Source organism: Rhodoferax sp. (assembly GCF_028715765.1).
Taxonomy (GTDB): domain Bacteria; phylum Pseudomonadota; class Gammaproteobacteria; order Burkholderiales; family Burkholderiaceae_C; genus Rhodoferax.
The window spans coordinates 1-55925 of sequence record NZ_JAQURE010000012.1 but is presented as its reverse complement, the minus strand read 5'-3'; the positions used below and the strand labels follow the sequence as shown (position 1 = coordinate 55925).

At 58.5% G+C, this 55925-nt stretch carries 56 protein-coding genes and 3 pseudogenes (1 of these 59 running past the window's edge); 33 read left to right on the top strand and 26 right to left on the bottom strand.

All coding sequences use genetic code 11. The features are described from left to right. Nucleotides 1–935: the 3' portion of an ABC transporter permease gene (locus tag PHT20_RS06450; protein ID WP_301019888.1), read on the top strand. Its footprint begins 268 nt before the window's first position; only the last 935 of its 1203 coding nucleotides appear in the window; its start codon lies beyond the left edge, outside the window; its stop codon occupies nucleotides 933–935. Nucleotides 936–1067: 132 nt separating this feature from the next. On the opposite strand, the gene PHT20_RS06445 is transcribed toward PHT20_RS06450, so the two are convergent. Continuing rightward, nucleotides 1068–1574, bottom strand: coding sequence for a BrnT family toxin (locus PHT20_RS06445; RefSeq protein WP_301019887.1), 507 nt, complete (start codon nucleotides 1572–1574; stop codon nucleotides 1068–1070). A gap of 62 nt (nucleotides 1575–1636) precedes the next feature. Between PHT20_RS06445 and PHT20_RS06440 the strand changes: the two are divergent. Then, nucleotides 1637–1786 (top strand): annotated as a pseudogene (locus PHT20_RS06440) (ABC transporter permease); the annotation flags it as partial. Nucleotides 1787–1891: 105 nt separating this feature from the next. Here the strand turns inward: PHT20_RS06440 and PHT20_RS06435 are convergent. The 3 genes from PHT20_RS06435 to aroD form a co-directional block, all read right to left on the bottom strand. Beyond that, a complete protein-coding gene (locus PHT20_RS06435; protein ID WP_300083522.1) occupies nucleotides 1892–2185 on the bottom strand; it encodes a type II toxin-antitoxin system RelE/ParE family toxin in 294 nt (97 codons plus the stop codon). 8 nt (nucleotides 2186–2193) lie between these two features. Continuing rightward, the gene (locus PHT20_RS06430; protein ID WP_301019886.1) at nucleotides 2194–2424 is read right to left on the bottom strand and encodes an addiction module protein; all 231 of its coding nucleotides are present in this window, start codon (nucleotides 2422–2424) and stop codon (nucleotides 2194–2196) included. 157 nt (nucleotides 2425–2581) lie between these two features. Beyond that, nucleotides 2582–3364, bottom strand: a complete 783-nt coding sequence (gene aroD / locus PHT20_RS06425; RefSeq protein ID WP_301019885.1) for a type I 3-dehydroquinate dehydratase — start codon at nucleotides 3362–3364, stop codon at nucleotides 2582–2584. Between the two features lie 337 nt (nucleotides 3365–3701). On the opposite strand from aroD, the gene PHT20_RS06420 reads away from it, so the two are divergent. The 20 genes from PHT20_RS06420 (at nucleotide 3702) to PHT20_RS06325 (ending at nucleotide 29915) form a co-directional block, all read left to right on the top strand. Next, nucleotides 3702–7493, top strand: a complete 3792-nt coding sequence (locus tag PHT20_RS06420) for a nitrate reductase subunit alpha (protein ID WP_301019884.1) — start codon at nucleotides 3702–3704, stop codon at nucleotides 7491–7493. Nucleotides 7494–7610: 117 nt separating this feature from the next. Next, a complete protein-coding gene (narH, locus tag PHT20_RS06415) occupies nucleotides 7611–9134 on the top strand; it encodes a nitrate reductase subunit beta (RefSeq protein ID WP_301019883.1) in 1524 nt (507 codons plus the stop codon). Nucleotides 9135–9136: 2 nt separating this feature from the next. After that, the gene (narJ, locus tag PHT20_RS06410) at nucleotides 9137–9856 is read left to right on the top strand and encodes a nitrate reductase molybdenum cofactor assembly chaperone (protein WP_301019882.1); all 720 of its coding nucleotides are present in this window, start codon (nucleotides 9137–9139) and stop codon (nucleotides 9854–9856) included. Further along, complete coding sequence (gene narI / locus PHT20_RS06405; protein ID WP_301019881.1) at nucleotides 9853–10587, top strand: respiratory nitrate reductase subunit gamma; 735 nt, start codon at nucleotides 9853–9855, stop codon at nucleotides 10585–10587. The genes narJ and narI overlap by 4 nt, the downstream gene beginning before the upstream one ends. A gap of 10 nt (nucleotides 10588–10597) precedes the next feature. Then, nucleotides 10598–11389, top strand: a complete 792-nt coding sequence (locus PHT20_RS06400; protein ID WP_301019880.1) for a peptidylprolyl isomerase — start codon at nucleotides 10598–10600, stop codon at nucleotides 11387–11389. A gap of 11 nt (nucleotides 11390–11400) precedes the next feature. Continuing rightward, nucleotides 11401–11805, top strand: a complete 405-nt coding sequence (locus tag PHT20_RS06395; RefSeq protein ID WP_301019879.1) for a ribonucleotide reductase subunit alpha — start codon at nucleotides 11401–11403, stop codon at nucleotides 11803–11805. 7 nt (nucleotides 11806–11812) lie between these two features. Next, nucleotides 11813–12511: a Crp/Fnr family transcriptional regulator gene (locus PHT20_RS06390; RefSeq protein WP_300082087.1), complete on the top strand. Its 699-nt coding sequence runs from the start codon at nucleotides 11813–11815 to the stop codon at nucleotides 12509–12511. Between the two features lie 178 nt (nucleotides 12512–12689). Beyond that, the gene (locus tag PHT20_RS06385) at nucleotides 12690–16181 is read left to right on the top strand and encodes an EAL domain-containing protein (RefSeq protein ID WP_301019878.1); all 3492 of its coding nucleotides are present in this window, start codon (nucleotides 12690–12692) and stop codon (nucleotides 16179–16181) included. A 41-nt stretch (nucleotides 16182–16222) separates the two neighbouring features. Further along, complete coding sequence (locus PHT20_RS06380; RefSeq protein WP_301019877.1) at nucleotides 16223–16870, top strand: ANTAR domain-containing protein; 648 nt, start codon at nucleotides 16223–16225, stop codon at nucleotides 16868–16870. Between the two features lie 323 nt (nucleotides 16871–17193). Further along, complete coding sequence (locus PHT20_RS06375; RefSeq protein ID WP_301019876.1) at nucleotides 17194–18438, top strand: CmpA/NrtA family ABC transporter substrate-binding protein; 1245 nt, start codon at nucleotides 17194–17196, stop codon at nucleotides 18436–18438. 73 nt (nucleotides 18439–18511) lie between these two features. Continuing rightward, nucleotides 18512–19444: a nitrate ABC transporter permease gene (gene ntrB, locus PHT20_RS06370; RefSeq protein ID WP_301019875.1), complete on the top strand. Its 933-nt coding sequence runs from the start codon at nucleotides 18512–18514 to the stop codon at nucleotides 19442–19444. After that, nucleotides 19441–20277: an ABC transporter ATP-binding protein gene (locus PHT20_RS06365; protein WP_301019874.1), complete on the top strand. Its 837-nt coding sequence runs from the start codon at nucleotides 19441–19443 to the stop codon at nucleotides 20275–20277. Before ntrB ends, PHT20_RS06365 begins: the two co-directional genes overlap by 4 nt. A 109-nt stretch (nucleotides 20278–20386) precedes the next feature. Next, a complete protein-coding gene (gene nirB / locus PHT20_RS06360) occupies nucleotides 20387–22852 on the top strand; it encodes a nitrite reductase large subunit NirB (RefSeq protein WP_301019873.1) in 2466 nt (821 codons plus the stop codon). An 81-nt stretch (nucleotides 22853–22933) separates the two neighbouring features. Further along, entirely contained in the window at nucleotides 22934–23317 is a 384-nt protein-coding gene (gene nirD, locus PHT20_RS06355) for a nitrite reductase small subunit NirD (RefSeq protein WP_301019872.1), read from the top strand. 88 nt (nucleotides 23318–23405) lie between these two features. Beyond that, nucleotides 23406–26381 carry a nitrate reductase gene (locus tag PHT20_RS06350; RefSeq protein ID WP_301019871.1) on the top strand — a complete coding sequence of 992 codons (2976 nt, stop codon included), beginning with the start codon at nucleotides 23406–23408 and terminating at the stop codon, nucleotides 26379–26381. Between the two features lie 219 nt (nucleotides 26382–26600). Then, complete coding sequence (locus PHT20_RS06345; protein ID WP_301019870.1) at nucleotides 26601–27908, top strand: ammonium transporter; 1308 nt, start codon at nucleotides 26601–26603, stop codon at nucleotides 27906–27908. Nucleotides 27909–27921: 13 nt separating this feature from the next. Then, entirely contained in the window at nucleotides 27922–28215 is a 294-nt protein-coding gene (locus PHT20_RS06340; protein ID WP_301019869.1) for a hypothetical protein, read from the top strand. A 10-nt stretch (nucleotides 28216–28225) separates the two neighbouring features. Then, nucleotides 28226–29056: an urease accessory protein UreD gene (locus PHT20_RS06335; protein ID WP_301019868.1), complete on the top strand. Its 831-nt coding sequence runs from the start codon at nucleotides 28226–28228 to the stop codon at nucleotides 29054–29056. Nucleotides 29057–29211: 155 nt separating this feature from the next. Then, nucleotides 29212–29496 carry a type II toxin-antitoxin system Phd/YefM family antitoxin gene (locus tag PHT20_RS06330; protein ID WP_301019867.1) on the top strand — a complete coding sequence of 95 codons (285 nt, stop codon included), beginning with the start codon at nucleotides 29212–29214 and terminating at the stop codon, nucleotides 29494–29496. Continuing rightward, nucleotides 29493–29915: a PIN domain-containing protein gene (locus tag PHT20_RS06325; RefSeq protein WP_301019866.1), complete on the top strand. Its 423-nt coding sequence runs from the start codon at nucleotides 29493–29495 to the stop codon at nucleotides 29913–29915. Before PHT20_RS06330 ends, PHT20_RS06325 begins: the two co-directional genes overlap by 4 nt. 13 nt (nucleotides 29916–29928) lie before the next feature. Here PHT20_RS06325 and urtE read toward each other — a convergent pair whose 3' ends face one another. From urtE to ureE, 9 genes are all read right to left on the bottom strand, one after another. Then, on the bottom strand, nucleotides 29929–30621 hold the full coding sequence (gene urtE / locus PHT20_RS06320) for an urea ABC transporter ATP-binding subunit UrtE (protein WP_301019865.1): 693 nt from the start codon (nucleotides 30619–30621) through the stop codon (nucleotides 29929–29931). Between the two features lie 148 nt (nucleotides 30622–30769). Beyond that, on the bottom strand, nucleotides 30770–31654 hold the full coding sequence (urtD, locus tag PHT20_RS06315; protein WP_301019864.1) for an urea ABC transporter ATP-binding protein UrtD: 885 nt from the start codon (nucleotides 31652–31654) through the stop codon (nucleotides 30770–30772). Next, nucleotides 31651–32766 carry an urea ABC transporter permease subunit UrtC gene (gene urtC, locus PHT20_RS06310; protein WP_301019863.1) on the bottom strand — a complete coding sequence of 372 codons (1116 nt, stop codon included), beginning with the start codon at nucleotides 32764–32766 and terminating at the stop codon, nucleotides 31651–31653. The genes urtD and urtC overlap by 4 nt, the downstream gene beginning before the upstream one ends. Nucleotides 32767–32768: 2 nt before the next feature. Then, nucleotides 32769–34340, bottom strand: a complete 1572-nt coding sequence (gene urtB / locus PHT20_RS06305; protein ID WP_301019862.1) for an urea ABC transporter permease subunit UrtB — start codon at nucleotides 34338–34340, stop codon at nucleotides 32769–32771. A 180-nt stretch (nucleotides 34341–34520) separates the two neighbouring features. Then, nucleotides 34521–35795 (bottom strand): urea ABC transporter substrate-binding protein, encoded by a 1275-nt coding sequence (gene urtA / locus PHT20_RS06300; protein ID WP_301019861.1) that lies wholly within the window; start codon nucleotides 35793–35795, stop codon nucleotides 34521–34523. A gap of 151 nt (nucleotides 35796–35946) precedes the next feature. After that, complete coding sequence (locus tag PHT20_RS06295) at nucleotides 35947–37125, bottom strand: TIGR03790 family protein (protein ID WP_301019860.1); 1179 nt, start codon at nucleotides 37123–37125, stop codon at nucleotides 35947–35949. Nucleotides 37126–37195: 70 nt separating this feature from the next. Next, nucleotides 37196–37852: an urease accessory protein UreG gene (ureG, locus tag PHT20_RS06290; protein ID WP_301019859.1), complete on the bottom strand. Its 657-nt coding sequence runs from the start codon at nucleotides 37850–37852 to the stop codon at nucleotides 37196–37198. Nucleotides 37853–37903: 51 nt separating this feature from the next. Continuing rightward, a complete protein-coding gene (locus PHT20_RS06285) occupies nucleotides 37904–38581 on the bottom strand; it encodes an urease accessory UreF family protein (RefSeq protein ID WP_300085954.1) in 678 nt (225 codons plus the stop codon). Between the two features lie 12 nt (nucleotides 38582–38593). After that, nucleotides 38594–39196, bottom strand: coding sequence for an urease accessory protein UreE (gene ureE, locus PHT20_RS06280; RefSeq protein ID WP_300085951.1), 603 nt, complete (start codon nucleotides 39194–39196; stop codon nucleotides 38594–38596). A 159-nt stretch (nucleotides 39197–39355) separates the two neighbouring features. On the opposite strand from ureE, the gene PHT20_RS06275 reads away from it, so the two are divergent. Together PHT20_RS06275 and PHT20_RS06270 are read left to right on the top strand one after the other, a co-directional pair. After that, nucleotides 39356–39580, top strand: coding sequence for an AbrB/MazE/SpoVT family DNA-binding domain-containing protein (locus tag PHT20_RS06275; RefSeq protein ID WP_300085948.1), 225 nt, complete (start codon nucleotides 39356–39358; stop codon nucleotides 39578–39580). Further along, on the top strand, nucleotides 39577–39975 hold the full coding sequence (locus PHT20_RS06270) for a type II toxin-antitoxin system death-on-curing family toxin (RefSeq protein ID WP_300085945.1): 399 nt from the start codon (nucleotides 39577–39579) through the stop codon (nucleotides 39973–39975). The genes PHT20_RS06275 and PHT20_RS06270 overlap by 4 nt, the downstream gene beginning before the upstream one ends. Before the next feature lie 37 nt (nucleotides 39976–40012). Here the strand turns inward: PHT20_RS06270 and PHT20_RS06265 are convergent, their stop codons facing one another. Beyond that, entirely contained in the window at nucleotides 40013–40141 is a 129-nt protein-coding gene (locus PHT20_RS06265; protein ID WP_301019895.1) for a hypothetical protein, read from the bottom strand. 5 nt (nucleotides 40142–40146) lie between these two features. On the opposite strand from PHT20_RS06265, the gene PHT20_RS06260 reads away from it, so the two are divergent. Beyond that, nucleotides 40147–40359, top strand: coding sequence for a BrnT family toxin (locus tag PHT20_RS06260; protein WP_301019858.1), 213 nt, complete (start codon nucleotides 40147–40149; stop codon nucleotides 40357–40359). A gap of 10 nt (nucleotides 40360–40369) precedes the next feature. Beyond that, nucleotides 40370–40669 (top strand): BrnA antitoxin family protein, encoded by a 300-nt coding sequence (locus PHT20_RS06255; protein ID WP_300085939.1) that lies wholly within the window; start codon nucleotides 40370–40372, stop codon nucleotides 40667–40669. 206 nt (nucleotides 40670–40875) lie between these two features. Here the strand turns inward: PHT20_RS06255 and PHT20_RS06250 are convergent. The 4 genes and pseudogenes from PHT20_RS06250 to PHT20_RS06235 all read right to left on the bottom strand — a co-directional run. After that, nucleotides 40876–40977 (bottom strand): annotated as a pseudogene (locus PHT20_RS06250) (NIPSNAP family protein); the annotation flags it as partial. Nucleotides 40978–41108: 131 nt separating this feature from the next. Further along, nucleotides 41109–41717, bottom strand: coding sequence for a hypothetical protein (locus tag PHT20_RS06245; RefSeq protein WP_301019857.1), 609 nt, complete (start codon nucleotides 41715–41717; stop codon nucleotides 41109–41111). Nucleotides 41718–41735: 18 nt separating this feature from the next. Beyond that, nucleotides 41736–42107, bottom strand: coding sequence for a nuclear transport factor 2 family protein (locus PHT20_RS06240; protein WP_300085934.1), 372 nt, complete (start codon nucleotides 42105–42107; stop codon nucleotides 41736–41738). 31 nt (nucleotides 42108–42138) lie between these two features. Beyond that, entirely contained in the window at nucleotides 42139–43029 is an 891-nt protein-coding gene (locus PHT20_RS06235; RefSeq protein ID WP_300085931.1) for a DMT family transporter, read from the bottom strand. A gap of 91 nt (nucleotides 43030–43120) precedes the next feature. Between PHT20_RS06235 and PHT20_RS06230 the strand changes: the two genes are divergently transcribed. From PHT20_RS06230 to PHT20_RS06220, 3 genes are all read left to right on the top strand, one after another. Next, complete coding sequence (locus PHT20_RS06230) at nucleotides 43121–44032, top strand: LysR family transcriptional regulator (protein ID WP_300085929.1); 912 nt, start codon at nucleotides 43121–43123, stop codon at nucleotides 44030–44032. 55 nt (nucleotides 44033–44087) lie between these two features. Then, nucleotides 44088–45242 (top strand): ATP-binding protein, encoded by a 1155-nt coding sequence (locus tag PHT20_RS06225; RefSeq protein WP_300085927.1) that lies wholly within the window; start codon nucleotides 44088–44090, stop codon nucleotides 45240–45242. A gap of 295 nt (nucleotides 45243–45537) precedes the next feature. Next, the gene (locus PHT20_RS06220) at nucleotides 45538–45858 is read left to right on the top strand and encodes a transcriptional regulator (RefSeq protein ID WP_300085924.1); all 321 of its coding nucleotides are present in this window, start codon (nucleotides 45538–45540) and stop codon (nucleotides 45856–45858) included. Between the two features lie 13 nt (nucleotides 45859–45871). Here PHT20_RS06220 and PHT20_RS06215 read toward each other — a convergent pair. Next, nucleotides 45872–46495 (bottom strand): annotated as a pseudogene (locus PHT20_RS06215) (tyrosine-type recombinase/integrase). Here PHT20_RS06215 and PHT20_RS06210 point away from each other — a divergent pair. Then, nucleotides 46494–46679: a hypothetical protein gene (locus tag PHT20_RS06210; protein ID WP_301019856.1), complete on the top strand. Its 186-nt coding sequence runs from the start codon at nucleotides 46494–46496 to the stop codon at nucleotides 46677–46679. The pseudogene PHT20_RS06215 and the gene PHT20_RS06210 sit on opposite strands and share 2 nt — an antisense overlap. 46 nt (nucleotides 46680–46725) lie before the next feature. Here the strand turns inward: PHT20_RS06210 and PHT20_RS06205 are convergent, their stop codons facing one another. The 4 genes from PHT20_RS06205 to ureA form a co-directional block, all read right to left on the bottom strand. Next, nucleotides 46726–48525: an urease subunit alpha gene (locus PHT20_RS06205; RefSeq protein ID WP_300085921.1), complete on the bottom strand. Its 1800-nt coding sequence runs from the start codon at nucleotides 48523–48525 to the stop codon at nucleotides 46726–46728. 71 nt (nucleotides 48526–48596) lie between these two features. After that, nucleotides 48597–48902 (bottom strand): urease subunit beta, encoded by a 306-nt coding sequence (locus tag PHT20_RS06200; RefSeq protein ID WP_300085918.1) that lies wholly within the window; start codon nucleotides 48900–48902, stop codon nucleotides 48597–48599. 8 nt (nucleotides 48903–48910) lie between these two features. Beyond that, nucleotides 48911–49096 (bottom strand): hypothetical protein, encoded by a 186-nt coding sequence (locus tag PHT20_RS06195; protein WP_300088380.1) that lies wholly within the window; start codon nucleotides 49094–49096, stop codon nucleotides 48911–48913. A gap of 24 nt (nucleotides 49097–49120) precedes the next feature. Beyond that, nucleotides 49121–49423, bottom strand: a complete 303-nt coding sequence (gene ureA / locus PHT20_RS06190; RefSeq protein ID WP_300088381.1) for an urease subunit gamma — start codon at nucleotides 49421–49423, stop codon at nucleotides 49121–49123. Nucleotides 49424–49781: 358 nt separating this feature from the next. Here ureA and PHT20_RS06185 point away from each other — a divergent pair, with 358 nt between their 5' ends. The 3 genes from PHT20_RS06185 to PHT20_RS06175 all read left to right on the top strand — a co-directional run bounded on the left by PHT20_RS06185 (nucleotide 49782) and on the right by PHT20_RS06175 (nucleotide 52507). Next, nucleotides 49782–50810: an ABC transporter substrate-binding protein gene (locus tag PHT20_RS06185; protein WP_301019855.1), complete on the top strand. Its 1029-nt coding sequence runs from the start codon at nucleotides 49782–49784 to the stop codon at nucleotides 50808–50810. Between the two features lie 75 nt (nucleotides 50811–50885). After that, the gene (locus tag PHT20_RS06180) at nucleotides 50886–51713 is read left to right on the top strand and encodes an ABC transporter ATP-binding protein (protein WP_300088385.1); all 828 of its coding nucleotides are present in this window, start codon (nucleotides 50886–50888) and stop codon (nucleotides 51711–51713) included. 26 nt (nucleotides 51714–51739) lie between these two features. After that, nucleotides 51740–52507 (top strand): ABC transporter permease, encoded by a 768-nt coding sequence (locus PHT20_RS06175; RefSeq protein ID WP_301019854.1) that lies wholly within the window; start codon nucleotides 51740–51742, stop codon nucleotides 52505–52507. Nucleotides 52508–52576: 69 nt separating this feature from the next. Here PHT20_RS06175 and PHT20_RS06170 read toward each other — a convergent pair whose 3' ends face one another. The 3 genes from PHT20_RS06170 to PHT20_RS06160 form a co-directional block, all read right to left on the bottom strand. Beyond that, nucleotides 52577–54064: a nucleobase:cation symporter-2 family protein gene (locus tag PHT20_RS06170; protein WP_301019853.1), complete on the bottom strand. Its 1488-nt coding sequence runs from the start codon at nucleotides 54062–54064 to the stop codon at nucleotides 52577–52579. A 118-nt stretch (nucleotides 54065–54182) separates the two neighbouring features. After that, nucleotides 54183–55418, bottom strand: coding sequence for a M20/M25/M40 family metallo-hydrolase (locus PHT20_RS06165; RefSeq protein ID WP_301019852.1), 1236 nt, complete (start codon nucleotides 55416–55418; stop codon nucleotides 54183–54185). Nucleotides 55419–55473: 55 nt separating this feature from the next. Beyond that, the coding region (locus PHT20_RS06160; RefSeq protein WP_301019851.1) for a M20/M25/M40 family metallo-hydrolase at nucleotides 55474–55925 on the bottom strand (452 nt) is incomplete at its 5' end.

Sequence of the window (55925 nt, the reverse complement as noted above, 5' to 3'; positions counted from 1 at the left end):
TCAGCAGCCTGCTGGCGGTGGCACCTGAGGCGCGCAGTGGCGCCACACTGGTGCTTGATGGGCGCAACTGGAGCAGCAGCGTGATCGGCAGCACGCAAGCCTGGCTGACCACCGGCAACTGGAAAGTGGCCGACGGCCGCGTCTTCACGCTTGAGGAGCAAATGGCAGGCTCGGCCGTGTGCCTGATTGGTGAAACCGTGCGCCGCGAACTGTTTGGCAGCCAAGCGGCGGTGGGCGCGGCCATGCGCGTGAAGCAGATCAGCTGTGAAGTCATTGGCGTGCTGGGCTCCAAAGGCCAAGGCGCGTTTGGCAACGACCAAGACGACGTGGTGTTGATGCCCATCAACACGCTGCAACGACGCATTACCGGCAACACCCGGGTCAACACCTTGCTGGTGTCGATGCAAGACGGGGCTGAGCCTGAGCGCGTCAAAGCCGCCATCACCCAGCTGCTGCGCGAGCGCCGCAAGCTGGCGGAGAGTGACGAAGACAACTTCAATGTGCTCGACACCAAGCAGCTCGGTGAGGCGTTTTCCAGCACCACCAAGGTCATGACCACGCTGCTGGGCGCGGTGGCGGCAGTGAGCCTGCTGGTGGGTGGCATTGGCATCATGAACATCATGCTGGTGAGCGTGACCGAGCGCACCCGCGAGATCGGCCTGCGCCTGGCCATTGGCGCGCTGGAGCGCGAGGTGCTGCTGCAGTTTTTGATAGAAGCCGTGGTGCTGTCGGCGCTGGGCGGGGTCATTGGCATTGCCCTGGCCACCCTGGCCTCGGTGGGGCTGGCGCGGGTGATGGACGTGCCGTTTGTGTTTGATGCGGGCATTAACGCGCTGGCATTTGTGTTCTCGGCCGGTATTGGCGTGCTGTTTGGCTACTTCCCAGCCCGCCGCGCCGCTCGCCTAGACCCCATTGAGGCGCTGCGGCACGAGTGAGAGTTTATGAGAAATAGGGCTCTATCGCTTATGGGATATGCGCTAGTAGCTATTTAAATGTGAGTAATTAACGTTGCCAATGCCAGCCGCGCAACGGTCTCCTTCTGCTGCATGTCCGTATCGACCCAACTGTTAAACAGTTTGTGGCCAATGAATTTGCACCTTTCGACTGTTGGCAAGACAGTCGCGCAGGTACAGGTTAATCAGACTCTGATACGGAACGCCAGATTCATCGGCCATTCCCTTGAAATAATCCACAACATCCCCTGAAAGGCGCATCGTCACAGGCTTTTTCAGCTTGGACGCGTACGGATTCTTGCGGGACTTTAGTTTGGAAAGGTCGTATTCGGCTTTCATGTGTTCACCTAGATAAAACGCGCTTTCGCGCTTGGTCGCCTTGCGTGCTGAGATGATGCGAATAACTGCACCATGCTCGCGCTCGCAGTGACAAACGATAAGCAACTTTGCCGCCGAGCTCATGCCAAGCATCAGGAAACGCTCCTCGTCAGTTGAATGATCCTGATCGAAGAACTGAATGCCAAATTCGTCGAAGAAAATCGATTTCGCTTCTTCAAAAGACACTTGATGTTTTTTGAGATTTGCAATGGCTTTGGGTTCATCCCATTCGAACTTGATCATACGTACATTGTATTTATGAATCGCAATGAGGCAAGCCGCACAAATTGGCGTGCTGGCGCGAGATGGTGCTATCAGCGCTGGGCGGGGTCATTGGCATTGCCCTGGCCACCCTGGCCTCGGTGGATTTGGCGCGGGTGATGGACGTGTCGTTTGGCTACTTCCCAGCCCGCCGCGCCGCCCGGCTAGACCCCATTGAAGCGCTGCGGCACGAGTCAGAGTTTTGTAAGAAACAGGGCTCTAGCGCTTATGGGATATGCGCTAGTAGCTATTTAAATATGAGTTATTAGCAATTTAACTCGTCTGTGCCAAGTGATGGGTTAACCATCATTTTTCCGACTACGCCAGTAACCAGGCTTGCGCGCATCTGGAGCCACTGCGATGACAACGATCCCTTCAGCAAGAATTCGATAAACCACGGCAAAAGGGAATTTTTTTGGAAAAACACGACGGGTGCTGAACTTGAAAGGTGCACCCATTTCAGCAAATTCACGCGCGACCTCAGTTGCCGCCTCAACTTCATTGATAAATTTTTCGCCAAGCCCCTTTGACTTTGATTCGTAATACTTGGCTTGGGCAGCAAATTCTGCCAACGCATCCTCGTGAAAACGCAAGAGTCTCCTCACAGAATTGCGCGTCTAACCTCAGCAAATGCATCTTCGGCTGAAACAAGCTTGGCAACACCACGATCTACCTTGTCAACTCGTCGTTTCAATTCTTCAGCCCAGGCATCTTCAATGGTCTGATCAGCACTGATGTGAATCGAATCAAGCAACAACTCCGCAAGATAGGCTCGTTGCGCTGGACGAAGTGCTTGAGACTTTTGCGATAACTCAGAAACAAGATCGAACATTAAAACCACCTATTCAAAGTGCTAATTGTGATCGTAGCAACGGGTAAAGACTTTCGCGGTGATTATCGTATTTCCCTATGACGGGCTCGGTAGTGTGCCGCTTCGTTGGACAAAGCTAAATATGGATCCGTATTGGCATCAAACGGTGTCAAAACCATCACCGCTCCCCCATGGCTCGCGCGAGCACCGCCAGCACCGCGTTGAGGTCTTCTATCGGCACCTGGCCGGGAGCCGAGCTGCTGGCGCCCACTGCAAAGGTCAGGCTGGAGCCAAACACACCGCCCACCAACCGAGTCGCCGCGCCCAGTGGCCCCATGGCCATGGAAATCAGCGGAATATGCAGCTTGCTGCGGGCTTGATGGGTGGCGGTCAGCAGGGTCAGCACATCGCCCACATCTTGTGGCATGACGGCTACTTTGGCCACGTCGGCACCGCACTGCTCAGCCAACAAAAATTTGGCCACCAACTCATCTAGCGCCGGGGTGCACGCAAAGTTGTGATACGACAGCACCAGCTGGATGCCGTTGGCTTTGGCCGCTGCGCGCACCTGCGCCAGGTGATCCGCATCGTTGACCAGCTCGTAATCCACCAGGTCGATGGTTTTGCTTTGGCACACCGCTGTAAGCAGCGCCACCACCTGGTCTTCGTGCAAGGCAATGGGCTCGCCGCCTTCCAACACAGAGCGGCGGGTGAACAGCAACGGCACGCCACCTGCCTCTTTTTTGATAGCTGCTGCTGCAGCGATGACGGCCTCTGGCTGGCCAATTTGTTCAAAGAAATCAACACGCCACTCCAACACATCTGGCTTTTTGGGCAGCACCACCGCCAACTCGGCCATGAGCTGGTCTGGCGTGCGCCCCACCAGCGGGGTGCAGATCAGCGGCAGGTTGCCGCCAGCAATGGGTTGGCCTTTGAGTGAAATGGGGGTATGGGTTTGCATAAGAGGTACCGGGGTGAAAGGTCTGCCCGCATGGCTGGCAAGCACGGGAACACATTATCTGTTGGGCGGGCATTTGGCCGGGTGCGGTATGGGACCTAGTTCTATCGAACTATTCCCCTATGGCTGCGGCTAGTTCCATTCTTCGGCCTGGGCTGTACTTCAGAGGGATAGCGCCCAAGCCGCCCCAAAACTACAGTTCTATCAACCCCAAATAGCCGGTACGCGTGCAACAGCAGAAAAGAAATGGCGCATGAAACGCTATATTTTAAATAGCTGCTACCGCTTAATATAAAAGGGCTAGAGCCTGTTTTTGTATAAATTTTTTAAGAGGACACCCATGAGCCATTTTCTTGACCGACTCACTTATTTCTCGCAACCCAGGGAATCGTTCTCTGGCGAGCACGGCGTCACCACCGGTGAAGACCGCACTTGGGAAGCCGCCTACCGCGACCGCTGGGCGCACGACAAGATCGTGCGCTCCACCCACGGGGTGAACTGCACCGGCAGTTGCTCGTGGAAGATTTACGTCAAGGGCGGCATCGTCACCTGGGAAACCCAGCAAACCGACTACCCACGTACGCGCTGGGACATGCCCAACCACGAGCCGCGTGGTTGCGCCCGTGGTGCCAGCTACAGCTGGTATTTGTACAGCGCCAACCGTGTCAAGTACCCCATGGTGCGCGGTGGCTTGCTCAAGCTCTGGCGCGAAGCACGCCAAACCAAAGCGCCCATTGAAGCCTGGGCATCGATTGCACTCGACGATACCAAGCGCAAAAGCTACCAGACCCAGCGCGGCATGGGCGGCTTTGTGCGCTCCAGCTGGGATGAAGTCAATGAAATGGTGGCCGCTGCCAATGTATTCACCATCAAGAAATACGGCCCTGACCGGATTGTTGGCTTCTCGCCTATTCCGGCCATGTCGATGGTGTCTTACGCCGCTGGCAGCCGTTACCTTGGCCTGATTGGTGGCGTGCCGATCAGCTTTTACGACTGGTACTGCGACCTGCCACCGGCCAGCCCGCAAATCTGGGGTGAACAAACCGACGTGCCTGAGTCGGCCGACTGGTACAACAGCAGCTACATCATTGCCTGGGGTTCCAACGTGCCGCAAACGCGCACGCCAGATGCTCACTTCTTCACTGAAGTGCGCTACAAAGGCACCAAGACCGTGGCCGTCACGCCCGACTACTCCGAAGTGGCCAAGCTGTCCGACATCTGGATGAAACCCAAGCAGGGCACCGATGCCGCTGTAGCCATGGCCATGGGCCACGTCATTCTGAAAGACTTTTACTTTCCAGAAAACGGCCAGCGCAGCGCCTACTTTGACGACTACGTGCGCCGCTACACCGACATGCCGATGTTGGTCATGCTCAAAGAAAAGGTCTTGCCCAGCGGTGACACCGTGATGGTGCCCGACCGCTACGTGCGTGCCAGCGACTTCAACGGCAAGCTCGGCCAGGCCAACAACCCCGAGTGGAAAACCGTGGCACTGGACATGGCCGGCAAAGTGGTGCTGCCCAACGGTGCAATCGGTTTCCGCTGGGGCGCAGACGGCCGCGCCGACCAGGGCCAATGGAACCTGGAGGCCAAAGAAGCACGCCATGGCACCGAGGTCAAACTCAAATTAACGGTGCTCGAAGGCGATGCCCCCAGCAGCGAGACGGCCAAGGTGGGCTTTCCCTACTTTGGCGGCATCGTGTCCGAGCACTTCCCCAACAACGCCACGGGTGATGCGGCCAACAATGTGCTGGTGCGTACCGTGCCGGTGCAACGCATCTCGCTGGGCAAAGAAGGAGACCAACGTGAGGCCCTGGTCGCCACTGTGTTTGACCTGCAAGTGGCCAACTACGGCGTGGCACGTGGCTTGCCGGGCGAAATGGCGGCAAAGGACTTCAACGACGACACGCCTTACACGCCAGCCTGGCAAGAGCGCATCACCGGCACACCGCGTGAGCAGCTCATCACCGTGGCGCGCCAATTTGCCGAGAACGCTGACAAAACGCACGGCAAGTCGATGGTGATCATCGGCGCGGCCATGAACCACTGGTTTCACGCCGACATGAACTACCGCGGCGTCATCAACATGCTGATGATGTGCGGCTGCATTGGCCAGTCGGGTGGCGGTTGGGCGCACTATGTGGGGCAAGAAAAACTGCGCCCACAAACCGGCTGGACGGCGCTGGCCTTTGCGCTGGACTGGATCCGCCCGCCCCGGCAAATGAACGGCACCAGCTTTTTCTACGCCCACACCGACCAGTGGCGCTACGAAACCGTCGGTGTGGATGAAATCCTGTCGCCCCTGGCCGACAAAGCCAAGTTTGGCGGCAGCATGATTGACTACAACGTGCGCGCCGAACGCATGGGCTGGTTGCCCAGCGCCCCACAACTCAAGACCAACCCGCTTGAGGTGGTGCGCGCCGCAGCAGCCGCCAACATGGACCCCAAAGACTATTTGACCAAGGGCTTGAAAGATGGCAGCCAGGTCATGAGCTGCGAAGACCCAGACCACCCCAACAACTGGCCGCGCAACATGTTTGTCTGGCGCTCCAACATTTTGGGCTCCAGCGGCAAGGGCCATGAGTACTTTTTGAAGCACTTGCTGGGCACTAAAAACGGCGTGCAAGGCAAAGATTTGGGCCAGCAAGACGGCCGCCCCACTGAAGTGGTGTGGCACGACCAGGCGCCTGAAGGCAAGCTCGATTTGGTGGTCACCCTCGACTTCCGCATGAGCACCACCTGCCTGTACAGCGACATCGTGTTGCCGTCAGCCACCTGGTACGAAAAGAACGACATGAACACCAGCGACATGCACCCGTTCATTCACCCGCTCTCGGCAGCGGTGGATCCGGCCTGGCAATCGCGCAGCGACTGGGAAATCTACAAAGGTTTTGCCAAAAAATTCAGCGATCTCTGTGTCGGCCACCTGGGCGTGGAGCGCGAGATGGTGCTCACCCCCATCATGCACGACACCCCGGCTGAGATGGCGCAACCGTTTGGTGTGCAGGAATGGAAAAAGGGGGAAATCGACCTGATTCCTGGCAAGACCGCCCCAAGCTTCATGGTCGTCGAGCGCGACTACCCCAATGTCTATAAGCGCTTCACCGCGGTTGGCCCACTGATGAACAAGGTGGGCAATGGTGGCAAAGGCATCTCCTGGGACACCAAGATTGAAGTCACGCAACTCGGCCAGCTCAATGGCTTGGTGACCGATGCTGGTGTGACCTGCGGCATGCCCAAAATTGAGACTGACATTGATGCCTGTGAAGTGATTTTGCAGTTGGCTCCGGAAACCAATGGCCACGTGGCTGTAAAAGCCTGGCAAGCCTTGGGCAAACAAACCGGGCTGGATCACACCCACCTGGCCATTCACCGCGAAGACGAAAAGATTCGTTTCCGCGACATTCAGGCGCAGCCACGCAAGATCATCTCCAGCCCCACCTGGAGCGGTATTGAGTCTGAGACCGTGTCGTACAACGCCGGTTACACCAACGTGCACGAGATGATCCCATGGCGCACCCTGACCGGCCGTCAGCAGTTCTACATGGATCACCCGTGGATGACGGCATTTGGCGAAGGCTTCAGCAGCTACCGCCCGCCCGTGGACTTGAAGACCACCAACGCCATGCAAGACCGCAAGCCCAATGGCAACAAAGAAATTGCGCTGAACTTCATCACCCCGCACCAAAAATGGGGCATTCACAGCACCTACAGCGACAACCTGCACATGTTGACGCTCAGCCGTGGCGGCCCGATTGTCTGGATCAGTGAAGACGATGCCAAAGCGGCCGGCATTGAGGACAACGACTGGATCGAGCTCTTTAACTTGAACGGTGCCTTGACCGCCCGTGCCGTGGTCAGCCAGCGCGTGCGCAACGGCATGTGCCTGATGTACCACGCCCAGGAAAAATTGGTGAACATGCCGGGCTCGGAAATCACCGGTGGGCGTGGCGGCATCCATAACTCGGTCACCCGCATTGTGCTGAAACCCACCCACATGATTGGTGGCTACGCGCAGTTCAGCTACGGCTTCAACTACTACGGCACCATCGGCACCAACCGCGATGAGTTCGTGGTGTTGCGCAAGATGAGCAAGGTGGACTGGCTGGATGACGAAGGAACAGCGGCATGAACCTAGCTGTCTTACCCCTTCCCCCTCTGGGGGAAGGCAGGGATGGGGGCTGACCCCCACCCTAACCTTCCCCCAGAGGGGGAGGGAACAAGTCAATAACGCAAAGGAAATCAAATCATGAAAATACGCGCACAAATCGGCATGGTGCTCAACCTGGACAAGTGCATTGGTTGCCACACTTGCTCGGTCACCTGCAAAAACGTCTGGACCAGCCGTCCCGGCATGGAATACGCCTGGTTCAACAACGTCGAAACAAAACCCGGTATCGGCTACCCCAAAGAGTGGGAAAACCAGGACAAATGGAACGGTGGCTGGGTGCGTAAAGCAGACGGCAAGATCGAGCCGCGCCAAGGGGCAAAGTGGAAGCTGTTGATGAAAATCTTTGCCAACCCGAATCTGCCACAGATTGACGACTACTACGAACCCTTCACCTTTGACTACGCCCATCTGCAAAGCGCGCCGGCGGGCAACAACGTGCCGACCGCCCGCCCGCGCAGCCTGATCACCGGGCAACGCATGGAGAAAATTGAATGGGGCCCGAACTGGGAAGAAATTCTGGGTGGTGAATTCGCCAAGCGCAGCAAAGACAAGAACTTTGACGACATCCAGAAAGACATTTACGGCCAGTTCGAGAACACCTTCATGATGTACCTGCCGCGCCTGTGCGAGCACTGCCTGAACCCGGCGTGCGTGGCATCGTGCCCGTCAGGCAGCATCTACAAGCGTGAAGAAGACGGCATTGTGCTGATTGACCAGGACAAATGCCGCGGCTGGCGCATGTGCATCAGCGGCTGCCCGTACAAAAAGATTTACTACAACTGGAAAAGCGGCAAGGCCGAAAAATGCATCTTCTGCTACCCGCGCATTGAGGCCGGCATGCCCACCGTGTGCTCTGAGACCTGCGTTGGCCGTATCCGTTACCTGGGCGTGTTGCTGTATGACGCAGACCGCATTCAAGAAGCAGCCAGCGTCGAGCGCGACCGCGATTTGTACCAGGCACAGCTCGACATCTTCCTCGACCCGAACGACCCCAAAGTCATCGAGCAAGCGCGCCTTGACGGCATTCCCGACAAATGGATGGATGCCGCCCGCAACAGCCCGGTGTACAAGATGGCGGTGCAATGGAAAGTGGCCCTGCCGCTGCACCCCGAATACCGCACGCTGCCGATGGTTTGGTACGTGCCACCGCTGTCTCCCATCAGCGCCGCTGCCAATGCAGGGCAGATTGGTACCAACGGTGTTATTCCTGATGTGAAGCAACTGCGCATTCCGGTCAAGTACCTGGCCAATTTGCTCACCGCCGGTGACACCATGCCGGTGGAACGGGCTCTGGAGCGGATGCTGGCCATGCGCGCCTACCAGCGTGAGAAGCATGTGGACAACCGCATCAACACCGCTGCGCTGGAACAAGTGCAAATGACCCAGTTGGAAGTGGAAGAGATGTACCACGTGATGGCCATTGCCAACTACGAAGACCGTTTTGTCATCCCAAGCACCCACCGTGAATATGCCGAGAACACCTTTGACGTGCGTGGCGGCTGCGGCTTCAGCTTTGGCAACGGTTGCTCTGATGGAGCCAGCGAGGTCAGCCTGTTTGGCGCGGGCAAGCGTCGCACCATCCCGATCCAGGCGGAGGTCTGAGCATGTCACTTATCTCCAACATCACCGGCATGTCGCGCAGCCTGCGCGTGCTGGCACGGCTGCTGTCTTACCCGAATGCAGCTTTACGCGCTGACCTGGCTGACATGCGTGCCGCCATACAGTCCGAACAGGCAGTGACACGCTCACGCCAAGCCGAGTTATTCATGCTGATGGACAACATCGCGAAGGGCGATACGCTACAAATTGAAGCCGATTACGTTGAGCTGTTTGACCGCGGGCATGCCACCTCATTGCACCTGTTTGAGCATGTGCACGGGGATTCACGTGACCGTGGCCCGGCCATGATTGACCTGACCCAGACCTATGAAAAAGCCGGGCTGTTTCTGGCCGAGGGTGAACTGCCCGACTACCTGCCAGTGGTACTGGAATATGCATCCACCCAACCGCCCCAGGAAGCGCGTGCGTTTTTGGGTGAGATGACTCACATCCTCAACGCCATCTTCAGCGCACTGCAACAGCGCAACACCGCATACGCCAGCGTGATTGGCGCCTTGATTGAACTCAGCGGCGAAAAGGCGCAAGCCGTCGCCGTGGTGGCCGACGAGGCGCTTGATGCGTCATGGGAAGAACCCGAGGTGTTTGGCGGCTGCTCCGTCAAAGGCCAGGGCAAGCCCGACCAACCCCAACCGATTCACTTTGTAAAAACCAATGCGGCCAGCGCGCGTGCCAGCGCCACCACAGCTGAAGGAGCATCACTATGAACACCCTTGACCACTTTCTGTTCGGCATTTACCCCTACATCGCCTTTGTTGTTTTCATTGCCGGCAGTCTGCTGCGCTTTGACCGCGACCAATACACCTGGAAAAGCGATTCTTCTCAGATGCTCAAAATGGGTCAATTGCGGCTGGGCAGCAACCTGTTTCACATTGGCGTGTTGTTTTTGTTCTTTGGTCACACCATTGGCATGTTGACGCCGCACTTTATTTATGAGCACTTCATCAGCGCTGGCAACAAGCAACTCATGGCCATGATCAGTGGTGGCTTGGCTGGTCTGCTTGGCTTTATTGGTGTGACGTTGCTACTGCATCGCCGCCTGACCGAGCCACGCATTCGCATCAACTCCAAAACCAGCGACATCGTGCTGCTGGTGCTGTTGTGGTTGCAACTTGCGCTGGGCTTGGCCACGGTGCCACTGTCAGGCCAACACCTTGACGGCAGCATGATGCTCAAGCTGGCTGGCTGGGCCCAGGCCATCGTCACGTTCCAACCTGGCGCAGTGGACATGTTGGCCGAAGCGGGTTTTGTTTTCAAGATGCACATGTTCCTTGGCATGAGTATTTTCTTTATCTTCCCGTTCACCCGCCTGGTGCACGTCTGGAGCGGTTTTGCCTCGGTGGGTTATTTGATGCGCCCCTACCAGGTGGTGCGCGCACGCCGCCTGAATGTGCCAGCTGGGCGCAATCAGCCACGCGCTTCTGACGCTAGCATTTAAGGAGCTACTCATGCATACAGAACAAGCGTTAGAGGCCAATTTGGCATATATTAATGGCGTAGCCCTGCAAAGCGCCAGTGAAAAGGTCGATGCTGACACGCTGCGCCAGCGTGCCTGTTCCGAGCTGCTGCGCCAGCGCGCCATTGAACAAGGCTTGCTGGCCACCAACGACACCCCCGCCACAGAGGGTGTACTGAGTGAAGCCGCTTCCAATGCCATTGAGTTGCTGCTGGCGCAAGAACTGGTGATACCCGAGCCAGCAGATGCTGACTGCTGGCGTTACCACACCGCCCACCAGGCCTTGTACACCACGGGTGAACGTGTCAACGTGCGCCACATCCTGTTTGCAGTGACCCCCGGCGTTGACCTGAATGCCCTGCGCAAACAAGCCGAGGCCACGCTGCTCAATGTGCGCTGCCATGATGACCAGGCGCTTGATGATGCGTTTGCCAAAGCCGCCCGCACCATGTCCAACTGCCCCAGTGGCTCAGAGGGTGGCCAGCTGGGTTGGCTCACCACGGCCGACTGCGCCCCAGAGTTTGCCAAAGAGCTGTTTGGCAACAAGGAAATAGGCGTGCTGCCGCGCCTGGTGCACAGCCGTTTTGGCCTGCATGTGGTCGAGGTGCTGGCGCGCGAAGCGGGCACAGCCCAGCCGTTTGAGGCTGTGCGGGGTGCGGTATCAATGCGCCTCAAGCAGCAAACTTTTGTGACTGCGCTGCGCCAATACCTCAGCTTGCTGGCGGCTGAGGCTGACATTCAAGGCGTAGACCTGGATCGCGCAGACTCTGCCCTGGTGCAATAAAAGGCCAAAACATGCAAATTTCTTGCTTTGACGACCTGCTGTTGGCAGCCTGCCAGCAGCCCCAAGGGCAGCGCCTGCTGCTGGTGTTTGCCAGCGCGGAGTTGCCTGAAGATGCCACCCCAGAGCAGCGCGCAGACTTTGCCCAAGGCCATGGTGGCGCGCTGGTGCCGGCCATGTGTGTGGATCAAACGCCCGACGAAATTGGCAACTTTGAGCGCCTGGTGCAAGAGGCCAACCAGTTTGGCACCGCCTGGCAGGTGGTGTTTGTCAGCACCCTGTCGGGACAAGGCAGCGAGCCGCCCAGCAGCAAAACCGCTGAACCTGTGCTGCAACGCATGGTTGAGGCCATCAAACTTGGCACTTTGGCTAACATGATCGCCTTTGACACGTCAGGGCAAGCCATCGATTTGGTCTGAACACACCATGCACCACACGTTTTTCAACATGCCAGATTTTTTGGCCAGCTCACCCCTGTTCAGCGGCTTGTCATCTGAAGAGCTGGTTCAAATCTCACAAAGCTGCATGGTGGCCAATTACACCAAAGGCGAAATGGTGTTCATGGTGGGGCACGCCTGTGACGCCTTTCACATTGTGGTCAGTGGCCAAGTCAAGCTGTTTGTGGTGTCGCCCTCTGGCCATGAGAAAGTGATCGAGCTCATCAGCCCTGGGCAAAGCTTTGCCGAAGCGCTGGTGTTTTTGAACCGACCCTATATCTTGAGTGCCCAAGCCTTGGTTGAGACCACCTTGGTCAATGTCAGCAAACAAGGGGTTTACAGCGCCATCGCGCAAGACCCCCAATTTGCCATGCACATGCTGGCAGGCATTTCGCGCCGCCTGCATGGGTTGGTTCAAGATGTGGAAGGCTATGCGCTGCAAAACGGCCTGCAGCGGCTGATTGGCTACCTGCTGCGCGACGTGGATGCCAACCACCTGCCAGACCAATCAACTTTAACCGTGGCACTGCCAGCCAACAAAAGCACCATTGCCTCGCGCCTGTCACTCACTCCTGAATACTTTTCGCGGGTGCTGCATGACTTGGAACACAAGCAATTGATCCATGTAGACCGCCGCGAAATTCGCATTCTGGACGTAAAAAAACTGGTGAACTACGGTGCTGCTTGAGCTGATAGAAGCTAAGCGTGGCGCTGTCCATGCCATGAATTTGGTACTTTTTTACGCTGTTTGGTGATAAATTCCGGTGCATTGACGCGATCCTGCTTAGGGTTGCGCACCACCCGCTTGCCACACTGGCCTAACTGCGCAGAGAGCAGTCATTTGACAAGCTCACCACATCAGCCACATGTTTGCCCAACGTTTGTTCAAAAGCCCGCGCATGGCGGGTGTGTTGGTTTTTTTACTGGCGGCCTTGCTAACCAGCACCGTGAGCGTGCAGTCTGAAAAGCACCGACAGCAGGCCGAGCGCGAGCGGGTGCAAGCCCTGGCGGCAGACCACGCCCAACGTCTGCAGGAAAACTTGTTGCAAGCCTTGTCAGCCACCCAGGCCTTGGCGGCCTTGGTGCAGGTGAACCAGGGCGACATTCCCAACTTTGACGCGCTGGCCACCCGCATGCTGGCGCACTACCCTGGGGTGTCGGCCATGGCACTGGAGCCGCAGGGTGTGGTGCGCCGCATTGTTCCGCTGCAAGGCAACGGCGATGCCATTGGCCTGGATGTGCTCAACCACCCGGCGCGCGCCAAAGAAGCACGCCAAGCGCGTGACACAGGCCAGATCACCCTGGCAGGCCCTTTTGAGCTGGTGCAAGGCGGCTTGGGTGCGCTGGGCTTTTTCCCGGTGTTTTTGAATGATGCCCAGGGGCAGCCGCAATTTTGGGGGTTTACCAACGTGGTGATCCGGCTGCCGCAGGCGCTGGGCCCCGCACAGTTTGAACAACTGGTCAAACAAGGCTTGCACTATGCGCTGTGGCGCAGCGACCCGGCCACACAGCAGCGCCAGGTCATGGCCCAGTCGGGCGCAGTACCCAGCGACGCGGTGGACGTTGTGCTGCGCGTACCCAATGCCCAGTGGACGCTGAGTGTGACACCCAATACGGGGTGGACTGACCCGGTGGGGCTGCTGTTAAAGCTGGCTTTGGGCGGGCTGCTCAGTGCCCTGCTGGCGCTGGTTGTCAAGCAATGGATGGTGGCGCAGGCGCTGGCACAGCAGTTGCAAGGCAATGTGGGCAGCCAGGCACAGCAGATCACGGCGCTCAATCATCAGCTGCAAGCCACGCTTGACGCCATGCCCGACTTGCTGTTTGAGATCAGCCTGCAGGGACGCTATCTGGCCTGCCACACGCCACGCAGCGCGCTGCTGGCAGCGCCTGCGGCAGACCTGGTTGGCAAAAACATCGCCGATGTGTTACCCGCGCCAGCCGCCGCGGTGTGCCTGCGCGCCATTGAAGAGGCGGCACGCACTGGCTTCTCACAGGGCCAAGAAATTGAGCTGCAGCTCGCCGATGGCAGCCATTGGTTTGAGCTCTCGGTGGCTCACAAAGCACCCTTGGCACAGGCCGAGCCCACGTTCATTGTGCTGTCGCGCGATGTCACCGAGCGCAAACACCAGGCGCTCAAGTTGGCGCGCCTGACCCAGCTCTATGCCGCCTTGAGCCAGTGCAACCAGGCCATTGTGCGCTGCACCAATGAGGCTGAGCTGTTTCCCATTTTGTGCCGTGACGCGGTCAACTTTGGCGGCATGAAGATGGCTTGGATTGGCGTGGTCAGCCCCTCCGGCGCGATTGAGCCAGTGGCCTCTTTTGGCCAAGGCATTGAGTATGTGGCGCACCTGGATGTGTGCATTGATGCTGCTGTGCCGCAAGGCCGCGGCCCTGTGGGCAGTGCAGCGCGCGAAAACAAACCGGTTTGGTTTCAAGACTTTCAGCACGACCCAGCCACTGCCCCCTGGCACGAGCGAGCCAAGCAATTTGGCTGGGGCGCAGTGGCGTCCATGCCCTTGCACCGCAAAGGTCAAGTGGTGGGGGTGTTTTCGGTCTATGCCGCACACCCCGACGCGTTTGATGAAGCGGCACAAAACCTGCTGCTTGAAATGACCATGGACATCAGCTTTGCGCTGGATCACTTTGAAGACGAAGCTCAGCGCCAGACCACCCTGCGCGCCCTGCAAGACAGTGAAGAGCGCTACCGCACCGCCTTTGTGACCAGCCCCGACGCCATCAACATCAACCGAATGAGTGATGGCTTGTACCTGGAGGTGAACCAGGGGTTTGAGCGCATCACCGGCTGGGCTCATGCCGAGGTGGTGGGCAAAACCTCCCAAGACATCAACATTTGGCACGACATGGCAGACCGCCAGCGGCTGGTAGAGGGCTTGACACAGCACGGCCAAGTGACCAACCTGGAGGCAGACTTTGTGCGCCAGGACGGCAGCCTGGTGCATGGACTGATGTCCGCCGCGGTGGTGCGCTTCCAGGACGTGGCGTGCATTTTGAGCATCACCCGCGACATCACCGAAAAGCGCCAAACCGAAGAAAAACTCAAACAGTTGGCTCTGTTTGACCAGCTCACCGGCCTGCCCAACCGCACCGATCTGCAAAACCGCTTTGAATTTGCCCTGAGCCTGGCGCAGCGCCACAGCCAAAGCCTGTGCCTGATGTTCATGGACATTGACCACTTTAAAAATGTCAACGACACCCTGGGGCACAGCGTGGGCGACCAACTGCTGGTGGAGATGGCACGCCGCCTCAACGCACAGTTGCGCACGGAAGACACGTTGTCGCGCCTGGGTGGTGATGAGTTCATTTTGTTGCTGCCCAACATCGACCATGAAGGCGCCCAGCAAGTGGCCTTGAAGTTGCTTGCCGCGGCCAGTTTGCCGTGCCAGATTGAACCGTTTGAGCTGGTCAACACGCTCTCGATTGGCCTGGCCATGTACCCCCATGACGGGCAAGATTTTGAGACTCTGTCCAAAAATGCCGACACTGCCATGTACCGCGTCAAACACGCCGCACGCAATGGTTTTTGCTTCTTTACGCCTGAGATGCAGGCCAACTCGGTGCGCAGTTTGCAGCTGGTCAACGCCTTGCACCACGCGCTGGCGCGCCATGAAATGCAGGTGCACTACCAGCCCCAAGTGGCCATGCAAGATGGCCGCGTGATCGGTGTCGAGGCGCTGCTGCGCTGGCAGAGCCCCGAGCTGGGTCTGGTGATGCCGGCCGAGTTCGTCCCCATTGCCGAAGACAGTGGCCAGATTCTGGAGATTGGCGAATGGGTGCTGCGCAGTGCCGTCAACCAGCTCAAAAGCTGGATGGATCAAGGGCTGCCCCCCGTGGTGATGGCGGTCAACTTGTCAGCGGTGCAGTTTCGCCACGCCGACTTGCTGCACCTGGTGACAGGCATCTTGGCGCAGGCGGGCGTGCCCCCAGAGCTGCTTGAACTTGAGCTGACGGAGGCCATCGCCATGGATCACCCCGACATCGCCATCAGCATCATGAACCGCCTGCACGAGCACGGTATCCGCATGTCAATTGACGACTTTGGCACCGGCTACTCCAGCCTCAGTTACCTGAAAAAATTCAAGGTTTACAAACTCAAAATCGACCAGTCTTTTGTGCGCGACCTCAGCCACGATGCGGACGACAAAGCCATCGTCACCGCCATCATCAACCTGGCCAGCAGCATGGGGCTGCAAACCATTGCTGAAGGTGTAGAAACTGCCAGCCAGCTGGCCTTTTTGCGACTGCAAGGCTGTGACGAGGTGCAAGGCTACTATTTCAGTCACCCGTTAAGCGCGGATGCGTTTGCGGCTTACGTCAGGCAGCAGCCACCCCTGGCGTGACCCGCCGGGTCACTGGCGCGAAACTTGCGTCATGGGTCAGCATGACTTCCCCCCTGAAAATTGTGGTGGTGGCGCCTGATCTGGTCATTGCAGACCCTGACGACGATCACGCCCACAGCCAAGCCGAGCGCTCACGCTACCTGCGCATTGGCCTGCTTGAGAACGGTTTTAACCTGGTGGCCAGCTTGCCCGCCGACGTGTTTTTGACCGAGCGCTTGGCGCAACTGCAGCCCGACATGGTGATTGTGGACGCTGAAAGCGATGCCCGCGACGCGCTTGAGCACGTGGTGATGGCCACCCGCGATGCGCCCCGCCCCATCGTCATGTTCACCAATGACGAAGACCCCGGCCACGCCCGTGCCGCCGTGGCTGCCGGGGTGTCGGCCTATGTGGTGGCGGGGCTCTCGCACGAGCGCATCCGCCCTATTTTGGACGTGGCCATGGCGCGCTTTGAGCACCAGCAAGCGCTGCTGCAAACCCTGGCCAGCACCCAAACCGAGCGCGACGAACTCAGCGCGGAATTGCGTGACCGCAAACTGATCGACCGCGCCAAAGGCCTGCTGATGCAGCGACAGGACTTGAGCGAGGAAGAAGCGTTTAAAAAAATGCGCAAAACCGCCATGGACAAAGGCCTGAAACTGGCCGAAGTAGCACAACGCATGCTGGATGTGGCCGACCTGATGGGTTAAATTGGTGCGTTGCACAATTTCAGTGCCCACAGTCACTGCAACCAGTTTTTATATAAGAAATTAGCCTCTAGCCCTTATCAATAAAGCGTAAGCAGCTATTGTTTTTTATTTACATACAGACTCAATTACTGTTGGCATGGCTATTGCTTATTAACCTGTAAGACCACCGAGGGTCATCGGCCTGGCACCGCTCAACGGCGAGCAGTGTCAGCCACACCGGACAAAGGCGTCCCCACTTGCACAGCGCTTGCCCCAAGCGCACTGCAACGTGAGGACGCCTTTTTTTGTTTGTTTTTTCTGCCACTCACTGCAAAGGACTCGCCATGACAGACTTCTCTCAACCCAGTTTCAGCCGCCGCGCGGTGTTGCAAACCGCTGCCGTCGGTGCCATTGGCATCAGCCCGGCGCTGCGCTCGGTGGTTTACGCCGCAGGCTCTGATGCCCCGGAAAAAACCGAGGTCAAGATCGGCTTCATCCCGCTGACCGACTGCGCTAGCGTGGTCATGGCCAGCGTGCTGGGCATTGACAAAAAATACGGCGTCAAGATCGTCCCCAGCAAAGAATCCAGCTGGGCCGGTGTGCGCGACAAGCTGGTCAATGGCGAGCTTGACTTTGCCCACGTACTCTACGGCCTGGTCTACGGTGTGCATTTGGGTGTAGGCGGCGCGAAAAAAGACATGGCGGTGCTGATGAACCTGAACCACAACGGCCAGGCCATCACCCTGTCCAAAAAGCTGGCCGACAAAGGCGCGGTGGATGGTGCAGGGCTGGCCAAACTGATGACCACCGAGAAGCGCGACTACACCTTTGCCCAAACTTTCCCCACCGGCACACATGCCATGTGGCTGTACTACTGGCTGGCGGCCAATGGCATCAACCCGATGACCGGGGCCAAAGTCATCACCGTGCCACCACCGCAAATGGTGGCCAACATGCGCGTGGGCAACATGGACGGCTTTTGCGTGGGCGAGCCCTGGAACCACCGCGCCATCATCGACGGCATTGGCGTCACGGCGGCCACCACGCAAGAGGTGTGGCGCGATCACCCTGAAAAAGTGCTGGGCACCACCGCTGACTTTGTCAAAAAATACCCCAACACCGCGCGCGCTGTCACGGCGGCCATTTTGGAAGCCGGCAAGTGGATTGACGCTGGCCTGCAAAACAAAAACAAAATGGCTGAAACCATTGCCGCCAAAAGCTATGTCAACACCAGCGTGGACGCCATCAACCAGCGCATTTTGGGGCGCTACCAAAACGGCATGGGCAAGACCTGGGACGACCCCAACTACATGAAGTTTTTCAACGACGGCGCGGTCAACTTCCCGTACCTGAGCGACGGCATGTGGTTCCTGACCCAGCACAAACGCTGGGGCTTGCTCAAACAGCATCCGGATTACCTGGCGGTGGCCAAGCAGATCAACCAGATTGACCTTTACAAACAAGCCGCCACGGCCAGCAAAACGCCGATTCCAAAAGACGTGATGCGCACCAGCAAACTCATCGACGGCGTGGTCTGGGACGGCAAAGACCCCAAAAAGTACGCCGACAGCTTCAAAGTCAAGGCCTGAACAGTCACCTAGCCGCAGGCGCCCACATCACCCTGAGCGCCTGCATACCGCCCCCTTTTTCAAGGAGATCACCATGGTCAGCGCTGTTTTTCACTCGCCACTGGAAGCCTCTGGCTCTGCGCCAGAAGCTCCTACTGTCTCACACAAAAATATGAAATCTGTAGCTACTCACGCAACAAATACAAGCTCTACAGTCTCAAAAACCTCACAAAAACCGGCTTTTGACTGGCGCGCCTTGTGGCTCGCAGTGTTGCCGCCAGTGCTGGGCTTTGGGCTGCTGGTGGGCATTTGGGCGCTGGTGAGCATCAGCACGGCCAGCAGCATCCCCTCGCCTGCCGACACATTCAAACAAGCGCTGGTGATTTTCAGCGACCCGTTCTACAGCAACGGCCCCAACGACCAGGGCGTGGGCTGGAACATCTTGATGAGCCTGGAGCGCGTGGCAGTCGGCTTTGGGCTGGCGGCGGTGGTGGGTATTCCGGTGGGGTTTGCCGTGGGGCGGTTTGAGTTTTTGAGCCGCATGTTCAACCCGCTGATCAGCCTGCTGCGTCCGGTGTCACCGCTGGCCTGGCTGCCGATTGGCTTGCTGGTGTTCAAGGGTGCCGACCCAGCCGCCATCTGGACCATTTTCATTTGCTCCATCTGGCCGATGATCATCAACACCGCCGTCGGTGTGCAGCGCGTGCCGCAAGACTACATGAACGTGGCGCGAGTGCTGAACTTGTCTGAGTGGAAGATCGTGACCAAGATTTTGTTCCCCTCGGTGCTGCCCTACATGCTCACCGGTGTGCGGCTGGCGGTGGGCACGGCCTGGCTGGTGATTGTGGCCGCCGAAATGCTCACGGGCGGTGTCGGCATTGGCTTCTGGGTCTGGGACGAGTGGAACAACCTGAACGTCAAAAACATCATCATCGCTATCTTTGTGATTGGTGTAGTTGGTTTGATTCTGGAATACGCGCTGATCAAGGTAGCCACCGCGTTCACGTTTGAAGAGGTGAAGTCATGAACATCAACCAAACCACCAAGTTCATCGACATCGTCGGTGTCGAGCAAACGTTCAAGACCAAAAAAGGCCCGTTTTGCGCACTGCAAGGCGTGAACCTGACGGTGGCCAAGGGCGAGTTTGTGGCGCTGATTGGCCACTCGGGCTGCGGCAAGTCCACCCTGCTGAACCTGATTGCCGGCCTGACCACCCCCACCCAAGGCCACCTGCTGTGCGACAACCGCGAAATTGCCGGCCCTGGCCCAGACCGCGCCGTGGTGTTTCAAAACCACTCGCTGTTGCCCTGGCTGACCTGTTTTGAGAACATCTACCTGGGTGTGGAACGTGTCTTTGGCGCGGCCAACAAGTCCACTGGCGCACCCTCAGAAAACAAGGCACAGCTGATGGCGCGCACCGACGCCGCGCTGGCGCTGGTGGGCCTGACCCCAGCCGCACAAAAGCGCCCTGGTGAAATATCGGGCGGCATGAAGCAGCGCGTGGGCATTGCCCGCGCCCTGGCGATGGAGCCCAAAGTGCTGCTGATGGACGAGCCTTTTGGTGCATTGGACGCCCTCACGCGCGCCAAGCTGCAGGACGAGCTGCTTGAAATTGTGGCGCGTACCGAAAGCACGGTGGTGATGGTGACGCACGACGTGGACGAAGCCGTGCTGCTTTCTGACAAGATTGTGATGATGACCAACGGGCCCAGCGCCACCATTGGCGAGGTCTTGGTGGTGGACTTGCCACGCCCGCGCAGCCGGGTTGAGCTGGCCGACAGCGCCCAGTACCTGCACTACCGCAAAGCGGTGATCGACTTTTTGTACACCCGGCAAGCCCATGTGGAAAAAGCAGCCTGAGTTGTCTTTGCCAGACCCCATCTGCAGGGCCGACTTCAGCTGGACTGGCCGGGTGCAAATCTGCCCTGCAAATCACCGTTAATCGCCACCCCAAAACTGAAAGCACATCATGGACATGCGCGTAGAACCCAAACCCAAACTGAAACTCGTGCTGGTCGGCAACGGCATGGCCGGTGTACGCACCTTGGAAGAGCTGCTCAAAATTGCGCCCGACCTGTATGACATCACGGTGTTTGGCGCTGAGCCGCACCCCAACTACAACCGCATCTTGCTCAGCCCGGTGCTGGCAGGCGAGCAAACGCTTGACCAAATCGTGCTCAACGACTGGTCTTGGTACACCGACCACCACATCACCCTGCACGCCGGCTGGCGTGTGACTTCGGTCGACCGCATCAAACGTGTGGTGCACGCCCAAAATACTGCGGGTGAAACCATCAGCACGGGCTACGACCGCTTGCTGCTGTGCACCGGCTCGAACCCTTTCATGCTGCCGATTCCGGGCAAAGATCTGGCTGGCGTGATTGCCTACCGCGACATTGCCGACACCAACGCCATGATCGACGCGGCCACGCACTTCAAACATGCTGTCGTCATTGGCGGCGGTCTGCTCGGCCTGGAAGCCGCCAACGGCCTGATGCTGCGCGGCATGACGGTGAGCGTGGTGCATGTGCAACCCACCTTGATGGAGCGCCAACTTAACGACGTGGCCGGCAAACTGTTGCAAAAGTCATTGGAAGAGCGCGGCTTGAACTTCCTGATGGGCGCACAAACCCAGGAGCTGGTGGGTGGCCCGGATGGCCGCGTCACAGCCATCAAGTTCAAAGATGGCAGTGAGGTGCCTGCTGACTTGGTGGTCATGGCGGTGGGTATTCGCCCCAACACCGAGCTGGCACAAGCCATGCGCCTGCATTGCGACAAGGGCATTGTGGTCAACGACACACTGCAAACCATCACCGACGCACGCATCTACAGCGTGGGCGAATGCGCTGCCCACCGTGGCACCGCTTACGGCTTGGTGGCACCGCTGTTTGAGCAAGCCAAAGTGGCGGCCAATCACCTGGCGCAGTTTGGCATTGGGCGTTACACCGGCTCACTGACCTCCACCAAACTCAAGGTCACCGGCATTGACTTGTTCAGCGCCGGCAACTTTGCCGGGGGCACAGACACCGAAGAAATTGTCATGAGTGACCCCAAGGGCGGGGTCTACAAAAAGCTGGTGCTCAAAGACGACAAGCTGGTGGGTGCCTGCCTGTATGGCGACACGGTGGACGGCAGCTGGTACTTCAAGCTGCTGCGCGATGGCCGCCCGGTGGCTGACATCCGCGACAAGCTGATGTTTGGTGAAGGCAGCACGGGTGACGCTGGTCACCAAGGCCAAAACAAGGCCGTGGCCATGGCTGACACCGACGAGGTGTGCGGCTGCAATGGCGTGACCAAAGGCACCATCTGCAAAGCCATCAAAGAAAAAGGCCTGATGACCCTCGATGAGGTGCGCAAACACACCAAGGCCAGCGCGTCTTGCGGCTCATGCACCAGTCTGGTGGAGCAGCTGCTGATCTTTACCGCTGGGGCTGACTACTCGGCCACCCCCAAAACCAAACCCCTGTGCAGCTGCACCGACCACGGCCACCAAGCGGTGCGCGACGCCATTCGCGCCAACAAGCTCACCACCTTGGCCGATGTCTACAGCTTCCTGGAATGGAAAACCCCCAACGGCTGCGCCAGTTGCCGCCCGGCGGTGAACTATTACCTGATCAGCACCTGGCCCAAAGAAGCCAAAGACGACCCGCAAAGCCGTTTTATTAATGAGCGCAGCCATGCCAACATCCAAAAGGACGGCACTTACAGCGTGATTCCGCGCATGTGGGGCGGCGAGACCAGTGCCAGTGAACTGCGCCGCATTGCCGACGTGGTGGACAAGTACCAGATTCCCACCGTCAAGGTCACCGGCGGTCAGCGCATTGACTTGCTGGGGGTTAAAAAAGAGCAGTTGCCCGCCGTCTGGCAAGACCTCGGCATGCCCAGTGGCCACGCCTACGCCAAGGCGCTGCGCACCGTGAAAACCTGCGTCGGCTCTGAGTGGTGTCGCATGGGCACGCAAGACAGCACGCAAATGGGCAAAGACCTGGAGCGCGCCATGTGGCGCATGTACGCACCGCACAAGGTCAAATTTGCCGTCAGCGGCTGCCCGCGCAACTGTGCTGAGGCGGGCATCAAAGACGTCGGCATCATCGGTGTCGACAGTGGCTGGGAGATGTATGTGGCAGGCAACGGTGGCATCAAGACCGAGGTGGCGCACTTTTTGGTGAAGGTCAAGACCGCCGCCGAGGTGCTGGAATACACCGGCGCTTTTTGTGAGCTGTACCGCCAGGAAGGCTGGTACCTGGAGCGCACCGTGCATTTTGTCAACCGCGTCGGCTTGGACTACATCAAAAAACGCATCGTGGAAGACGCAGCAGGCCGAAAAACACTCTGGGACAACCTGCAGTTTGCCCTGGACGGCGAACCCGACCCCTGGTTTGAATTTGACAAAGCGGCGGTAGATACACGCCAGTTTGAAGCCTTGAGTGTCTGAACCTTGACCCTATTTTTATATGCTTTTTAGGCCTCTAGACCATATACAACAAGCGTAATAAGCTACAAAGGAAATAGCAAAATGAACGAATGGACTCTCATCTGCCAAATCGACGACATCCCTGTGCTGGGCTCTCGCCGCGTGTCTCGCAGCGCTGGCATGGATGTGGCGGTGTTTCGCAACGACACGGGCGAGGTGTTTGCCCTGCTTGACCGCTGTCCGCACAAAGGCGGCCCCTTGAGCCAAGGCATAGTGTTTGGCACCAGTGTGGCCTGCCCGTTGCACAACTGGACCATTGGCCTGTGCACCGGCCAGGCCGCCGCGCCAGACGAGGGCTGTACGCCGCGTTTTGAAATCAAGGTAGTGGCCGGGCAAGTGTTCCTGAAAACTGCCGAGCTGGCCAGCCACGCCACAGAGCAAACCCGCCCCATCGCTGGCCCGGCGCGGCACAAGGCCTGCGTTTAAGGCCATTGCCAACTCCCCTGCAGCGTGACCATGACACCGATCCACCCGCTGCTTGGCCACGCACACACGCTTTGAAAGAACCCAAGCCATGACTGAAACGCGTTCGACCTGCCCTTACTGCGGTGTGGGCTGCGGGGTGATCATCGAATCCAGCGGCAACCAGATCACCGGCGTGCGCGGCGACCCCGACCACCCAGCCAACTTTGGCCGCCTGTGCAGCAAGGGCTCTACCCTGCACCTGACGGCCAGCGCCGACATCACTGCGCAAGCGCGGTTGCTGCACCCCATGCAGCGCGCCCAGCGCGACGCACCGGCACAACGCACCGACTGGCACAGTGCGCTGGATATGGCGGCAAAGAAGTTTGCGCAAGTCATCCAGACGCATGGCCCGGATGCAGTGGGTTTTTACTTGTCAGGCCAGTTGCTGACCGAAGACTATTACGTCTTCAACAAACTCGCCAAGGGCTTGGTGGGTACCAACAACGTCGACAGCAACTCGCGCCTGTGCATGAGCAGCGCCGTGGCGGGCTACAAGCAAACGCTGGGCATGGATGCGCCCCCAGCTTGCTATGACGACCTGCCACACGCTGGCACACTGTTCATTACCGGCGCCAACCCGGCTTACGCGCACCCCATTTTGTACCGCCGCCTTGAAGATGCACGCCGTGCCAACCCGGCCATGAAAGTGGTGGTGGTTGACACCCGGCGCACCGACACCGCAGCTGACGCCGACCTGTTTTTGCAAATCCAGCCCGGCACTGATGTCATGCTGCACCACGGCATGTTGCACCTGATGCTGTGGGAAGGCTGGCTTGACACCGGGTTTGTCGCGGCACACACCAGCGGTTTTGAGGCTCTGAAAACCCTGGTGCGCGATTGCACGCCTGACAAAGTGGCGCACATGTGCGGTATCTCCCAAGCCGCCTTGCTGCAAGCCGCGCAGTGGTTTGCAGGGGTCACCCCACAGGGCCGCACCCCGACGCTGAGCCTGTACTGCCAGGGCTTGAACCAGTCCAGCAGCGGCACCGCCAAAAACACCTCGCTCATCAATCTGCACCTGGCCACTGGCCAGATCGGCAAGCCTGGCGCCGGCCCGTTTTCGCTCACTGGCCAGCCCAATGCCATGGGCGGGCGCGAAGTGGGCGGCATGGCCAACTTGCTCTCTGGTCACCGCGACTTGGCCAACGCCAGCCACCGCGCTGAAGTGGCCGCCCTGTGGGGTGTGCCAGACGTGCCGGCCAAGCCCGGCAAAACAGCCGTCGAAATGTTCCAGGCTGCTGCAGACGGCGACATCAAAGCCTTGTGGATTGCCTGCACCAACCCAGCGCAATCCATGCCCGACCAAGCCACGGTGCGCCGCGCCTTGCAGCGCGCCGAATTTGTGGTGGTGCAAGAAGCCTTTGCCACCACTGCCACCTGCCGCTATGCCGACCTGCTGCTGCCGGCCACCACCTGGGGCGAAAAAGAAGGCACCGTGACCAACTCAGAGCGGCGCATCAGCCGCGTGCGCGCCGCTGTCAACCCGGCGGGCGAGTGCCGCCACGACTGGCTGATCGCCACCGACTTTGCGCAACGGCTGGTAGCACATTTGCCAACAATGCCAGCCAGCGGGGTCAGATCCGAATTCGGGCTACAAGCTTTGCCGAAGACAGCAGATGCAGCACCGAATTCGGCTCTGACCCCGATGGCGGGTTTAAACCGAAGCAGCCTGTTCCCCTACACCAACCCAGAATCCATCTGGAACGAACACCGCGAAACCACCCGTGGGCGCGACCTCGACATCACCGGCATGAGCTACGCCATGCTGGAGGCTGCACCCCAACAATGGCCTTTGACAGAAGGCGAACGCCAAGGCAAAGCCAGACTTTATGAGGACGGTGTGTTTCCCACGGCAGACGGCAAGGCGCACTTCATCCCTGCCGCTTTTCAGGCCGTGGCCGAGCCTCGCAGCGCCCGCTACCCGTTTGCCCTGACCACCGGACGCCTGCGCGACCAGTGGCACGGCATGAGCCGAACCGGCACGTTGGGCCGCCTGTTTGGCCACGACAGTGAGCCCTGCGTGCAAATGCACCCGCAAGACATGCGCCAGCGTGGCCTCAAAGACGGTGACCTGGTGTACCTCACCAGTGTGCGTGGCTCGGTGCTGGTGCCAGTGCAAGCCAGCCCTGAAATCAGTGCAAGTCAGGCTTTCATGGCCATGCATTGGGGTGAAGAATTCATCAGTGGTCAAAACGCCCAAGGCGAGCGCCTGGCAGGGGTCAACGCCTTGACCAGCGGCGTGTTTTGCCCAGACTCCAAACAGCCCGAGTTCAAACACACCCCCATCAAAATCCTCAAGGCCGACCTGCCCTGGCAACTGCTGACCATGGCTTGGTTGCCCGAGTCGCAGCTGATCAACGTCCGCAACGACCTGCAAGCGCTGATGACGCAATTTGACTTTGCCACCTGCGTGCCGTTTTCCAATGGTGTAGATGCCAATGTGGTCAGTGCCGCCAGTGCGACTGATGCCACTGGCCCTGGCAACGGCAACGACACCAGCACCAGCGAGCGCTGTGGCCTGCTGTTTCGCGCTGCGCACCACGCCGCACCAGAGCCTGCCGTGCTGGCACAAATAGAGTCACTCTTACACATCAAAGGGCCAGAGGTGCTGCGTTACTCAGACCCCAAACGCGGTCAGCGCCGTGCCGCCCGGCTGGTGGAGCACGACACACAAACGTCGCTGGAAGGCTTTTTGCTGGCCGGGGACATCAGCGCCCAAAGCTGGATCACCACCTTGCTCAAAGAATCTTTGCCAGCCCATTCGTATGGCCGGGCGCTGCTCATCCCCGGAGCCACACCGCCGGTGCCGGTGGTATCGCGCGGCACCACGGTTTGCACCTGTTTTAACGTCACCGATGTGGCCATTCAAAACCACCTCAGCAGCCATGCTGCGCATGCCTCTGATGCCTCCCACACGGGCCAGGCCACCCACGTGCTTGACGCATTGAAAGCCGCGTTGCATTGCGGCACCAACTGCGGCTCGTGCGTGCCACAGTTGCAGCGCATGGTGCGGCAATTTTCTTGACCCTGAGGGATGATCTCGGCCGGTTCCAGCCAACACACCACAGCCTGGGCACAGCGTAGCGCTCAAGGGCATTAGTTTCAGCGCATCAATCAGCAGTTGGCACACCCTGTGCTTAGGGTTAACCATTACAACTGTTGGACTCATACGATGCATCTATTCAAACTGATTGGCCTTTGGGCTGTGTTGTGGAGTTTCCACTTTGGTGCAGCTTCTCAAGATATGGCAACTGCACCCACGCTGGCGGCCAGTGCGGTCAGCGCTGCTGTTGCCTCCAGTGTGGCGCTAACTCACCCCGCTTTGGTTGCCCAGAGCAGCATCAGCAGCGCTGATACCGCCTGGATGCTCACCAGCACCGCTTTGGTGCTGCTGATGACCTTGCCAGGTATTGCCTTGTTTTACGGTGGCATGATCCGACGCAAAAATTTCATCAACACCCTGGCCAGCGTGGTGGCCATTGCTGGGTTGGTCACCTTGTTGTGGTTCGCTGTGGGCTACTCGTTGGCCTTTACCCCTGGCAACCCCTGGTGGGGTGGCACTGAGCGTTTGTGGTTTGTTGGCTTGGACTACATCAAGGACAGCGGCCAGGTGGCGGTCAGTTACATCGCCCCCAATTTGCCGGAATCGGTGTACGCCATGTACCAACTCAGTTTTGCCATCATCACGGCGGCCTTGATTGTGGGCGCAGTGGTGGAGCGCATGCAGTTTTCAGCACTGTTGTGGTTCATTGGATTGTGGTCGATGCTGGTCTATGCCCCAATTGCGCACTGGGTCTGGGAGCCAGGTGGCTGGCTGGCGCAAATGGGCGTGCTGGACTTTGCCGGTGGCTCGGTGGTGCACATCAACGCCGGGGTCACCGGCTTGGTCTGTGCCTATGCCTTGGGCCCACGCAAAGGTTACGGGCATGAACCTTTTCAGCCGTTTAACCTAGGCCTGACCATGGTCGGAGCCGGGCTGTTGTGGGTGGGCTGGTTTGGTTTTAACGCCGGCTCAGCCCTTGCTGCAGACGGGCGTGCCGGTTTGGCCATGGCAGTGACGCAAATCGCGGCGGCGGCCGGAGCCATTTTCTGGATGCTGGGGGAGTGGCTGGTGCGCGGCCGTCCGTCTTTGCTGGGTTTGTGCTCGGGGCTGGTGGCAGGTCTGGTGGCCATCACTCCCGCTGCAGGTTTTGTCACGCCACGATCTGCAGTGCTGATTGGTGCGGTGGCTGGGCTGGCATGTTATTGGGGTGCCACGGGTCTCAAGCGCATGCTCAATGCCGATGACTCGCTGGACGTGTTTGGCGTGCATGGCATTGGTGGCATTGTGGGCTCGCTGCTCACCGGCGTATTGGCCAGCAAAAGCATCTCGGGTGTACCGGCGCATTGGAGTACCCAGCTGATAGGTGTGGCGGTTGTGGTGCTGTACAGCGGCGCCATGAGCGCCTTGCTGCTGTGGGTCACCAAAGGATGGGTTGGCTTGCGGGTGGATGAAGCTTTTGAGCAAACCGGTCTGGACATTTCCCTGCATCGGGAACAACTTGGCACTTGATTGGAGTCACACCATGAGAAGCAGCGAAAAAATTGCCCTGGCCGCCCGCATGCATGTGATGCTGCGGCGTAAAACTGGCCGTGTGACCGACACCGAATGGTTGGCTTGCAACCGCGAATACGCAGAGGAAATCATTCGATTTTCAAACGACTATGCCCAAAAGGAAGGCCATCCCGACCTGGCCGAACTGGCTGAAAAGCTCAGCGTGCTGCTGCTGCCACCCCAGCCACAGACCAATGGTTATAAAAAGACCGATTTAAGGCATGAAGACACGGGGCTGATTCGTTACATGCGGGGCTTACGGTAAATTCGCACCCATGACCTGGCACGCCCAACTTGACATCAACTACAGCCAAGAGCAGCAACGCAGCGTGGCGCGCCACACCCACAGCGGTCCACTGCGGCTGCTGCAAAGCCTTTACCCCGAGGGTCATGCGGTCTGCCACAACGTGCTGGTGCACCCGCCCGGCGGCTTGGTGGGTGGCGACACGCTTGACATCACGGTGGCGGCCAGCGGCGCCGCGCATGGCCTGATCACCACCCCGGGTGCCACCCGTTTTTACCGCTCGGCAGGCGAGCCAGCAGTGCAGCGCACCCAGATCACCCTGCGTGACCAGGCACGGCTGGAATGGTTGCCATTGGAGACCATCGCCTACAACCAATGCCTGGCCGAAAACCACCTCACTTTGAACCTGGCGCCGCAAGCCGAATGCATGGGTTGGGACATCACCGCGCTGGGCCTGCCCGCAGCCGATTTACCCTTTACCCAAGGCCGTTTGTTGCAACACCTTGAGCTGCCTGACGTGTGGCTGGAGCGTGGGCTGATCGATGCCAGCGACACCCGCCTGATGGACGGCCCGCTGGGGCTGGCAGGCCAGCGCTGCATGGCCACCCTGTTTTTTGCTGCGGGCACTGCACTTGACAAACCCCGCCGCGCGGCCGCGCTAGACATGGCTCGCCAAGTGCTCGATGGCCATGCTTTGCGCGGCACGGCGGGTGCCACCTGCCCCAACCCGCAAGTGCTGGTGGTGCGGGTGCTGTCGCCGCTGGTGGAACCCGCAGTGGAATTGCTGCGACAAGTGTGGGTGAACTGGCGGGCGCATTTTTGGGGGTTGCCAGCCACCCTACCCCGGATTTGGTCTATGTGAGATCTACCGTGTATTGGCGGGCGCTTCTGGTCCAACGCCTTGACGGTGGACAGCAACGCAACTTCACTCGTTTTGGGTTTTGCGCAAATTCAAAACAAATTGCGTACACTTAAATACACATTTCTATCTCAATTCCGAACATCAAGGGCAGCACCATGGAAACCACCAAAGTAGGCATTCGCGAGTTCCGAGCCGGTATCGCAGAGTTCATTGCATCGAGTTCACCCGTCGCGGTAACGCGTCATGGCCACACAGTTGGGTATTTCATTCCGACCCATGGCCAGGTCGATGCAGACATCACGGCACTGAAAAAGGCCAGCAAAACACTAGACCAATTGCTGGCAGCACACGACGTGGATGTGGAGACAGTTGTTGCTGACTTCAAAGCAGTGCGCAAACAGACCACTGCAAATAAAAAACTCAAGGTGACGGCGCAATGAGCCCCAAAGCCCTTGTCTTGGATGCCAATATTCTGATCCGGGCAGTACTGGGCAAACGCGTGCGGCAGCTGTTGCTTGTCAACGCGGCTACAACCAAATTTTTTGCACCTGATGTTGCCTACTTGGATGCCCGCAAGTACTTGCCTGCATTATTGGAAAAGCGCGGCCTTGACAGCAGTGCGGCCGTGACCGTGCTGGACACCCTTGAGTCAATCGTTCAACCCGTAGAACTCGAACTTTACGAAGGACTCAAGCAACAATCGCTCCAAAGAATTTCCATCCGCGATGCCGATGATTGGCCGGTTCTTGCATGCGCCCTGACGATTGGTTGCCCAGTGTGGACGGAAGATGCTGATTTTTTTGGCACTGGTGTGGCGACATGGACGACTGATCGTGTCGCGTTGTATTTTGAAGATTGACGGGCTTGCAATTTCAAATCGCCACCATCTGCCGCACGCCATCCGCTTCCATGTTGGCACCCAAGCCTTGGGCTTTGACGGCACCGCGTTCCATGACCACGTAGTGATCAGCCAACTCTTGGGCGAAGTCGTAGTACTGCTCCACCAGCACAATGGCCATGTCACCTCGGTCGGCCAACATGCGGATGACGCGGCCAATGTCTTTGATGATGCTGGGCTGGATGCCTTCGGTGGGCTCGTCGAGCATCAGCAGTTTGGGGCCAGCGGCCAGCGCGCGGGCAATGGCCAACTGCTGTTGCTGGCCGCCGGACAGGTCGCCGCCACGGCGCTTGAGCATTTGCTTCAAGACCGGGAACAGTTCAAACAATTCGGGCGGAATCGGTGTGCTGGCAGGTTTGTAGGCCAGTCCCATGGCCAGGTTTTCCTCGACAGTCAACCTGGCAAAAATCTCGCGGCCTTGCGGAACAAAACCGATGCCGGCTCTGGCACGCTCAAAAGGTGTGGCGTTTTGGATGGGCCTGCCGTCGAATTCAATCGCACCTGTTTTGATTGGCACCAGACCCATCAGGCTTTTGAGCAGGGTGGTTTTGCCGACCCCGTTGCGGCCCAAAATGACGGTGATTTTGCCCAGGCTGGCTTGCAGGTTCACGTCGCGCAAGATGTGGGAGCCGCCGTAGTATTGGTTGATGTTGGTGACGTTCAGCATCTGTGTTTATCCTTTTTTATGGTTTTTGATGCGGCTGTTGGCAGGGTCTCGCCCCGGCGGGCGACTCACTTTTCTTTGGCGAAGCAAAGAAAAGTGAGTGCGCAGCCGGGCGCACATCCCGGCCACCCCGTCTGGTAAAGACACAAACTCACCGTCCAAGATACACCTCAATCACCCGTTCATCCGCCTGCACCTGCGCCAGCGTGCCCTGCGCCAGCACCGCGCCGTCGCACAACACCGTGACGATGTCCGAGATGGTGTTGATGAAGCTCATGTCATGCTCCACCACCATCAGCGAATGCTTGCCCTTCAAAGACAAAAAAAGCTCAGCCGTACGCTCGGTTTCCTCATCGGTCATGCCCGCCACAGGTTCATCCAGCAGCAACAGCTTGGGGTCTTGCATCAGCAACATGCCAATCTCCAGCCACTGCTTTTGCCCATGGCTGAGGTAGCCCGCCTGGCGCGACACGCTGTCTGCCAGATGGATGGTGTGCAGCACTTCGGCCAGTCGGTCGCTCTGCTTTGAATCCAGCTTGAACAACATGGATGCGGTCACGGCCTTGTTGGTTTTCAAAGCCAGCTCCAGGTTTTCAAACACCGTGAGCTGCTCAAACACCGTGGGTTTCTGGAACTTGCGGCCAATGCCCATCTGGGCAATTTCGGCCTCTTTGAAGCGCAACAAATCGATCGTGCTGCCATAAAACACCTGACCCGAATCCGGGCGGGTTTTGCCAGTGATGATGTCCATCATGGTGGTTTTGCCCGCGCCATTGGGGCCAATGATGCAGCGCAGCTCGCCGGGAGCAATGTCAAGCGACAAATGGTTGATGGCCTTGAAGCCGTCAAAACTCACGTTGACATCTTCCAGGTAAAGAATGCGCCCGTGGGTCACATCCACTTCACCCGGTGCCGGCGCCAGCCTGGCAAAACCCGCAGAACGCCCACCCGAGGCGGTTTGCCCCTGGCGCTGGGACTGTTTGGCGCGGTAGGCTTCGGCATGGCGCGCGCCCTGCTCCATCAGCTCGGGCGTCATTTCGAACCACCTTTCAGTTTTTTGACCAGACCCACCACGCCGTCAGGTAAAAACAGCGTAACCCCAATGAACAGCGCACCTAAAAAATACAACCAAAACTCGGGGTAGGCCACGGTCAGCCAACTTTTGACGCCGCTGACAATGAACGCGCCCAGAATTGGCCCGATCAGCGTGGCGCGGCCTCCTACGGCGGCCCAGATGGCAATCTCAATCGAATTGGCCGGACTCATTTCGCTGGGGTTGATGATGCCCACTTGCGGCACATACAAGGCACCGGCCACGCCGCACATCATGGCTGAAATGGTCCAGATGGTGAGCTTGTAGCCCACGGGCGAGTAGCCACTGAACATGACCCGTGTTTCAGCGTCGCGTACGGCTTGCAACACGCGGCCAAACTTGCTGTTGATGAGCCAACGCGACAGCAAAAAGAAACCCAGCAGTGTCAGGCCGGTCAGCACAAACAAGGTCATGCGCATGTGGGGCGTGGCAATGGGAATGTCCAGAATGCGCTTGAAGTCGGTAAAACCGTTGTTCCCGCCAAAACCAGTCTCGTTGCGGAAAAACAGCAGCATGGCGGCAAAGGTCATGGCCTGGGTGATGATGGAAAAGTACACGCCCTTGATGCGCGAGCGAAAGGCAAAGTAGCCAAACACAAAGGCCACGAGGCCTGGCACAGCGATGATCAGAAACAGGGTGGCGACAAAGCTGCCGGAAAACGTCCAGTGCCAGGGCAGCGTCTTCCAGTCCAGAAACACCATGAAGTCAGGCAGGGCACTTTTGTAATTGCCGTCCAGCCCAATTTGGCGCATCAAATACATGCCCATGACATAGCCACCCAGCGCAAAAAACAAGCCGTGCCCCAAGCTCAAGATGCCGGTAAAGCCCCAGATCAAATCCATGGCCAGCGCACAAATGGCATAGCACATGATGCGACCGAGCAGCCCCACGCCGTAGTCACTCAGGTGAAACACACTGCCCTGCGGCACTGCCAAATTCAGCACCGGAGCCACCGCACACACCACAATCAAGGCGACCAGAAAGCCGGCCCAACCGCTGCGACTGAGCAACGGCGCGGGGGCGGGCAAGGAAACCGGGTTCAAAGTTGTGTTCATGTTCATGCCTCCGCCGAGCGGCCTTTCATGGCGAAGATGCCTTGGGGTCGTTTTTGAATGAAGATGATGATGAACACCAGCACCGCAATCTTGGCCAATACCGCACCGGTCAACCCCTCCAGAAACTTGTTCAAAATGCCCAGCCCCAACGCGGCGTAGACCGTGCCCGCCAACTGCCCCACACCGCCCAGCACCACCACCATGAAGGCATCGACGATGTAGCCCTGGCCCAGGTCTGGCCCCACGTTGCCCACCTGGCTCAAGGCGCAACCCGCCAGCCCGGCAATGCCAGAGCCCAACGCGAAGGCGTAGGTGTCAATGCGCGCCGTGTTCACCCCCATGCACGAGGCAATCGGGCGGTTTTGCGTGACCCCGCGCACGAACAGCCCCAGCCGTGTCTTGCCAATCATCCAGGCCACGCTGCCCAGCACAAACAGGGCAAAACCAATGATGACCAAGCGGTTGTAGGGCAGCGACAAATTGCCAAGCACCTGCACGCCACCACTCATCCACGACGGGTTTTCCACCCCCACGTTTTGGGCACCAAAAATGCTGCGCACCAACTGCATCAGCATCAAGCTGATGCCCCAGGTGGCCAGCAGGGTTTCCAGCGGGCGGCCATACAAAAAGCGGATCACACTGCGCTCCAGCGCCGCTCCCATCAGGGCGGATGCCATGAACGCCACCGGCACCGCCGCCAGCAAATACCAGTCAAACGCGCCGGGCAGGTATTTTTGAAACAGGCCTTGCACCACATAGGTCGCATAGGCGCCAATCATCATCAGCTCGCCGTGCGCCATGTTGATCACGCCCATCAGCCCGTAGGTGATGGCCAGGCCCAGCGCCACCAGCAGCAGGATCGAGCCCAGGCTGATGCCGCTGAACAAGGCTCCCAGCCGGTCACCCCAGGCCAGGGCAGCTTCCACCTGGCGCAGTGCCGCGCCCAGAGCGGCTTTAACTTGTGCGTCAGGCTCTTGCTCAAGGCGCGCCAACAGCATGGTTTTGGTGTTGGCCTGGCCGCTGCTGGCCAGCAGTTTGGCGGCTTCCAGGCGTTTGGTTTTGTCTGTGCTATTGAGCAAGGCGGCGGCACGCACCATGCCCAGTTGGTCTTTGATGGCGGCGTTTTGCTCGGTGGCCAGGGCTTTTTCGATCAGCGGCAGTTTGGTTTCGTCCGCATCACTTTGCAGTTGTTTCACCGCGGCGGCACGCACGGTGTCGTCTTTGGAAAAGAGCTTGAGCGCGGCCAGTGCCGAGTCAATTTCACCGCGCATGCGGTTGTTGTTGATCACGTCTTCGAGCGCCTCAGGCAGGGGGATTTCAGCCCCGGTGACTGCATCAAAAGCCTTGTCGTCTTTCACCACCAACACCTGCTCTCCGGCGACTTTGACGGCATCGTCAGACAAGGCTTGCAGAAAGGCAGCAGTCTGGTCATCGGCTGCCTGCATGGCTTGGGCCAGCGCCTCGATACGCGCGTCGGTTTCGCCGAGTGTGATGCTTTTTACATCGCTAGCGCTTATGGAATATGCGCTAGTAGCTATAAAAAGCGTAGTAATTGAAAGGAGTCTTTTGAGCATATTCAGAACCTGTAGTGTGGGCACGGGTGGCAGTGCCCACGCTGCAATTTCTTTTGAAAAGGGTAATTGGCGAAGAAAGGAAGAAGCGTCGCGAGCGGGTCAAGGTGGGGTTTGAAGCGCACAGCCGTACTCCCGTACGGCGAGCACTGCAAGCCCCAGATTGGCTCGCGCAGTAGCTTCTTACTTCTTCGCCGGTTCGTCAGGCTTGCCAGCATTGCCTTCGATGTACGGGCTCCATGGCTTGGCTTTCACCGGGCCAGGAGTCTTCCAGACCACGTTGAACTGGCCGTCGGCCTTGATCTCGCCAATGAACACACTCTTGTGCAAGTGGTGGTTCTTCTCATCCATCTTGCTCACAATGCCGCTGGGGGCTTTGAAGGTTTGGCCGGCCATGGCGGCAATCACCTTGTCCACGTCGGTGGACTTGGCTTTTTCAACCGCTTGTTTCCACATGTTGATGCCGATGTAGGTGGCTTCCATCGGGTCGTTGGTCAAAGCCTTGTCTTTGTGACCGGCAATGCCCTTGGCCTTGGCATAGGCTGTCCACTTTTTGATGAACTCGGTGTTGGTTGGGTTCTTGATGGACTGGAAGTAGTTCCAGGCGGCCAGGTGACCCACCAGCGGCTTGGTGTCCACACCGCGCAGCTCTTCTTCACCCACGCTGAAGGCCACCACTGGCACGTCTTTGGCCTTCAGGCCGGCGTTGCCAAGTTCTTTGTAGAACGGCACGTTGGAGTCACCATTGATGGTGGAAACCACGGCGGTTTTGCCACCGGCGCTGAATTTTTTGATGTCAGCCACGATGGTCTGGTAATCACTGTGGCCAAACGGTGTGTATTTTTCGTCAATGTCTTTGTCAGCCACGCCCTTGGATTTAAGGTAGGCACGCAAAATTTTGTTGGTGGTGCGGGGGTACACGTAGTCGGTGCCCAACAAGACCCAGCGCTTGGCTGCGCCGCCGTCTTTGCTCATCAAATAGTCCACTGCGGGAATGGCTTGCTGGTTGGGCGCGGCACCGGTGTAGAACACGTTTTTGGACAGCTCTTCACCTTCGTACTGCACCGGGTAGAACAGCAAGCCGTTCATTTCTTCGACCACCGGCAACACCGACTTGCGGCTTACGCTGGTCCAGCAGCCAAAGATCACATCGACCTTGTCCTGACCCAGCAACTGCTTGGTTTTTTCAGCAAACAGCGGCCAGTTGGAAGCCGGGTCAACCACCACGGGTTCCAACTTCTTGCCGAGCAGTCCGCCCTTGGCATTGATCTCGTCAATGGCCATCAGCACGGTGTCTTTCAACACGGTCTCAGAAATGGCCATGGTGCCAGACAAGCTGTGCAAGATACCGACCTTGATGGTGTCGGCGGCGTAGGCGGGCAATGCCGACAGGGTGGTCAGCGCGACGGCGGCAGTGAGTGCCTTGAGGGTAAAACGACGTGAGTTCAAAGTTGACATGTGTGCTACTCCAAAGTTGATAAAACCGTTGTCGCTCAGGCTGTGCCTTCGGTGGCATGACAGGCCTGTGCTTGAGCGATGGAGTGACTTTAGGCAAGCGAGAAGGTTTGGGAAATACGCCGAGTGGCGTACAGCTAATGGCAGCTGATGGCTAAAAAGGTGCGGCCAGCGGCTCGCCCACAAAGACGCCCAAAGTGGGCCACGCCACACTGCGCCAATAGGCCTCTAGCGCCGTGCTGCCCTGCACATAGTTGAGCAATAGCACCTGCGGATGCGGAAACTTTTGCAAGTGGTTGCAGGGCTCGCTGACGGTGCCGTAGCTGGCGGTGGCGCCTGATTCAAGCCAGTCCAGTACGCTCATTTGCCCCAACCCACCCAGCAACTGCCCGCCAAACGAGGTCAGGTGGTCTGCCAGCGCCCCGGGTAGCCACTGCGTGGGCGCGAGCACGTCTGGGTTGGGCAAGCCAGTTTGAAGCAAAAACACGCGACTGAGGTTGGGGGTGGCATCCGTGTTGATCAGCTGCGCCGCAATGGCACGGCGCGGCAACCCGCCAGGGGGCGGGAACAATGGGGCACGCACGTTGCGCGCGCTGTCTGCGGTGCTGACAAACACCGCGTTGGCAGGCAAGCCACCGAGCTTGCCCAGCTGGCCATCGGCCGCCACACCGCGGTCGATCATAGCCTTGGCGCTGCTGATGGTGCGCGCGGCTAACAGCATCGACGGCCGCAACCCCAAGTCGGTGTAAGGTCTTGCGCTGGGTGAATTGAAATAGCGCGACGGTTTGCTGGCGGCACAGGTGTTTTGGCAGGCTTGCAGATCAAGCCCCAACGTGACCGCAGCGGTGATGCCATTGCATTGCACCGCAAAGGGCTGCGACCAGGCCAGCGCCAAAGCCTGCACGTGCGGCGCCATGTGCGCTTTGATTTGGATGTTAAGCCGCTCAAACTCGGCCGCGCTCAATGACTTTTGCACCGGCAGCACCACGCGCAGCACCTGCGCCTGCGGCACGCCGCGCTTGGCCACGTAATAGTTACCCACCGCCACCGAATAAGGGTCTGCGGTGTTGATGACCACCCCCAGGTCGGCCGCGGTGAGTTTGCCCTGAATGCGTGGCACAGACACCCAGCGCCGGCGGACATCCGCCTGAGCGGCACTCGCCCCAAGCACCGGACTATCTGCCGGGGTTGAGCTGGCCGCCAAAGTCGGTGCACTGGCGGGCAAGGCGTTGGATGAGTGGGCCTCTTCGCCCTGCGCCATGCCAATGCACCACATCAGGGCACAAAACAGCAGCGCTGAACACTTTAAACCGAACAAACTGGCATTCATCATGCCCCGATTAAACCCGCTGCCCCATACCCTGCCGGTTTTCAGGGCAAAGTTTCAGGGCAAAAAAATGCGATTAGCCCAACAAGCCTTTGGTTTGAATGAACTTAATCACGTCATCCAGGCCGCTCAAGGTCTTGAGGTTGGTCATGACAAACGGTTTGAGACCCTTGGCCGTGGTGCGCATGCGGGTGGTGTCAGCCGCCATCACGTCCAAATCGGCCCCCACATGCGGTGCCAGGTCGGTTTTGTTGATCACAAACAGGTCGCTCTTTGTGATGCCAGGGCCGCCTTTGCGGGGAATCTTTTCACCAGCGGCCACGTCGATCACGTAAATCGTCAAGTCGCTCAGCTCGGGGCTGAAGGTGGCGGCCAGGTTGTCGCCGCCACTTTCTAAAAACACGATGTCGGCGTTGGGGAAATCGACCAGCATGCGGTCGATGGCTTCCAGATTGATCGAGCAGTCTTCGCGGATGGCAGTGTGCGGGCAGCCGCCGGTTTCTACCCCCATGATGCGATCAGCGGGCAAGGCACCGCTGACGGTCAGCAGGCGCTGGTCTTCTTTGGTGTAAATGTCGTTGGTGATGGCCACCAGGTCGTACTTGTCGCGCATGGCTTTGCACAGCATTTCAAGCAGTGTGGTTTTGCCGGAGCCGACCGGCCCGCCAATGCCCACGCGCAAAGGCGGTAGGGGTTTGGTGCGCTTTTTGATGTGATGCAAAGGTGTGTTCATGGTCGGTGTTTTATTCAAAATGTGTAGCTGCTTATGCTTTAAATATAAGGTCTAGGACCTGAAAAGCCTTGAATATTGCACCTCGTGCTGGGCGCTCAAGATGGCCAGCATGGGGGCAAACGCCTGGCGTGTGTCGTCGGTTGCCGCCAGTGCGTGGTCGACGACTGCAGGAATTTCTGCGGCCAGTCTGGAGAGGATGCGCTGCCCAGCGCTTTGACCCAGCGGCACCGATTTGATGGCCGCCTGCACCATGTTCTCGGCCCAGCCAAAGGCGTAGGCCAGCAGGCAGTCGCGCAGGGGTGCGGCCGTGCTGCTGGCGGCCAAGGCAAACGCGATGGGATAGGTGGGTTGCCCATTGGCCAACAGCTCAATCTGCGCTGGTTTGGCAGTGGTGTGGTTGCGCAGCCACTCCAGCAAACTGCGGCCCATTTGCTCGGTTTGCGCACGCAGTTCGCTGCTTTCTCGGGTTTGCAACGCCCAGGCGTTGAGGGTCGCTATGCGCCCGGCGTCGGCGGCCTGCCAGGCAGGAATGGCTTGTGCCAGCAGCGCCAGATCGCTTCGTGCCAGACTCAGCTCAAGCTGATCCAGCAGCCAGTTTGATGCTTCGCTTTCAGTAGCTACTTGAGCACTATCTACGGCGGCTTCAAGGCATTCTGAGTAAGAAAAACCACCAATCGGCAAGGCTGGCGAGGCCAGCCACATCAGCTGAATCAGACTGCTGTCACGCATGCTGGCTCTGCCTTAAGGGTGGTGGCTGCAGCCCGGCCCATGCACATGGGGTGGCTGCGCATCTGGGACGGCAGCGGGTGCGGGCGTGTGGACTTGAGCATGGTCCAGGTTGTGGTCATGGTCATGGTCATGCCCGTGGTGGTGTCCGCCAAAGTGCCCACCAGTGGCGTAGGCACCGTTTTCTGGCTCGAACGGTTCGGTCACCTCGGTCACGACCAGGTGCATGGCGCGCAGCATGTCGGCCAGCACGTGGTCAGGTTCGATTTTGAGGTGGTCGGGTTTCAGCTCGATTGGCACATGGCGGTTGCCCAGGTGGTAGGCGGCGCGGATCAGGTCAAACGGCGTGCCGTGATTGGGGCAATGGGTGATTTTCAGCACCGTTTGCGGCGCAGCCAGCACCTTGATCAGCGAGCCATCTTGCGCCACCAGCACGTCGCCACCGCGTGCGACCGTGCCACGCGGCAGAAAAATGCCAAGTAGGCGGTCAGCGGAGTCGGTGGCGTCGAACCGGCTTTTTTGCCGCACGTCCCAGTCCAGCGCCACATGACCAGCGCGTTTGAGCAAGGCGGCCGCCAGGCCGTGGCCTTGGGGGATGAGTTTGGAGATGTGGAGCATGGTGGCGTTGCAACGCATTTTGGATGGGGGTGCGGTCAACTCTGCAAGAGCCGTGCCGACCTGTCGATGTGAGGCCAGGCCACACCGACCAAACGCGGCCTTGCTGAGCTGGATCAGCGCTGATAATATAACAACCGTTATAACTTTGAAGGTTTCACCATGACTGCACTCAAACTCACCCAAATCGGCAATTCGGTTGGCGTGATTCTGCCCAAGGAAGTTTTGGCTCGACTCAATCTTGAAAAAGGGGATGCGGTGTACATGACTGACACCGCCAATGGGTTCAACATTTCCCCCTATGACCCGAATTTTGATGAACAGATGACGCAAGCGCGCCGCATCATGAAAAAACGCCGCGCCGTGTTGCATGAGTTGGCCAAATGAGTGGCCAGCGACAAACCTGGGGGTGGATTGAGATCGCCCTGATTCACGCCGTGCATGATGAACAGTTGGCAGAACACGGCGGTGGCGCTGGCGTGCGTGACTTGAACTTGCTGGAATCAGCCTTGGCAAGGCCGAAGCAACTTGAAAACTATGGCACGCCCGATACGGCTGATCTGGCCGCCAGCTACGGTTATGGGATCTCGCGCAACCATCCTTTTATTGATGGAAACAAGCGAACCGGCTTTGTCGCCATGGAATTGTTTTTGGCACTCAACGACTTTGAGTTGACCGCCACAGATGCTGACTGCGTTGTGACCATGCTGTCCGTCGCTGCAGGCGATATCGACGAGGCCGCCTTCGCCGCTTGGGTTCGCCAGCACCTGCTGGTACGCTGACACACAGCGGAATGGCGCTCAAACTATGGGCAGTGGTTCAGAAGCACGGACTCGGTGTATTGGCCACCACATAGCACCCACGCCCTTGATGCTTGGCTTGGTACATCGCGCCGTCGGCGGCAAGCACCAGGCTGTCAAAACTGCTATGGCTGTCGCCCATGGCGATGCCGATTGAAATTCATTAGAGCCATCTTTGATTCGCCCATGCTGACCAAAGAAGACACGCGTGATACCTATGGCGAACAGCGCTTGCAAAGCCTTGGCTGGCTCAATAGTCGCGTGGTGCTGCTGGTGTGGGTTGAACGTGCGACTGGGCCACATCTCATTTCTTGCCGTAACGGTGATAAACATGAAACCAAACGCTACTTCAAAGCCTTTATTTAGCGCGGCACAAATGCAAGCCGCTTTGGCCGCCGCCCCGGCTGGCGTTGCGGGTCAGCGTGGCTCTTGGGCACAAGCCGTTGCGACTCAAGGCGGTGGCGCGGATGCCACCCTGGCCCAATTGCGCCGGGCGCGTGGGCCGCAAAAAGCCCCAACAAAAGTGCCCACCACCATTCGCTTTGATGCCGATGTGCTGGCGGCACTCAAGTCGGGTGGAAAAGGCTGGCAAACCCGGGTCAACGATGCCATGCGAGATTGGCTCAAACAGCACAAGGCATTGACTGGGACAACGGGTGTTGCGGTAGGACGTTGAGGCGCAGGTGGTGGCCAGAACGTCGGGTTGGGATAAGGATAAAAGTGACCGGGCTCCGAATCATCCCTGACTGGTCATAGCGCATCAGCGTGAAGCTGGCATCAGGTGCGCAGTGCGGCATCGCCCACCACCACCTGCTTTGAATGCGAGCCTGGCCCCTTTGTCCTTCAAGTGGTTCAGATGGGCAACTGCTTAAAGTGGCGGTTTCCACCAAATTTATCAACGAGTGGCATCCAGATTTTTCCGTAGTGCTCAAATTCCTTGAGCTTGAATGGGTCGATGATGTAGCGCAGATAGCAAGTAACCATGTAATTCTTAAGAGGCTTGGCTGTAAATTTTCAATCAGCAAATGCTGAACTCTGACACGTCAGACTTTACTGGAGTTGCATCTGGAACGACAACTTGCGCAGCATAGTTTGACCCATAGCGAGGGTCGTCGTCATGCTGCACACGCCTTGATGAACGAAACAACCAGCGGCGCAGATTCACCCTTGAGAGCAGCACGTTCGGGCTGAAAATCGGGGTTGAGTCCGTATCGGCATCGATATCCCTCTGTGACTTCAGTGGCACCATAGGCCGCTGCAATGCGCGTGCCAGAGTACAGCCGAACCACACCTGTTGTTTCGACCAACGCGCACGCCAGCTGCGAAATGACAGCGCGGGCTGCATTGAGCGCTGTTTCCGCATGATCCGCATCGGCCCAGCCCATTACGTTGCGCGCGTACTCGATGACGGCGTGCTGAAATCCGCCGCAGGTACCTAGGAATGGCGTGGCGCTTTCGCGGGCGTAACGAATGGCATGCAGCGCACCGTCCATGTTGCGATAAGGGCTTGCTGGCACGCACCACAAGCCATCGAATCCGCAGACGCGTACAGATGAAGCAATTTCTTCTGTGGAAATCCACTCAAATACGACTTCAATGTGCAGAGTCTCTGCGGCAGCTTGCAGCGCCATCGGGATCGCCTGGTGCGCGGGTACGGATGGGTTGTAGTCGCCAATCAGGCCGACCGTGATGTGTTTTTTTATCATTTCGCTACTTGTTGACAAGGCCAGCTTCAAAATAAATCAGAGTTCGGCAACCAGTTTCTTTTCCCCCAGCGAAAAAGATGCCTGCTGGATACGCCCATTCAGGACCTCATAGACGCACAGCATTTCAACGGTCCCGCGACCCTCCGGAAAGTTGCGGGTTATCAATTCAAAGTCGATGACGATGTTGCCCATGACGACCCTTGACAGAAGCCGTGCATGTAAATCCGGCTCGGCAAATCTGAGCAGAAAGCGCGCGCGCATTTCGTCGTGACCTTGCGCCAGGCGTTCGCCATGCAGCGTGAATTGCTCAGCGTCAAAGGCATACGTGTTTAAAAGCGCTTCAATATCTTTGCCGTTGTAGGCATCAAGTTGGGCTTGAACGACGGCGAGTGGTGATTTGATTGACATGGATTTTTCGCAAGGGTCGAAAGTGGTGAAATTATTCCCGCCGAAGCACTATCCACATCGCGGCCAGCACGATCAGCCCACCACCTATCCAGCCGCTGACGCTGAGCGATTCACCCAGCCAGAGCACGGCAAACAGTGCACCGAAGGCGGGTTCGCTGCTGGTCAGCAAGGCGACGCGGCTGGGCGACGTGTGTTTCAGCGCCCAGTTTTGCGCAAAGAAGGCAAAGATGGTGCAGCCCAGCACCAGGTACAGACTGGCCTGCCAAAAGGCAGCCGCCACCGGCAATGGTGGCAAACCACCGGGTAGGCATAGCGCGAGCAACAGGCTGCCAAAACCAATCACGCCAGCCTGCACCGCCGTTATCGCCAAAGTGGTCGCGTTGCAATGACGGGTTAGCTTGGTGGTCTGGCACACGTTGATGGCGCGCAGCACGGCCGCCGCCAGCATCAAACCATCGCCAAGACCAAACTCACCGGCCAACTCACCGCTGAGCAGGGCAGCGCCAAGCAAAGAGATGCCGGCAAACACAAACATTCCCTGTGCCGGGCGGCTGCCCAGCAGCCACCACTCAACAAAGGGAGTAAACACCACGCACAGGCTAATCAAAAAGGCGGCGTTACTGGCCTGGGTATTTGCCACACCAAAGGTTTCACAAAGAAAAATGCCCAGCATCAGCGTGCCCAGCGGTAAGCCTGACCGAAGCGCATCGCGCCTGGGCTGGCCCGCCGTGCGCAGCAGCGCGGGCAAGAGCACCACAAAGGTAAGGATGAACCGCACAGCCAAAAAACCGAGCACCGGATAAAAGGCCAGCGCGCCTTTGGCCACGCCATAACTGGTGCCCCAGACCACGGCAACCAGCAGCAGCGCCAGGTCGGACAGGCGCATCAAGCTTTTCGGCTGAGACAGGACGAGGGTGGTCATGTGGCTTGGTAATGGTTTCTAAAGAAGTTGAAATTATCAATTTAACCCTTTCTCGTGATAATCCGGTAAAACAGAATAGAACTTGTGCGCCATGAGCATCAATAACCAACTCGAATGCCTGCCCGATATGGCGGTTTTTGCCTGCGTGGTGGATGCCGGTAGTTTCTCGGGTGCTGCCCGCCAGCTTGGCATCACCCCCTCGGCTGTCAGCCGCCAGGTGGCGCGCCTGGAGGGTGTGCTGCGCGTGCGCCTGCTGGAGCGCACCACCCGCAAGCTGCGGCTGACCGAGGCGGGCACTGCAGCTTTCAGCCGCTGCCAGGACATGGTGGCTGCGGCGCGCGAGGTGCTTGCGCTGAGTGACACGCATACCGCTACGCCGCGTGGTCTGGTGCGTATCAGCATGCCCAAAGCCTTTGGCAGGTTGGTGGTGCACCCGCTGATGCCCGCCTTTTTGCGCCAGTACCCCGAGGTAGATGTGCAACTGGTCATCACCGACCGCACGGTGGATTTGTTTGAAGAAGCCATCGACCTGGCCATTCGCATCACCGATGAGCCGCCACCCGGATTAACCGGGCGACCGCTGATGCGCATTCGCCATCTGGTGTGTGCCAGCCCGAGCTACCTGGCCGAACATGGGGTGCCCCAGCATCCGCATGATCTGGCGCAGCACAGTTGCATCTATCTGGGTGAGAACGAACTGGATCGGCACTGGCGTTTTGGGCGCAACGGCGAAGAAGTTAGCGTTAAAGTGTCAGGCCGCTACGTTGCCAACCATAGCGAAGTGCGTCTGGATGGCGCGTTGCAATCATTGGGTATTGCCAGCTTGCCAGAATTTACCGCCCGCGCCAGCCTGACCAGTGGGGCGTTGGTGCCGGTGCTGGCAGATTGGGAACACCTGACCCACTACGCCGGCACAGTCTGGCTGCTGTACCCGTCAAACCGGTTTATGGCGGCGAAATTGCGTGTGTGGATTGACTATGTGGTGGCTGGATTGGTGAGTTGATCGATTCAAATAGTCTTACAATTACATGAAATTAAAGCTAATTTGTAAGGTTTTTATGATCCCACGCTTTGCTACCACATTGCTCAATGAACTGCGCACAGGCTACCCCGTCATTACCATCACCGGGCCACGCCAGTCGGGTAAGACCACCTTGGCGCGAGCCGCTTTTCCTGACAAGCCCTATGTGTCGCTGGAAACGCCTGACGAGCGCGAATTTGCCACCACCGACCCGCGCAGTTTTCTGGCACGCTGGCCCCTTGGTGCCATCATCGACGAGGTGCAGCATGTGCCTCAGCTTTTCTCGTGGATTCAGACCGATGTGGATGACCGTGGGCAGATGGGTCGCTACGTGCTGACAGGTTCACAAAATTTTGCCTTGATGGCCAACATCACCCAAAGCTTGGCCGGGCGTTCGGCCCTGGTGCAATTGCTGCCGCTGTCGATCGCCGAGCTGTCGGCTTGCGGGCAATTGCCTGCTGAGCTAGATGCCATGCTGCTGCGTGGCGGCTACCCGGCGCTGTATGCGCGCACCTTGAACCCGGCACGCTGGCTGGCAGACTACACCATGTCGTACCTGGAGCGCGATGTGCGCCAAATCAGCCAAGTGCAGGACCTGTCCGCCTTTCAGCGTTTTTTGCGCTTGTGTGCCGGGCGTACCGGTCAACTGCTCAACCTGAGCAATCTGGCACAGGATGCAGGCATTGCCCAAACCACGGCGCGTGCCTGGTTGTCGGTGCTGGAGGCCAGCTACATCGTGTTTTTGCTACGACCACACCACCGCAATCTGGGCAAGCGCGTCGTCAAAATGCCCAAACTGTATTTTCTGGATAGCGCGCTGGCCGCCTCACTGATGGGCATTCAAACCACCACGCAGTTAGCCATTCACCCGTTGCGCGGCGCGCTGTTTGAAACTCTGATCGTGTCTGAATTTCTCAAGGCACGGTTCAACGCCGGGTTTGCCTCTAACCTATTTTTCTGGCGTGACAACGTGGGCTTGGAAGTGGATTTGCTGCTGGAAGAACCCGAGGGCTTGTTGCCGATCGAGATCAAATCTTGCGCCACCGTTACCAACGATTTGTTCAAAGGCTTGCGCAAATGGCTGGCCGTTGCGGGTGATGCCGCGCGCCAGCCGCGCCTGGTCTGCGCCGCACCGACCAGCTACCAACGCGAGGGAATCAACGTCCGCTGCTGGCAAGAGGCGGCTGGCTGACAGCGCGAACAGCTATCAAATTCGGGGACGCGCAAGCAATTTCTTCAAGCGACATCAACAAACGGCATGGCGACCGGCTTATTCGAATGCCACCAATACCCGGTTCCGGATGAGCCAATTTCATGAATCTGGAAACAGATCAGACACCTATCTCAGATGGCGACAGCGCGCCTAGACTGGCCACTGCTGCGAACTGTGTAGCAGTCGGATAACCTCAATGCGCTTTCCTTTGACACGGTAGACCACAATAAGGCGATAACGGCCAAATCAGGCAGCAAGCACAAGGGGTAATAGAATGGCATTAACCAGAAATTTTAAAGAAACTGTCATCCAGCGTGTGCAGAGTGACGCGTCATTTGCGCAGGCGCTGCTTGACGAGGCTGCGACACTATTTCTCAATGGTGAGCCGGAAACAGCCCGACTGATTTTGCGTGACTTGGTGAACGCCACCATCGGTTTCGAGCAACTCGCAACGCTGACCGCCAAGCCGAGCAAAAGTTTGCACCGTATGTTGTCGCCCACGGGCAACCCCAGCATGGACAACCTGGCAGCCATTTTTCGGGCAGTGCGCGAGCGGCTGCAGGTCAACCTGTCTGCGCACTCGGTAGCAGCCTGAAGCGATTGGCCAATCAAATCTCGGTCTGCTCGGCCATTTCCAAAGCGTCATCGACCTCGATGTCCAGGTAGCGCACGGTGCTCTCCAATTTGGTGTGTCCAAGTAGCAGTTGCACGGCACGCAAGTTTTTTGTGCGCCGGTAGATCAAGGATGCCTTGGTTCTGCGCATCGAATGGGTTCCATATTCCGACGGATTCAACCCAATCTCTGTCACCCACGAATCCACAATACGGGCGTATTGGCGGGTTCCGATATGGGGTGACTCATGAATGCGGCTGGGGAACAAGTAGTCGTCCTGCCCAAGTTTGGCCTCCTTGATCCACTCGCTGACAGCATCTCGGGTGGGCTACGTTATCTCGAACTGAACTGGCCGCGAGGTTTTTTGCTGCATCACGGTGGCACGCGGTGCAATATGTTCGCCATGGCATATGTCGCGCACCCGCATCTTGACCAAATCGCAAGCCCGTAGTTTGCTGTCGAGTCCCAAGTCGAACATGGCGAGCTCACGAACCCGATGTTGAAGTTGAAGACGGACACGGATAGCCCAGATCTCTTTCAATTTGAACGGCGATTTTTGACTGACGATCACACCCTTGTTCCAAGGTGCGTGCTGAACGTGCTCAGATGAGTTTTCCATGATGGACTCCTGGTTGATTGAGGGAGTCCAACTGAGGGCCGACGGCAGGAAAGTGCAAGCACAGGATTTCTCCGGCAGTAAAGCCGACCTTGGCCAAGTTCTGCAAGGGGTCTTAAACAGTCATTCATCCAGCCCCAACACCAACCTTCAAATTTGCGCCGAGCGCTGGTTTTTGCTGTTTTAAATATAGCTGCTAACGCAATGCATACGTGCTCTAGAGGCCAATTTCTCTAAAACAAAAAGTACCGCTGCGCCATCGGCAAGCTCACTGCGGGTTCACACGTCAGCAGTTCGCCATCAGCGCGCACGCTGTAAGTCTGGGCGTCGATTTCCATCTTGGGCAGATAGGCGTTGTGGATCATGTGGCGCTTTTGAATGCCACGAATGTTGCGCACGGCGCTCACGTTTTTGCTCAGGCCATAACGCGCCTTGATGCCAGCGTTTTCCCCCGCTTGTGAGATGAAGGTGATGGAACCCCGCGCCAGTGCGCCGCCAAAACTGCCAAACATGGGTCGGTAATGCACCGGCTGCGGGGTGGGAATGCTGGCATTGGGGTCACCCATGGCGGCCATGGCAATCATGCCGCCTTTCAGAATCAACGCTGGTTTCACACCAAAGAAAGCGGGTTTCCAGACCACTAAGTCAGCCCATTTGCCGACCTCAAGGCTGCCCACTTCATGCGCCATGCCGTGGGTTAAAGCAGGGTTGATGGTGTATTTGGCCAGGTAGCGTTTGACGCGGTAGTTGTCGTTGCGCGGGTTTTGCTCTACCGCTGCGGCGCTGTTGTTGGCAGGCATGCCCCCACCCCTGCCCTCCCCCAGGGGGGGAGGGAGAGAGACAGAGGGCGGCGCCAGCCAGCCGCGCTGCGCTTTCATCTTGTGCGCGGTTTGCCAGGTGCGGATGATGACTTCACCCACCCGGCCCATGGCTTGGCTGTCGCTGCTCATGATGCTGATGGCGCCCAGGTCGTGCAGGATGTCTTCGGCTGCAATGGTTTCCTTGCGGATGCGGCTCTCAGCAAACGCCAGGTCTTCGGCAATGCCCGCGTCCAGGTGGTGGCAGACCATCAGCATGTCCACATGTTCGTCCAGCGTGTTGACGGTGTACGGGCGCGTCGGGTTGGTGCTTGAGGGCAGCACATTGGGTTCGCCCACCAGTTTCATGATGTCTGGGGCGTGGCCGCCGCCTGCGCCTTCGGTGTGAAAGGTGTGGATGCTGCGACCCTTGAAAGCCGCCAGCGTGTTCTCCACAAAGCCCGACTCATTCAAGGTGTCGGTGTGGATCGCCACCTGGGTGTCGGTGAGTTCGGCCACGTTCAGGCAGTTGTCGATGGCCGCAGGTGTGGTGCCCCAGTCTTCGTGCAGCTTCAGGCCCAAGGCGCCGGCGTTGATTTGCTCGTGCAGGGCGGCGGGCAGGCTGGCGTTGCCCTTGCCCATGAAGCCCAAGTTCATGGCAAAGCCGTCAGCCGCCTGCAGCATGCGTTCAATGTGCCACGGGCCGGGCGTGCAGGTGGTGGCAAAGGTGCCGGTGGCAGGGCCGGTGCCGCCGCCAGTCATGGTGGTGATGCCGCTGCTCAAGGCTTCTTCAATGAGCTGCGGGCAGATGAAGTGGATGTGGCTGTCAAAGCCGCCCGCGGTGACGATGGAGCCTTCACAACTGATGATCTCGGTGCCCGGGCCAATGATGATGTCCACGCCGGGCTGGGTGTCGGGGTTGCCAGCTTTGCCAATGGCAACGATGCGGCTGTTTTTGAGGCCAATGTCGGCTTTGATGATGCCCCAGTGGTCGATGATGAGCGCGTTGGTCATGACCGTATCGACCGCACCTTCGGCTCTGGCGCGCTGGCTTTGCGCCATGCCGTCGCGGATGGTCTTGCCACCGCCAAATTTCACTTCTTCGCCATAGCCACCCGCGCCCAGCGTCAGGTCGGCTTCGACCTCGACGATCAGGTTGGTGTCGGCCAGGCGTACCCGGTCGCCCACCGTGGGGCCAAACAGTTCGGCATAGGCGCGTCGTCCAATCGTGGTCATCTCAGTACTTTCAAAAATAATAGCTTCCAGCACTTATTCCATAAGCTCTAGAGGCACAAAACACTGTAAATTCAAAGCGATCCCATGACCAGGCCGCGAAAGCCGTAAACCACACGGTCACCAGCGTAGTCCACCAGCTCCACGGTGCGCTGCTGCCCCGGCTCAAAGCGCACCGCCGAACCAGACGGAATGTTCAACCGCATGCCGTGCGCGGCTGCGCGATCAAAGCCCAATGCGCCATTGGTTTCGGCAAAGTGGTAATGCGAGCCGACCTGGATGGGGCGATCAGACGCGTTAACCACCACCAGGGTGAGGGTGCGCCTGCCGGGGTTGAGCGTGTGCTCAGGGCCATCGGTAAAAAGTTCGCCTGGAATCATGGCTTGGCTCATTTGTCATGCCCGGAAAACCAAAACCCCAGCACCACCAAAGCACCTAGCGCCACAAAGCCCCAAGTGTCTGTGGCGTGCCAATGGCTGCCTGCCAACCCATGATTTTCATGGGCAAAAGAAGTGCTAGCGCTTATAAATAAAGCGCAAGCAGCTATGTTTTTTAAGTTCATCACAGATTTCATGGCGCGCTCCTCAAAGGGGGTTTCCTAAACAATCGGCTGGTGCACCGTAACCAGTTTGGTGCCGTCTGGGAAGGTGGCCTCGACCTGGATGTCGGGGATCATCTCGGCAATGCCGTCCATGACATCCGCGCGGGTCAGCAGGGTGCGGCCGTAGCTCATCAGTTCGGCCACGGTTTGACCGTCTCGCGCGCCTTCCATCACGGCAGCGCTGATCAGGGCCACAGCTTCGGGGTAATTCAATTTCAAACCACGGGCTTTGCGCCGCTCAGCCAGCAGGCCAGCGGTAAAGATCAGCAGCTTGTCTTTTTCACGAGGCGTCAGTTCCATTTCGTTTCACTCAATGTTTGGGCCATTGGGTCGTGTGGCCGCACTTGCGCGCCGAGCACGAGAATTTGCTTGCATTGTGATGGCAACGCAAAAGCCATGCCCGATCATTTGCTGCGGGGCTGCAGCACGCCATATCCGGCGACCCTAACGGAAATGCACCAATTTGATGAACCATTTGAGTCGCAAGACCTGGGTCTGCATTTCAATGGTGCAGCGCCCAAGAGGCCACCACCATGCATGTGGCGCGTGCGGCTGGGCAAGCCTAGGCCTTTGGGGTGGGCTGATGATCATCAGTCAAAACCAGCTGGCACTCTTGTTGCTTTGAAGCGATGGTTTTCAACCCATTCAAAAGGCACCCATGTTCAAGCGTACCTTTCTTCAATCTGCAGTGTTTCTGGTTGGCATCTCTGCGGGTGTTTTGGCTCACGCGCAAGTCACACCAATCAAATTCCAGCTCGACTGGCGCTTTGAGGGGCCAGCCGCGCTGTTTCTGACCCCTGCCGCCAAGGGCTATTTCAAAGAAGCCAAGCTGGACGTGAGCGTAGACGCGGGCAACGGCTCAGGTGGCACCGTCACGCGGGTGGCCTCGGGCGCCTACGACATGGGGTTTGCCGACCTGGCCGCGCTGATGGAGTTCCATGCCAACAACCCCGACGCGCCAAACAAACCCGTGGCGGTGATGGTGGTCTACAACAACACCCCCGCCTCGGTCATGACTCTGAAAAAATCCGGCATCAAAACCCCAGCCGACCTGAGCGGCAAAAAACTCGGTGCCCCGGTGTTCGACGCAGGCCGCAAGGCGTTCCCCATTTTTGCCAAAGCCAACGCCATCACCAACGTGGCCTGGACGGCCATGGACCCGCCGCTGCGCGAAACCATGCTGGTGCGTGGCGACGTGGATGCCATCACCGGCTTCACCTTCACCTCGCTGCTGAACCTGGAAGCGCGTGGCGTGAAGGCGGACGACGTGGTGGTGCTGCCCTACCCTGCCTATGGGGTCAAGCTGTACGGCAATGTGATCATTGCTTCACCCAAAATGGTCAAGGAACATCCGGCGGCCATCAAAGCCTTTTTGACGGCTTTTGCCAAGGGCGCCAAAGAGGTCATGGCGAATCCGGCGGCAGCCATTGCCGACGTGAAGGCGCGTGACGGCATCGTCAATGTGGCACTCGAAACGCGCCGCCTGCAACTCGCCATTGACACCGCCATCAACAGCCCCAGCGCCCGCGCTGAGGGGTTTGGTCAGGTTAACGGCTCTCGCCTGTCGCTGATGGCCAGCCAAGTGTCGGACGCGTTCAACACCAAAACCCGGGTCAACCCGGAAGCGGTCTGGAACGACAGCTTTTTGCCGGCTAAGGCCGCACTGGATATCTTGCCCAAAAAGTGAGCCGCAAATTGATCTGTTTTTAATAGCTACTAGCGCTTATTCTGTAAGCTCTAGAGGCCAATTTCTTATATAAAAATGCAACACGCCCCAACCCCGTGGTTTGTCGACTTCTCGGACGTTTGGCTGGCCTACAACGACGCGTTGCTGGCACAAAACCAGTTCGCTGTAGAGGCCATCGACCTGAAGGTGCGACAAGGTGAGTTCATCGCCATCGTCGGGCCTTCAGGCTGCGGCAAGTCCACTTTCATGAAGTTGGCCACTGGCCTGAAGATGCCCTCGATGGGGCGCATCCACATCAACCAGCAACCCGTCACCGGGCCGCTGAAGATCAGTGGCATGGCGTTTCAGGCCTCGTCCTTGCTGCCCTGGCGCACCACGGTCGACAACGTGCTGCTGCCGCTGGAAATTGTGGAACCCTACCGCAGCAATTTCAAGGTTCAACGCAAGGCATACGAAGCACGCGCCAGAGCTTTGCTGCAAAAAGTGGGTCTGGCTGGCTATGAAGACAAATTCCCCTGGCAACTCTCGGGCGGCATGCAGCAGCGCGCCAGCATCTGCCGCGCGCTGATTCACGAACCCAAGATGCTGCTGCTGGATGAGCCCTTTGGTGCGCTGGATGCGTTCACCCGTGAAGAACTTTGGTGCATCTTGCGTGACCTGTGGACCGAGCAGCAGTTCAACGTGATTCTGGTCACACACGACCTGCGCGAGAGCGTGTTTCTGGCCGACACGGTGTATGTGATGAGCAAGAGCCCGGGTCGATTTGTGGTCAAGCGCGAGATTGACCTGCCCCGCCCGCGTGAGCTGGAAGTGACCTACACCTCGGCATTCAGCGACATCGTGCACGACTTGCGCGGCCACATTGGTGCCATGCGCCAAGCGGGTGCAGCGGTGCCTCAATAACTGCATTCACCCACAAGGTTTTTCTGATGAACAAGAAACAAATGGAAATTTGGTCGCCCTGGCTGCTGCTGCTGGCAGTGCTGGTGTTGTGGCAAGTGCTGTGCTCTGGGTTTGATGTGTCTGAGTTCGTCTTTCCCAGCCCATGGCGCATCTGGACGCAGTTTTGGGAGTTTCGCGACACCATTGCCGGGCACGCTTGGCGCACATTCTGGGTGACGATGGTGGGTTTTGGCTTGGCCATTGTGGTGGGCGTGTTGCTGGGATTTGTGATTGGCAGTTCGCGCCTGGCCTATGCCGCCGTGTACCCGCTGATGACGGCCTTTAACGCCTTGCCCAAAGCCGCCTTTGTGCCGATTTTGGTGGTGTGGTTTGGCATTGGCGTGGGCCCCGCCATATTGACTGCGTTTTTGATCAGTTTTTTTCCCATCATGGTCAACATTGCCACCGGACTGGCCACGCTGGAGCCCGAGCTGGAAGATGTGTTGCGCGTGCTGGGCGCCAAGCGCTGGGATGTGCTGATGAAGGTGGGGCTGCCGCGCTCCATGCCCTACTTTTATGGCTCACTCAAAGTGGCCATCACCCTGGCGTTTGTCGGCACCACGGTGAGCGAAATGACCGCCGCCAATGAGGGCATTGGCTACCTGCTGATTTCGGCTGGCTCCAGCATGCAAATGGGTTTGGCATTTGCTGGGCTGGTGGTGGTGGGCGCCATGGCCATGGTGATGTATGAGTTGTTTTCCGCCATTGAGAAACACACCACCGGTTGGGCGCACCGGGGCTCGCAAGATCATTGAACCGGGGCCAGGCCAGGCGCCGTAGCATTGCAACATATGCAGTGCGCAACGTCGTCTTTGGCTCAAGCCTTAATGCGTGTCGGCCTGGGCGGCTGCACGAACGGCTGCCGCAGTGTCATGGTTGGCACCGTTGAAAAACAGGTTCAGGGCGACGGCGCACAAGCTGGCCAGCAAGATGCCCGACTCAATCAGCGGGTGAATGCCGTGCGGCATCCATTGCTTGAAGTTGGGCGCAATCAGCGGCACCATGCCCACGCCAATCGAGATCGCCACAATCATGGCGTTGAAGCGGTTCACCTTGAAATCAACCCCACCCAGAATCCGAATGCCAGTGGCTGCCACCATGCCAAACATCACCAGACCGGCGCCACCCAGCACCACCGTGGGCAGCGACTCGACCAACGCCGCCATTTTGGGCAACAAGCCCAGCACAATCAGAATCAAACCACCGGCCACACAGACAAAGCGGCTCTTGACCCCGGTAACTGCCACCAGCCCCACGTTTTGCGAGAAGCTGGTGTAGGGGAAGGTGTTGAACAGCCCACCGATGAGCGTGCCCAAACCGTCGGTGCGCAGACCGCGCGCCAGGGCGGGTTGGTCCACTTTGCGCTCGGTCATTTCACCCAGCGCCAGAAACATGCCGGTGGATTCGATCATCACCACAATCATCACCAGGGTCATGGTCAAAATCAGCACCGGGTCAAACACCGGCGTGCCAAAGTGGAACGGCAGCACCACGTCAAACCAGGCCGCTTTTCCGACCTTGTCAAAATTCATCAACCCCATGGCCGTGGCGACCACGCCGCCGATGATGATGCCCAGCAGCACCGAAATGTTGGCAATAAAGCCCTTGCCAAAGCGCGCAATCATCATGATCGACACCAGCACCAACGCCGAAATACCCACACCAGACAAGTCAGCGTATTTGGGGTTGGGCACCTTGGGCACCAGTGCCAAATCTTTCGGCACGGCGGGCAACACCGAGCCGGGCGCGCCTGCAGCCTGGCTCACGTCGGCCAGCCACTTGGCATGCTCAGGGTTGACCACGCTGGGGGCGGTAGGGCCAAAGGGGTTGCCAAAAATCCAGTTGATGCCAATGCGCATCAGGCTGATGCCAATCACCGTGATGATGGTGCCGGTGACCACTGGCGGAAAAAACCGCAACATGCGGCTGACCAGCGGCGCGATCAAGATGGAGATGAGCCCCGCGCCAATGATGGCACCAAAAATCAGCTGTGCGCCCATCGGGCCGGGGTTGGCATTGGCCATGGCCACCATGGGCGCCACCGAGGCAAAGGTCACGCCCATCATCACCGGCAGTTTGATGCCAAACCATTGGGTGGCACCCAGCGACTGAATCAGGGTGACCAGGCCGCAGCAAAACAGGTCGGCAGAAATCAGGTAAGCCACGTCTTCGGGGCTCAGCTTCAACGCCCGCCCCACAATGAGCGGCACGGCAATGGCACCGGCATACATCACCAGCACATGTTGCAGCCCCAGGGCGGCGACTTTGCCCGTGGGCAGGTGTTCGTCAACCGGATGAATCGAAGTGGACATGAAAAAGGCTCCAAAAGGTTTTTTCGAGAAGCCTAAACTGTATACAATTTTTTGAAGAAACTGTATACAGAATTACCCTAGCCCATTGGGTTTTAAGCCAAGGTTGACTAGCCCGTGTTCAGTTTGCAGCACCCAGCAGGTCCGCCAGCGTGCGGGCGATCACCTTGGTGGCGCGGCGCAGGTCGGCCAGCGCCAGGTGCTCATCGGCGCGTTTGGCGTTGGACTCCAGCACAGAGCGAGGGCCGGCGCCGTAAATCACACCGGGAATGCCGCGCTCGCCAAACAGCCGCACATCGGTGTACAGCGGTGTGCCTTGGGCTGGAATGGGCTCGCCAAAAACTTCGCCACCATGCTTCTGAATGGCCGCCACCAGGGGCTGGTTGCCGGGCAGGGGCTTCATGGACTCTGCCAGCAAAATGCGACGCACTTCCACACGGATGCCTGGCAAGGCGGCGGCGGTTTGGGCAATCAGCTCACGCAGCGTGGCCTCCACTTCAGCGGCGTTTTCTTCAGGAATCATGCGCCGGTCTAGCTTGAAGCGCACTTTGCCGGGAATCACGTTGGTGTTGGTACCGCCTTCGATCAGCCCCACGTTCAGATACGGGTGGCTGATGCCTTCTACCTGGGAGGTGATGGCCTGGTACAAGGTGTTTTGTGCATACAAAGCGTTGAGAATTTTGACAGCTGCTTGCAGTGCATCGACACCTGACTCAGGGATGGCGGCGTGCGCCATGGTGCCGTGCACGGTGACCTCCAACTGCAAGCAGCCGTTGTGCGCAGTGACCACCTGGTAGCTGAACCCGGCCGCAATCATCAGGTCTGGCTGGGTCAACTTATGGTTGAGCAGCCAGCCGGGGCCGACCGAACCGCCAAACTCTTCGTCGTAGGTGAACAGCAGCTCAAGCGCGCCCTGGGTGGGTTTGCGCACCGCCTCCAGGGCACGCATGGCGAAGGTGAAGGTGGAAAAGTCGCATTTGCTCACCGCGCTGGCGCGGCCATAAATTTGGCCATCCACCACTTCGCCGCCATAGGGGTCGTGCGTCCAGCCCTCACCGGGGGGAACCACGTCGCCATGGGCGTTGAGCGCAATAGTTTTGCCACCGGGCCCGTAAGCACGGCGCACCACCAGGTTGGTGATGCTTTGCAGGCCAGCGGCTTGCACTTCAGCGCTGGGCACGGCGTGTTTTTCGGCGGCAATGCCCATAGCGGCCAGCAGCTCGAAGGTGCGCTCGGCGTGGGGGGCGTTGTTGCCCGGTGGCGTGTCGGTGGGGACTTGGATGAGGGCTTGCAGAAAGCGCACTTGTTCGACAAAGTGGGCATCAATCCAGGCATCGAGTTGGGTGTAAGTGGTCATGGTGGGATGAAGGGCTAAAGGCTAAAGGGGATAGGCGTGAGATGGGTGGGGCGGGCTAGCCGCGTGCATCACCCGACTGACTGAATTGCGCCAGCAAGTGGCTGAAAGCGTCCACCGCCAGCTGCATGTCGTCGCTGGTGGTGGCCTCCAAGGGGTTGTGGCTGATGCCTGCGTTTTGGCCGCGCACAAACAACATGGCCTGGGGCATCAGCTCGTGCAGCTTCATGGCATCGTGGCCCGCGCCGCTGGGCAGCCGGTGCACCGGCAGGCCCAGGCTGGCCACAGCGGCTTCCCAGGCCTGCTGCCACACTGGGGCACTGGGTGCGGCGCTGGCACGCATGCTCTGCGTCAGCTCAAACTGCAAGCCACGGCGTTGACAAATTTGCTTTAAATGAGATAGCACGTCACGCTCTAAATCATTGCGCTGCAGGTCATTTGGTGCACGCAAATCCAGGCTGAACGTGCAGCGCCCCGGCACCACATTGACACTGCCTTGGGGCACGTTGA

Excerpts from the sequence above, each read along its gene's own strand:
- PHT20_RS06390 (WP_300082087.1), top strand. The coding sequence starts at position 11,813 with ATGCACCACACGTTTTTCAACATGCCAGATTTTTTGGCCAGCTCACCC.
- PHT20_RS06365 (WP_301019874.1), top strand. The coding sequence starts at position 19,441 with ATGAACATCAACCAAACCACCAAGTTCATCGACATCGTCGGTGTCGAG.
- urtC (WP_301019863.1), bottom strand. The coding sequence starts at position 32,766 with ATGAACACAACTTTGAACCCGGTTTCCTTGCCCGCCCCCGCGCCGTTG.
- PHT20_RS06400 (WP_301019880.1), top strand. The coding sequence starts at position 10,598 with ATGCATACAGAACAAGCGTTAGAGGCCAATTTGGCATATATTAATGGC.
- PHT20_RS06205 (WP_300085921.1), bottom strand. The coding sequence starts at position 48,525 with ATGACCACGATTGGACGACGCGCCTATGCCGAACTGTTTGGCCCCACG.
- narH (WP_301019883.1), top strand. The coding sequence starts at position 7,611 with ATGAAAATACGCGCACAAATCGGCATGGTGCTCAACCTGGACAAGTGC.
- PHT20_RS06430 (WP_301019886.1), bottom strand. The coding sequence starts at position 2,424 with ATGTTCGATCTTGTTTCTGAGTTATCGCAAAAGTCTCAAGCACTTCGT.
- PHT20_RS06195 (WP_300088380.1), bottom strand. The coding sequence starts at position 49,096 with ATGAAATCTGTGATGAACTTAAAAAACATAGCTGCTTGCGCTTTATTT.
- PHT20_RS06230 (WP_300085929.1), top strand. The coding sequence starts at position 43,121 with ATGAGCATCAATAACCAACTCGAATGCCTGCCCGATATGGCGGTTTTT.
- PHT20_RS06285 (WP_300085954.1), bottom strand. The coding sequence starts at position 38,581 with ATGCGTGACAGCAGTCTGATTCAGCTGATGTGGCTGGCCTCGCCAGCC.
- ureA (WP_300088381.1), bottom strand. The coding sequence starts at position 49,423 with ATGGAACTGACGCCTCGTGAAAAAGACAAGCTGCTGATCTTTACCGCT.
- PHT20_RS06180 (WP_300088385.1), top strand. The coding sequence starts at position 50,886 with ATGCAACACGCCCCAACCCCGTGGTTTGTCGACTTCTCGGACGTTTGG.
- PHT20_RS06225 (WP_300085927.1), top strand. The coding sequence starts at position 44,088 with ATGATCCCACGCTTTGCTACCACATTGCTCAATGAACTGCGCACAGGC.
- PHT20_RS06235 (WP_300085931.1), bottom strand. The coding sequence starts at position 43,029 with ATGACCACCCTCGTCCTGTCTCAGCCGAAAAGCTTGATGCGCCTGTCC.
- PHT20_RS06275 (WP_300085948.1), top strand. The coding sequence starts at position 39,356 with ATGACTGCACTCAAACTCACCCAAATCGGCAATTCGGTTGGCGTGATT.
- urtD (WP_301019864.1), bottom strand. The coding sequence starts at position 31,654 with ATGACGCCCGAGCTGATGGAGCAGGGCGCGCGCCATGCCGAAGCCTAC.
- PHT20_RS06175 (WP_301019854.1), top strand. The coding sequence starts at position 51,740 with ATGAACAAGAAACAAATGGAAATTTGGTCGCCCTGGCTGCTGCTGCTG.
- PHT20_RS06340 (WP_301019869.1), top strand. The coding sequence starts at position 27,922 with ATGAGAAGCAGCGAAAAAATTGCCCTGGCCGCCCGCATGCATGTGATG.
- ureG (WP_301019859.1), bottom strand. The coding sequence starts at position 37,852 with ATGAACACACCTTTGCATCACATCAAAAAGCGCACCAAACCCCTACCG.
- PHT20_RS06185 (WP_301019855.1), top strand. The coding sequence starts at position 49,782 with ATGTTCAAGCGTACCTTTCTTCAATCTGCAGTGTTTCTGGTTGGCATC.
- PHT20_RS06420 (WP_301019884.1), top strand. The coding sequence starts at position 3,702 with ATGAGCCATTTTCTTGACCGACTCACTTATTTCTCGCAACCCAGGGAA.
- PHT20_RS06375 (WP_301019876.1), top strand. The coding sequence starts at position 17,194 with ATGACAGACTTCTCTCAACCCAGTTTCAGCCGCCGCGCGGTGTTGCAA.
- narJ (WP_301019882.1), top strand. The coding sequence starts at position 9,137 with ATGTCACTTATCTCCAACATCACCGGCATGTCGCGCAGCCTGCGCGTG.
- PHT20_RS06240 (WP_300085934.1), bottom strand. The coding sequence starts at position 42,107 with ATGTCAATCAAATCACCACTCGCCGTCGTTCAAGCCCAACTTGATGCC.
- urtE (WP_301019865.1), bottom strand. The coding sequence starts at position 30,621 with ATGCTGAACGTCACCAACATCAACCAATACTACGGCGGCTCCCACATC.
- PHT20_RS06325 (WP_301019866.1), top strand. The coding sequence starts at position 29,493 with ATGAGCCCCAAAGCCCTTGTCTTGGATGCCAATATTCTGATCCGGGCA.
- nirB (WP_301019873.1), top strand. The coding sequence starts at position 20,387 with ATGGACATGCGCGTAGAACCCAAACCCAAACTGAAACTCGTGCTGGTC.
- PHT20_RS06350 (WP_301019871.1), top strand. The coding sequence starts at position 23,406 with ATGACTGAAACGCGTTCGACCTGCCCTTACTGCGGTGTGGGCTGCGGG.
- PHT20_RS06445 (WP_301019887.1), bottom strand. The coding sequence starts at position 1,574 with ATGATCAAGTTCGAATGGGATGAACCCAAAGCCATTGCAAATCTCAAA.
- PHT20_RS06210 (WP_301019856.1), top strand. The coding sequence starts at position 46,494 with ATGATGGACTCCTGGTTGATTGAGGGAGTCCAACTGAGGGCCGACGGC.
- urtB (WP_301019862.1), bottom strand. The coding sequence starts at position 34,340 with ATGCTCAAAAGACTCCTTTCAATTACTACGCTTTTTATAGCTACTAGC.
- PHT20_RS06330 (WP_301019867.1), top strand. The coding sequence starts at position 29,212 with ATGGAAACCACCAAAGTAGGCATTCGCGAGTTCCGAGCCGGTATCGCA.
- ureE (WP_300085951.1), bottom strand. The coding sequence starts at position 39,196 with ATGCTCCACATCTCCAAACTCATCCCCCAAGGCCACGGCCTGGCGGCC.
- nirD (WP_301019872.1), top strand. The coding sequence starts at position 22,934 with ATGAACGAATGGACTCTCATCTGCCAAATCGACGACATCCCTGTGCTG.
- PHT20_RS06170 (WP_301019853.1), bottom strand. The coding sequence starts at position 54,064 with ATGTCCACTTCGATTCATCCGGTTGACGAACACCTGCCCACGGGCAAA.
- PHT20_RS06165 (WP_301019852.1), bottom strand. The coding sequence starts at position 55,418 with ATGACCACTTACACCCAACTCGATGCCTGGATTGATGCCCACTTTGTC.
- urtA (WP_301019861.1), bottom strand. The coding sequence starts at position 35,795 with ATGTCAACTTTGAACTCACGTCGTTTTACCCTCAAGGCACTCACTGCC.
- PHT20_RS06270 (WP_300085945.1), top strand. The coding sequence starts at position 39,577 with ATGAGTGGCCAGCGACAAACCTGGGGGTGGATTGAGATCGCCCTGATT.
- PHT20_RS06220 (WP_300085924.1), top strand. The coding sequence starts at position 45,538 with ATGGCATTAACCAGAAATTTTAAAGAAACTGTCATCCAGCGTGTGCAG.
- PHT20_RS06200 (WP_300085918.1), bottom strand. The coding sequence starts at position 48,902 with ATGATTCCAGGCGAACTTTTTACCGATGGCCCTGAGCACACGCTCAAC.
- PHT20_RS06395 (WP_301019879.1), top strand. The coding sequence starts at position 11,401 with ATGCAAATTTCTTGCTTTGACGACCTGCTGTTGGCAGCCTGCCAGCAG.
- PHT20_RS06345 (WP_301019870.1), top strand. The coding sequence starts at position 26,601 with ATGGCAACTGCACCCACGCTGGCGGCCAGTGCGGTCAGCGCTGCTGTT.
- PHT20_RS06380 (WP_301019877.1), top strand. The coding sequence starts at position 16,223 with ATGACTTCCCCCCTGAAAATTGTGGTGGTGGCGCCTGATCTGGTCATT.
- PHT20_RS06255 (WP_300085939.1), top strand. The coding sequence starts at position 40,370 with ATGCAAGCCGCTTTGGCCGCCGCCCCGGCTGGCGTTGCGGGTCAGCGT.
- PHT20_RS06295 (WP_301019860.1), bottom strand. The coding sequence starts at position 37,125 with ATGATGAATGCCAGTTTGTTCGGTTTAAAGTGTTCAGCGCTGCTGTTT.
- aroD (WP_301019885.1), bottom strand. The coding sequence starts at position 3,364 with ATGCAAACCCATACCCCCATTTCACTCAAAGGCCAACCCATTGCTGGC.
- PHT20_RS06385 (WP_301019878.1), top strand. The coding sequence starts at position 12,690 with ATGTTTGCCCAACGTTTGTTCAAAAGCCCGCGCATGGCGGGTGTGTTG.
- ntrB (WP_301019875.1), top strand. The coding sequence starts at position 18,512 with ATGGTCAGCGCTGTTTTTCACTCGCCACTGGAAGCCTCTGGCTCTGCG.
- PHT20_RS06335 (WP_301019868.1), top strand. The coding sequence starts at position 28,226 with ATGACCTGGCACGCCCAACTTGACATCAACTACAGCCAAGAGCAGCAA.
- narI (WP_301019881.1), top strand. The coding sequence starts at position 9,853 with ATGAACACCCTTGACCACTTTCTGTTCGGCATTTACCCCTACATCGCC.